At 66.5% G+C, this 56,233-nt stretch carries 55 protein-coding genes (1 of these 55 cut by a window edge); 26 read left to right on the top strand and 29 right to left on the bottom strand.

Going from position 1 to position 56,233, the window contains the following annotated elements; genetic code table 11:
- The 19 genes from AC0IZS_RS01565 to nagZ all read left to right on the top strand — a co-directional run.
- Positions 1-922, top strand: partial view of a beta-ketoacyl-ACP synthase III gene (locus AC0IZS_RS01565; protein ID WP_471634037.1) — the 3' portion only. 56 nt of this gene lie to the left of the window's left edge; only the last 922 of its 978 coding nucleotides appear in the window; its start codon lies off the left edge, out of view; it ends in the stop codon at positions 920-922.
- Between the two features lie 55 nt (positions 923-977).
- A complete protein-coding gene (gene fabD, locus AC0IZS_RS01560; protein ID WP_471634036.1) occupies positions 978-1,928 on the top strand; it encodes an ACP S-malonyltransferase in 951 nt (316 codons plus the stop codon).
- Positions 1,925-2,671, top strand: coding sequence for a 3-oxoacyl-ACP reductase FabG (gene fabG, locus AC0IZS_RS01555; protein WP_471634035.1), 747 nt, complete (start codon positions 1,925-1,927; stop codon positions 2,669-2,671). The genes fabD and fabG overlap by 4 nt, the downstream gene beginning before the upstream one ends.
- A gap of 103 nt (positions 2,672-2,774) precedes the next feature.
- On the top strand, positions 2,775-3,014 hold the full coding sequence (gene acpP / locus AC0IZS_RS01550) for an acyl carrier protein (protein ID WP_003058049.1): 240 nt from the start codon (positions 2,775-2,777) through the stop codon (positions 3,012-3,014).
- Between the two features lie 48 nt (positions 3,015-3,062).
- Positions 3,063-4,307 (top strand): beta-ketoacyl-ACP synthase II, encoded by a 1,245-nt coding sequence (gene fabF / locus AC0IZS_RS01545; protein WP_471634034.1) that lies wholly within the window; start codon positions 3,063-3,065, stop codon positions 4,305-4,307.
- A 110-nt stretch (positions 4,308-4,417) separates the two neighbouring features.
- A complete protein-coding gene (locus tag AC0IZS_RS01540) occupies positions 4,418-4,921 on the top strand; it encodes a hypothetical protein (RefSeq protein WP_471634033.1) in 504 nt (167 codons plus the stop codon).
- A 13-nt stretch (positions 4,922-4,934) separates the two neighbouring features.
- Entirely contained in the window at positions 4,935-5,564 is a 630-nt protein-coding gene (rpoE, locus tag AC0IZS_RS01535; protein WP_471634032.1) for an RNA polymerase sigma factor RpoE, read from the top strand.
- Positions 5,565-5,622: 58 nt separating this feature from the next.
- Positions 5,623-6,279 (top strand): sigma-E factor negative regulatory protein, encoded by a 657-nt coding sequence (locus tag AC0IZS_RS01530; RefSeq protein ID WP_471634031.1) that lies wholly within the window; start codon positions 5,623-5,625, stop codon positions 6,277-6,279.
- 29 nt (positions 6,280-6,308) lie between these two features.
- The gene (locus AC0IZS_RS01525) at positions 6,309-7,391 is read left to right on the top strand and encodes a MucB/RseB C-terminal domain-containing protein (RefSeq protein ID WP_471634030.1); all 1,083 of its coding nucleotides are present in this window, start codon (positions 6,309-6,311) and stop codon (positions 7,389-7,391) included.
- 115 nt (positions 7,392-7,506) lie between these two features.
- A complete protein-coding gene (locus tag AC0IZS_RS01520) occupies positions 7,507-8,976 on the top strand; it encodes a Do family serine endopeptidase (RefSeq protein WP_471634029.1) in 1,470 nt (489 codons plus the stop codon).
- Positions 8,977-9,497: 521 nt separating this feature from the next.
- Positions 9,498-11,306: a translation elongation factor 4 gene (gene lepA, locus AC0IZS_RS01515; protein WP_471634028.1), complete on the top strand. Its 1,809-nt coding sequence runs from the start codon at positions 9,498-9,500 to the stop codon at positions 11,304-11,306.
- Complete coding sequence (gene lepB, locus AC0IZS_RS01510) at positions 11,306-12,280, top strand: signal peptidase I (protein ID WP_471634027.1); 975 nt, start codon at positions 11,306-11,308, stop codon at positions 12,278-12,280. Before lepA ends, lepB begins: the two co-directional genes overlap by 1 nt.
- Positions 12,281-12,318: 38 nt before the next feature.
- Positions 12,319-12,684, top strand: a complete 366-nt coding sequence (locus AC0IZS_RS01505; RefSeq protein ID WP_471634026.1) for a DUF4845 domain-containing protein — start codon at positions 12,319-12,321, stop codon at positions 12,682-12,684.
- Positions 12,684-13,367, top strand: a complete 684-nt coding sequence (gene rnc / locus AC0IZS_RS01500; protein WP_471634025.1) for a ribonuclease III — start codon at positions 12,684-12,686, stop codon at positions 13,365-13,367. The genes AC0IZS_RS01505 and rnc overlap by 1 nt, the downstream gene beginning before the upstream one ends.
- Entirely contained in the window at positions 13,364-14,374 is a 1,011-nt protein-coding gene (gene era, locus AC0IZS_RS01495; protein ID WP_471634024.1) for a GTPase Era, read from the top strand. The genes rnc and era overlap by 4 nt, the downstream gene beginning before the upstream one ends.
- A gap of 68 nt (positions 14,375-14,442) precedes the next feature.
- Complete coding sequence (gene recO / locus AC0IZS_RS01490; protein ID WP_471634023.1) at positions 14,443-15,210, top strand: DNA repair protein RecO; 768 nt, start codon at positions 14,443-14,445, stop codon at positions 15,208-15,210.
- A gap of 15 nt (positions 15,211-15,225) precedes the next feature.
- Positions 15,226-15,981 carry a pyridoxine 5'-phosphate synthase gene (locus AC0IZS_RS01485; protein ID WP_471634022.1) on the top strand — a complete coding sequence of 252 codons (756 nt, stop codon included), beginning with the start codon at positions 15,226-15,228 and terminating at the stop codon, positions 15,979-15,981.
- Between the two features lie 12 nt (positions 15,982-15,993).
- The gene (gene acpS, locus AC0IZS_RS01480; protein WP_471634021.1) at positions 15,994-16,389 is read left to right on the top strand and encodes a holo-ACP synthase; all 396 of its coding nucleotides are present in this window, start codon (positions 15,994-15,996) and stop codon (positions 16,387-16,389) included.
- Positions 16,390-16,454: 65 nt separating this feature from the next.
- Positions 16,455-17,564: a beta-N-acetylhexosaminidase gene (gene nagZ, locus AC0IZS_RS01475; protein ID WP_471634020.1), complete on the top strand. Its 1,110-nt coding sequence runs from the start codon at positions 16,455-16,457 to the stop codon at positions 17,562-17,564.
- A 28-nt stretch (positions 17,565-17,592) separates the two neighbouring features.
- Here the strand turns inward: nagZ and AC0IZS_RS01470 are convergent, their stop codons facing one another.
- The 13 genes from AC0IZS_RS01470 to AC0IZS_RS01410 all read right to left on the bottom strand — a co-directional run bounded on the left by AC0IZS_RS01470 (position 17,593) and on the right by AC0IZS_RS01410 (position 31,582).
- Complete coding sequence (locus tag AC0IZS_RS01470) at positions 17,593-18,264, bottom strand: mechanosensitive ion channel family protein (protein ID WP_471634019.1); 672 nt, start codon at positions 18,262-18,264, stop codon at positions 17,593-17,595.
- 46 nt (positions 18,265-18,310) lie between these two features.
- The gene (locus AC0IZS_RS01465; protein WP_471634018.1) at positions 18,311-19,348 is read right to left on the bottom strand and encodes a GGDEF domain-containing response regulator; all 1,038 of its coding nucleotides are present in this window, start codon (positions 19,346-19,348) and stop codon (positions 18,311-18,313) included.
- 44 nt (positions 19,349-19,392) lie between these two features.
- Positions 19,393-20,937: a lysine--tRNA ligase gene (lysS, locus tag AC0IZS_RS01460; RefSeq protein WP_471634017.1), complete on the bottom strand. Its 1,545-nt coding sequence runs from the start codon at positions 20,935-20,937 to the stop codon at positions 19,393-19,395.
- 141 nt (positions 20,938-21,078) lie between these two features.
- On the bottom strand, positions 21,079-21,711 hold the full coding sequence (locus AC0IZS_RS01455; RefSeq protein ID WP_471634016.1) for a sugar transferase: 633 nt from the start codon (positions 21,709-21,711) through the stop codon (positions 21,079-21,081).
- A 2-nt stretch (positions 21,712-21,713) separates the two neighbouring features.
- Positions 21,714-22,886: a DegT/DnrJ/EryC1/StrS family aminotransferase gene (locus AC0IZS_RS01450; RefSeq protein ID WP_471634015.1), complete on the bottom strand. Its 1,173-nt coding sequence runs from the start codon at positions 22,884-22,886 to the stop codon at positions 21,714-21,716.
- A complete protein-coding gene (locus tag AC0IZS_RS01445; RefSeq protein WP_471634014.1) occupies positions 22,873-24,237 on the bottom strand; it encodes a UDP-glucose dehydrogenase family protein in 1,365 nt (454 codons plus the stop codon). The genes AC0IZS_RS01450 and AC0IZS_RS01445 overlap by 14 nt, the downstream gene beginning before the upstream one ends.
- A 36-nt stretch (positions 24,238-24,273) precedes the next feature.
- Entirely contained in the window at positions 24,274-24,975 is a 702-nt protein-coding gene (locus AC0IZS_RS01440; protein ID WP_471634013.1) for a class I SAM-dependent methyltransferase, read from the bottom strand.
- Positions 24,972-26,003 (bottom strand): glycosyltransferase family 2 protein, encoded by a 1,032-nt coding sequence (locus AC0IZS_RS01435; RefSeq protein ID WP_471634012.1) that lies wholly within the window; start codon positions 26,001-26,003, stop codon positions 24,972-24,974. Before AC0IZS_RS01435 ends, AC0IZS_RS01440 begins: the two co-directional genes overlap by 4 nt.
- A complete protein-coding gene (locus AC0IZS_RS01430; RefSeq protein ID WP_471634011.1) occupies positions 26,000-27,064 on the bottom strand; it encodes a glycosyltransferase in 1,065 nt (354 codons plus the stop codon). Before AC0IZS_RS01430 ends, AC0IZS_RS01435 begins: the two co-directional genes overlap by 4 nt.
- Positions 27,057-27,668: an acyltransferase gene (locus AC0IZS_RS01425; protein WP_471634010.1), complete on the bottom strand. Its 612-nt coding sequence runs from the start codon at positions 27,666-27,668 to the stop codon at positions 27,057-27,059. Before AC0IZS_RS01425 ends, AC0IZS_RS01430 begins: the two co-directional genes overlap by 8 nt.
- On the bottom strand, positions 27,652-28,884 hold the full coding sequence (locus AC0IZS_RS01420) for a lipopolysaccharide biosynthesis protein (RefSeq protein ID WP_471634009.1): 1,233 nt from the start codon (positions 28,882-28,884) through the stop codon (positions 27,652-27,654). The genes AC0IZS_RS01425 and AC0IZS_RS01420 overlap by 17 nt, the downstream gene beginning before the upstream one ends.
- A gap of 156 nt (positions 28,885-29,040) precedes the next feature.
- Positions 29,041-30,918 (bottom strand): polysaccharide biosynthesis protein, encoded by a 1,878-nt coding sequence (locus AC0IZS_RS01415; RefSeq protein WP_471634008.1) that lies wholly within the window; start codon positions 30,916-30,918, stop codon positions 29,041-29,043.
- A gap of 28 nt (positions 30,919-30,946) precedes the next feature.
- A complete protein-coding gene (locus tag AC0IZS_RS01410) occupies positions 30,947-31,582 on the bottom strand; it encodes an LON peptidase substrate-binding domain-containing protein (RefSeq protein WP_471634007.1) in 636 nt (211 codons plus the stop codon).
- Between the two features lie 347 nt (positions 31,583-31,929).
- On the opposite strand from AC0IZS_RS01410, the gene AC0IZS_RS01405 reads away from it, so the two are divergent.
- Positions 31,930-32,478 (top strand): YggT family protein, encoded by a 549-nt coding sequence (locus tag AC0IZS_RS01405; protein WP_471634006.1) that lies wholly within the window; start codon positions 31,930-31,932, stop codon positions 32,476-32,478.
- Between the two features lie 92 nt (positions 32,479-32,570).
- Here the strand turns inward: AC0IZS_RS01405 and accD are convergent, their stop codons facing one another.
- The 7 genes from accD to asd all read right to left on the bottom strand — a co-directional run bounded on the left by accD (position 32,571) and on the right by asd (position 41,303).
- Positions 32,571-33,443: an acetyl-CoA carboxylase, carboxyltransferase subunit beta gene (gene accD / locus AC0IZS_RS01400; protein ID WP_471634005.1), complete on the bottom strand. Its 873-nt coding sequence runs from the start codon at positions 33,441-33,443 to the stop codon at positions 32,571-32,573.
- Positions 33,444-33,580: 137 nt separating this feature from the next.
- Entirely contained in the window at positions 33,581-34,390 is an 810-nt protein-coding gene (trpA, locus tag AC0IZS_RS01395) for a tryptophan synthase subunit alpha (RefSeq protein ID WP_471634004.1), read from the bottom strand.
- Positions 34,387-35,658: a tryptophan synthase subunit beta gene (trpB, locus tag AC0IZS_RS01390; RefSeq protein WP_471634003.1), complete on the bottom strand. Its 1,272-nt coding sequence runs from the start codon at positions 35,656-35,658 to the stop codon at positions 34,387-34,389. Before trpB ends, trpA begins: the two co-directional genes overlap by 4 nt.
- Complete coding sequence (locus AC0IZS_RS01385; protein WP_471634002.1) at positions 35,636-36,397, bottom strand: phosphoribosylanthranilate isomerase; 762 nt, start codon at positions 36,395-36,397, stop codon at positions 35,636-35,638. Before AC0IZS_RS01385 ends, trpB begins: the two co-directional genes overlap by 23 nt.
- On the bottom strand, positions 36,394-37,212 hold the full coding sequence (gene truA / locus AC0IZS_RS01380) for a tRNA pseudouridine(38-40) synthase TruA (protein ID WP_471634001.1): 819 nt from the start codon (positions 37,210-37,212) through the stop codon (positions 36,394-36,396). The genes AC0IZS_RS01385 and truA overlap by 4 nt, the downstream gene beginning before the upstream one ends.
- Before the next feature lie 52 nt (positions 37,213-37,264).
- Positions 37,265-39,868, bottom strand: coding sequence for a motility hub landmark protein FimV (locus AC0IZS_RS01375; protein ID WP_471634000.1), 2,604 nt, complete (start codon positions 39,866-39,868; stop codon positions 37,265-37,267).
- Between the two features lie 304 nt (positions 39,869-40,172).
- Positions 40,173-41,303: an aspartate-semialdehyde dehydrogenase gene (asd, locus tag AC0IZS_RS01370; RefSeq protein WP_471633999.1), complete on the bottom strand. Its 1,131-nt coding sequence runs from the start codon at positions 41,301-41,303 to the stop codon at positions 40,173-40,175.
- Between the two features lie 310 nt (positions 41,304-41,613).
- On the opposite strand from asd, the gene AC0IZS_RS01365 reads away from it, so the two are divergent.
- Positions 41,614-42,288 (top strand): dihydrodipicolinate reductase, encoded by a 675-nt coding sequence (locus AC0IZS_RS01365; protein WP_471633998.1) that lies wholly within the window; start codon positions 41,614-41,616, stop codon positions 42,286-42,288.
- 74 nt (positions 42,289-42,362) lie between these two features.
- Here AC0IZS_RS01365 and leuB read toward each other — a convergent pair whose 3' ends face one another.
- The 8 genes from leuB to grpE all read right to left on the bottom strand — a co-directional run bounded on the left by leuB (position 42,363) and on the right by grpE (position 50,855).
- Positions 42,363-43,436 (bottom strand): 3-isopropylmalate dehydrogenase, encoded by a 1,074-nt coding sequence (leuB, locus tag AC0IZS_RS01360; RefSeq protein ID WP_471633997.1) that lies wholly within the window; start codon positions 43,434-43,436, stop codon positions 42,363-42,365.
- A 93-nt stretch (positions 43,437-43,529) separates the two neighbouring features.
- Positions 43,530-44,180: a 3-isopropylmalate dehydratase small subunit gene (gene leuD, locus AC0IZS_RS01355; RefSeq protein ID WP_471633996.1), complete on the bottom strand. Its 651-nt coding sequence runs from the start codon at positions 44,178-44,180 to the stop codon at positions 43,530-43,532.
- A gap of 10 nt (positions 44,181-44,190) precedes the next feature.
- Positions 44,191-44,319, bottom strand: coding sequence for an entericidin A/B family lipoprotein (locus AC0IZS_RS01350; RefSeq protein ID WP_007850089.1), 129 nt, complete (start codon positions 44,317-44,319; stop codon positions 44,191-44,193).
- A 68-nt stretch (positions 44,320-44,387) separates the two neighbouring features.
- Positions 44,388-45,809: a 3-isopropylmalate dehydratase large subunit gene (gene leuC / locus AC0IZS_RS01345; RefSeq protein ID WP_471633995.1), complete on the bottom strand. Its 1,422-nt coding sequence runs from the start codon at positions 45,807-45,809 to the stop codon at positions 44,388-44,390.
- Between the two features lie 31 nt (positions 45,810-45,840).
- A complete protein-coding gene (locus tag AC0IZS_RS01340) occupies positions 45,841-46,833 on the bottom strand; it encodes a LysR family transcriptional regulator (RefSeq protein WP_471633994.1) in 993 nt (330 codons plus the stop codon).
- A 191-nt stretch (positions 46,834-47,024) separates the two neighbouring features.
- Positions 47,025-48,170 (bottom strand): molecular chaperone DnaJ, encoded by a 1,146-nt coding sequence (gene dnaJ, locus AC0IZS_RS01335; RefSeq protein ID WP_007850081.1) that lies wholly within the window; start codon positions 48,168-48,170, stop codon positions 47,025-47,027.
- A gap of 89 nt (positions 48,171-48,259) precedes the next feature.
- A complete protein-coding gene (gene dnaK / locus AC0IZS_RS01330; RefSeq protein ID WP_471633993.1) occupies positions 48,260-50,218 on the bottom strand; it encodes a molecular chaperone DnaK in 1,959 nt (652 codons plus the stop codon).
- 88 nt (positions 50,219-50,306) lie between these two features.
- Entirely contained in the window at positions 50,307-50,855 is a 549-nt protein-coding gene (gene grpE, locus AC0IZS_RS01325) for a nucleotide exchange factor GrpE (protein ID WP_471633992.1), read from the bottom strand.
- 240 nt (positions 50,856-51,095) lie between these two features.
- On the opposite strand from grpE, the gene rpsF reads away from it, so the two are divergent.
- From rpsF to dnaB, 5 genes are all read left to right on the top strand, one after another.
- Positions 51,096-51,473: a 30S ribosomal protein S6 gene (gene rpsF / locus AC0IZS_RS01320; RefSeq protein ID WP_057202142.1), complete on the top strand. Its 378-nt coding sequence runs from the start codon at positions 51,096-51,098 to the stop codon at positions 51,471-51,473.
- Between the two features lie 21 nt (positions 51,474-51,494).
- Complete coding sequence (priB, locus tag AC0IZS_RS01315) at positions 51,495-51,785, top strand: primosomal replication protein N (protein ID WP_471633991.1); 291 nt, start codon at positions 51,495-51,497, stop codon at positions 51,783-51,785.
- Between the two features lie 17 nt (positions 51,786-51,802).
- Positions 51,803-52,084 (top strand): 30S ribosomal protein S18, encoded by a 282-nt coding sequence (rpsR, locus tag AC0IZS_RS01310; protein ID WP_005795932.1) that lies wholly within the window; start codon positions 51,803-51,805, stop codon positions 52,082-52,084.
- Positions 52,085-52,096: 12 nt separating this feature from the next.
- Positions 52,097-52,549 (top strand): 50S ribosomal protein L9, encoded by a 453-nt coding sequence (gene rplI / locus AC0IZS_RS01305; protein ID WP_471633990.1) that lies wholly within the window; start codon positions 52,097-52,099, stop codon positions 52,547-52,549.
- Positions 52,550-52,739: 190 nt separating this feature from the next.
- Complete coding sequence (gene dnaB / locus AC0IZS_RS01300) at positions 52,740-54,170, top strand: replicative DNA helicase (protein ID WP_471633989.1); 1,431 nt, start codon at positions 52,740-52,742, stop codon at positions 54,168-54,170.
- Positions 54,171-54,415: 245 nt separating this feature from the next.
- Here dnaB and AC0IZS_RS01295 read toward each other — a convergent pair whose 3' ends face one another.
- Positions 54,416-56,185 carry a PhoH family protein gene (locus tag AC0IZS_RS01295; protein WP_471633988.1) on the bottom strand — a complete coding sequence of 590 codons (1,770 nt, stop codon included), beginning with the start codon at positions 56,183-56,185 and terminating at the stop codon, positions 54,416-54,418.
- Positions 56,186-56,233 lie beyond the last annotated feature (48 nt).

Here is a 56,233-nt window from a genome sequence, read left to right as displayed (position 1 = left end):
CACGAATGCCGACCTGGTGGCCGAGCTGGCCCGTGATGGCATCGAAACTTCGGACGAATGGATCGTCGAGCGCACGGGAATCCGGGCGCGGCATTTTGCAGCCCCCGATGTGGCGGCCAGCGATCTGGGCCTCGAAGCGGCGCGCAATGCCCTCTCGGCTGCTGGCCTGCAGGCGCAGGACATCGACCTGATCATCGTTGCCACGTCCACGCCGGACATGGTGTTTCCCTCGGTGGCCTGCATTTTGCAGAACAAGCTGGGGGCCAACGGCTGCCCGGCCTTCGATGTGCAGGCCGTGTGCAGCGGCTTCGTCTATGCATTGGCCGTGGCCGATGCCATGATCCAGACCGGCGCTGCCAACCGTGCGCTGGTGATCGGTGCCGAGGTGTTCAGCCGCATCCTCGATTTCAAGGACCGCACCACCTGCGTGCTGTTCGGTGACGGCGCCGGGGCCGTCGTGCTGGAGGCGTCCGATACCCCGGGCATCCTGTCGAGCGACCTGCATGCCGATGGCAAGCATGTCGGCATCCTGTGCGTGCCGGGCAATGTCTCGGGTGGCCAGGTGCTTGGCGACCCGGTGCTCAAGATGGATGGGCAGGCGGTGTTCCGGCTGGCCGTGGGGGTGCTGGAAAAGGCGGCCCACGCGGTGCTGGCCAAGGCCGGCCTGACCGAGGCCGACGTGGACTGGCTGATTCCCCACCAGGCCAACATCCGCATCATGCAGGGCACGGCACGCAAGCTCAAGCTGCCGATGGACAAGGTGGTGGTCACGGTGGACCAGCACGGCAATACCTCGGCGGCCTCCATTCCGCTGGCGCTCGACCACGGTGTGCGCAGCGGGCAGGTCAAGAAGGGTGAAACGCTGCTGCTCGAAGGCGTTGGCGGCGGATTCACCTGGGGCGCCGTGCTCCTGAAGCTGTAGCCTGCCGCCTCGCGCGGCCTGCATAACCCGATTCCTTTCTTTTATCTGTGCTGGCATGAAGTCATTTGCATTTGTTTTTCCCGGGCAGGGCTCGCAGTCGGTCGGCATGCTCGACGGCTGGGGTGACCACCCCGCTGTGGCCGAGGCCCTGCGCGAAGCCTCGGATGCGCTGGGCGAGGACATTGCCCTCCTGATCAAGGAAGGCCCCAAGGAGGCGCTGGCGCTGACCACCAACACCCAGCCCGTGATGCTGGCCGCCGGTGTGGCGGCATGGCGCGTGTGGCGTGCCGAAGGTGGTGCTCTGCCGGTGGCCCTTGCCGGGCACTCGCTGGGCGAGTACTCGGCACTGGTCGCCGCGGGTGTGCTGACGCTGTCGCAGGCGGCGCCCCTGGTGCGCTTGCGTGCTGCCGCCATGCAGGAGGCCGTGCCCGTGGGCACCGGCGCCATGGCCGCCATTCTGGGCATGGAGGCTTCCAGGGTCATCGCCGGTTGCGCCGAGGCGGCGGCCACCTTTGGTGCGGGCAGCGCCGAGGTGGTGGAGGCCGTGAATTTCAACGACCCGATCCAGACCGTGATCGCTGGCACCAAGGCTGCGGTGGACAAGGCCTGTGAGGTGCTCAAGGCCGGTGGCGCCAAGCGCGCGCTGCTGCTGCCGGTGTCGGCGCCCTTCCATTCGAGCCTGATGAAACCCGCAGCCGACAAGCTGCGCGAGGCGCTGGCCAGCGTGGCGCTGGCGGCACCCGCCATTCCCGTGGTCAACAACGTGGATGTGGCAGTACACAGCGATGCCGATGCGATCCGTGATGCCCTGGTGCGCCAGGCCTTTGGCGCGGTGCGCTGGGTGGAGTGCGTGCAGGCGCTCAAGGCGCGCGGCGTGACGCACATCGTGGAGTGCGGCCCCGGCAAGGTGCTGGCGGGCCTGACCAAGCGCATCGACCCCGAGCTGGTCGGTGCGGCAGTATTTGACACGGCCTCGCTGGCCGAAGCACGGGAGTTGCTGGCATGACGGAATCTGTTCAACCCATCCAGGTGGCCCTGGTCACCGGCGCATCGCGTGGCATCGGTGCGGCGATTGCATTGGAACTGGCCGTGCGTGGCTACCAGGTGGTCGGTACGGCCACCACCGACGAGGGTGCGGCGCGCATCTCTGCGGCCCTGGCGGCCTACCCGGGCAGCAAGGGGGTCAACCTCAACGTGAACGACGGTGCAGCCATCGAGGCCACCATCGACGCCATCGTCAAGCAGCAGGGTGGTCTGCACGTGCTGGTGAACAACGCCGGCATCACGCGCGATACGCTGGCCATGCGCATGAAGGACGACGACTGGGATGCCGTGCTGGACACCAATCTCAAGGCGGTCTTCCGCGTGAGCCGCGCCGCCATCCGTCCCATGATGAAGCAGCGTTTCGGGCGCATCATCAGCATCACCAGCGTGGTCGGTGCATCGGGCAACCCAGGCCAGGCCAACTACGCTGCCGCGAAGGCCGGTGTGGCCGGTATGACGCGCGCACTGGCGCGTGAACTGGGCAGCCGCAGCATCACGGTGAACTGCGTAGCCCCTGGATTCATCGAGACCGACATGACCGCCGGCCTGCCCGAAGAGCAGCAAAAAGCCCTGCAAACGCAGATCGCTTTGGGCCATCTGGGCAAGCCTTCGGACATCGCACACGCGGTCGCCTACCTCGCTTCACGCGAGGCGGGCTATGTGACCGGGCAGGAGTTGCATGTCAATGGCGGCATGTACATGTAATTGTTGAAAGATAACGCCGGTTCATCCGGACGGCGGGCTGCTGAGGGGCTTCTCCTTAAGCGGCTAGAATCGCGGATTCATTCACAACCCCCAGAGGGAAACCATGAGCGATATCGAAGCACGCGTCAAAAAAATCATTGCCGAACAACTCGGTGTGGAAGAGTCCCAAGTCACCAATGAAAAGGCCTTCGTGGCAGACCTCGGTGCCGACTCGCTCGACACGGTGGAACTGGTGATGGCCTTGGAAGACGAGTTCGGCATCGAGATCCCTGACGAAGACGCCGAGAAGATCACGACGGTGCAAAACGCCATCGATTACGCCAACACCCACCAGAAGGCCTGAGCCGGCGCACTGCGCCTGACTTGAGCGATCAGCAGAAGGTTTTTACGCATGAGCCGTCGTCGCGTTGTCGTGACCGGCCTGGGTTGCGTCAGCCCCGTGGGAAACACGGTGGCCGATGCCTGGGCCAATGTCCTCGCCGGAAACTCCGGCATTGACCTCATCACCAAGTTCGATGCGTCGAACTTTGCCTGCAAGATTGCAGGGGAGGTCAAGGGGCTTGACCTGGAGTCGTACATCAGCGCCAAGGACGCGCGCGCGATGGACACCTTCATCCATTTCGGCATTGTCGCGGCAGCGCAGGCCATACAGGATGCGGGGCTGCCCACCGGAGAGGCGCTGGACGACGAGTTCGCCACGCGCATCGCCTGCGTGATCGGATCCGGGATCGGCGGCCTGCCGCTGATCGAGGACACCCATGCCGAGCTGACCAACCGCGGACCACGGCGCATCACGCCGTTCTTCGTGCCAGCATCCATCATCAACATGGTGGCGGGCCACGTGTCCATGCGTTTTGGCTTCAAGGGCCCGAACCTGGCGGTGGTGACGGCCTGCACGACGGGTCTGCACTGCATTGGCGAGGGTGGCCGCATGATCGAGTACGGCGATGCCGACGTCGTGATTGCCGGTGGCACGGAATCCACGGTGTCGCCCCTGGGCATCGGTGGCTTTGCCGCGATGCGTGCCCTGTCTACCCGCAACGACGACCCTAAGACGGCATCACGTCCCTGGGACAAGGACCGCGACGGCTTCGTGCTGGGCGAAGGCGCGGGCGTGCTGGTGCTCGAAGAATACGAGCACGCCAAGGCCCGTGGCGCCAGGATCTATGCCGAGCTCAGCGGCTTCGGCATGAGTGCCGATGCCGGCCACATGACCGCCCCGAACATGGATGGCCCGCGCCGCGCCATGATCAGCGCCATGCGCAACGCCGGTATCAACCCCGACGATGTGGGCTATCTGAACGCGCACGGTACCTCTACGCCCTTGGGTGACCTCAACGAGACCAATGCCATCAAGGCGGCGCTGGGCGATGCCGCCTACAAGACGGTGGTCAGTTCCACCAAGTCGATGACGGGCCACCTGCTGGGTGGCGCGGGCGGGATCGAAAGCGTGTTCACCGTGCTGGCGCTGCACCACCAGAAGGTGCCGCCGACCATCAACCTGTTCAACCAGGACCCCGAGTGCGATCTCGATTACTGTGCCAACACGGCCCGTGATCTGAAGATGGACTATGCACTCAAGAACAACTTCGGCTTTGGCGGGACCAACGGCTCCCTGGTGTTCAAGCGGGTCTGAGCGGCCTTTGCCTGCACGCCTGGCGTGTGTTGCGCAGCCATGGCGCGCGCTGGCATGCGGTTTGCGGCAAACTGCGGGGCGATGATGTCTCTGCATTGCCCTTTTCCTCCATGAATTCCGCGGCGCGCCAGGCTCCTGCCGTGCGCTTTCCGGTGCGGCGCAGCCGCGCCGTGGGCGGCGTGCTGGCCGCCATTGCCCTGACCGGTGCGGCTGGGCTGCTGGCCTGGTGGCTGCTGGGTACGGACCTGGAAGCGGCTTGTGCCGTTGCCGGTGCCGCTGCATGGCTGGCGGCGGCCGCAGGCGCCTTGCATTGGTGGTGCAGCCAGTTTTGCGGGGAGCTGCAATGGGATGGCCAGCAATGGCGGCTGGACAGCCTCCGTGCGGGACACGCGCCGATGCCGCTGCGGGGAGCCCCCGAAGTGCAGTGGGATCTGCAAGACCACCTGTGGGTCTGTGTCCATGCCGCGGCAGGGCGGGGGCGCATCTGGCTGTGGCTGGAGAGCCGCCAGCAGCCCGAGCGATGGCCCGATCTGCGCCGTGCGGTATATTCGCGCGCCGCAATGGGCGTTGTGATTGCCCGAGAGTTCGCGCCGATCCACAGCCGACAGGCGTGAAACCAGAGATTCGATGACAGCCCAAACGCCGCCTCCCACGCCTGACAACAGCGACCTCCTGCTCGTGGAGCGCACGGTAGCGGGCGACCAGCGGGCGTTCGAGCTGCTGGTCATCAAGTACCAGCGCCGCATCGAGCGCCTGATTGGCCGCATGGTGCGTGATACCGACATCATCCAGGACATCGCGCAGGAAACCTTCATCCGTGCCTACCGGGCTCTGCACCAGTTCCGGGGGGATGCGCAGTTCTACACCTGGCTGTACCGGATTGCTGTGAATACGGCCAAGAAGGCGCTGATGGACATGAAGCGCAACCCGGTGATTTCGGAAAACGCCTTGAGGGGTGCCGATGATGAAGATGAAACTTCTCGTGTCGGACACGAACTAACCAGCGACGAGACCCCTGAGACGGTGCTGGCTGCCAATGAAATAGCCCAGGCGGTGAATGCCGCCATGGAGGCGCTGCCCGAGGATTTGCGCCAGGCGGTGACGCTGCGCGAGATCGAGGGGCTCAGTTACGAAGAGATCGCCGCCGCCATGGGGTGCCCCATCGGCACGGTGCGGTCGCGGATTTTCCGTGCGCGGGAGGCGATTTCGGCCCGCGTGCGCCCGATGCTGGAAAACCAGACGGGCAAAAGGTGGTGATGGTGTGGTGTACGGCAAGTGCGAAGCAGTGTCTGGTGACGGATATGCAGGTGAGACCATGAACAATGATGTGACGACGACGAAGCGCGAACAGATTTCGGCACTGGCCGATGGCCAGTTGCACGGCGATGCGCTTGCGGACGCCATGGCGTGCGCCGGCGATGACGACGGCCTGGCCACGTGGCAGCTCTACCACCTGGTGGGTGATGTGCTGCGCTCGAACGAACTGGCGCGGGCCGACGGCAGCAACCTGCTGCTTGCGCGCCTGCGCGAACAGATGGCCCAGGAGGCCCCGCTGCAGCGCCCGGTGGCGCTGGCGCCCGAGCCCGAACTGGCCGTGGTGGCGCAGGCGCAGCAGCCTGCGGCCAATGCCTCGGTGTTCCGCTGGAAGATGGTCGCCGGTGTGGCGTCCCTGGCGGCCGTGGCGGCCATAGGGTGGTCGTCCATCGGCGCATTGCAGGGTGGCAGCGGGCCCTCTGGCGCGCAGATGGCGGTGGTCGGAACCCCCGCGATCCAGGCTGCCCAGGTTTCCCAGGGAATGCCGCCCTCCGCGCCCCTGGTTGCCGTGGCCGACAGCGAAGGGCAGCAGGTCATGATCCGCGACCCGCGCCTGGATGAGTTGCTGGCGGCCCACAAGCAGTTTGGCAGCACTTCTGCGCTGCAGATGCCTGCGGGCTTCCTGCGCAACGCCACGTTTGCCACGCCCGGCCGCTGAGAATCGCCGGTTGCCTCGGAATGGGATTGATGCCTGATTTCGCCCCCGTGGTTGCCGCGCAAAGCCTGCGGTGGCGCCAGGCGGTCACGAGCGCGGCCTTGTGGGTCTGTGCCGGTATGGGCTTCGTGGCGGGTGCGCATGCCCAGTCCGTGCAAGGGCCGCAGGCATCCGCGTTGCCGCCGCTGTCGGTGGTGACCCCTGCCCGGGATATCGGCCAGTGGATCGAGCGCATGCACCAGGCGCCTCGCAACCGTTCCTATGTCGGCACCTTCGTGGTGCTGTCTTCCTCGGGCGCCATGTTCAGCTCGCGCATCTGGAATGCCTGCGATGGCAAGCAGCAGCTCGAGCGTGTGGATGGTCTGAGCGGCAAGCCACGCAAGGTCTTTCGGCGCAACGACGAGGTGCGCACCTTCCTGCCCGAGGAGCGCACCGTGCGCACGGAGCGTGGGGATGCGCGGGGCCTTTTCCCGCAATTGCCGTCGGTGCAGGGGACATCCCTGGCAAAGCACTATGAAGCCCAGATGCTGGGCCAGGAGCGCGTGGCTGGCCTGGATGCCGATGTGGTCTGGTTCAAGCCGCTGGACCCCTTGCGCTTCGGTTACCGCATCTGGAGCGAAAGGGAGTCGGGGCTGGTGGTCAAGATGCAGACCCTGGCGACGGACGGCAGGGTGCTGGAGCAGGCAGCGTTCTCCGAGCTCGACCTCAATGCCTCTGTTCCCATGGACAAGCTCGCCCGCATGATGGACGACGTGTCGGGCTACAAGGTGATCGCTCCGGCGGCGGTCAAGACGACGGCGCAGGACGAGGGGTGGAGGCTGCGCCAGCCGGTGGCGGGCTTCGTCGCCCAGAGTTGCCACAAGAGGGCGTCTGCAGCGCCTTCTGGCGCGCCTGCGGTGCTGCAGTGCCTGTATTCCGATGGCCTGGCCACGGTGTCGCTGTTTGTGGAGCCCTTCGATGCGCAGCGCCACGGTGCGCAGGGCCAACTCGGCAGTGTCGGGGCCACGCAGATGCTGGGCCAGCGCATGGTGCCCGATGCCTGGGTGACGGCGGTGGGCGAGGTGCCGATGCAGACGCTGCGCCTGTTCGTCGGGGCCCTGGAACGCGCTCGCTGAGCCCGGGGCGCCGCACTGCGGCAGGGGTGTGGGATTTCGGGAACCATTTGCCGGCCCTCCTTTCACACGCAGTGACAGATTTTTGACGTTCCCCACATTTCATGAAAGGTCGATGATGTCCAAGTTTGATTGGAGTACGCTGCGTGCCCTGGCGATGTCGGGCATGCTGGCGACGGTGGCCGGTGTGGCTGTTGTGCCCACGCAGGTGGCGATGGCGCAGTCTGCGGTGGTGCGTGGCTTGCCCGATTTCACCGATCTGGTGGACCAGGTCGGCCCCTCGGTCGTGAACATCCGCACGCGCGAAAAGGCCTCGGAGCGTTCGGGTGCGAACGGCATGGACGAGGAGATGCTGGAGTTCTTCCGCCGCTTCGGCGTGCCCATTCCCAACATGCCGCGCCAGCAGCGCCCCCAACGTCCGCAGCAGGAGGAAGAGCAGCAACCGCGCGGCGTGGGCTCGGGCTTCATTCTCACGGCCGACGGTTTCGTGATGACGAATGCGCACGTGGTCGACGGGGCGGACGAGGTCATTGTGACCCTGACCGACAAGCGGGAATACAAGGCCCGTATCGTGGGCGCCGACAAGCGCACCGACGTGGCCGTGGTCAAGATCGAAGCCACCGGGCTGCCGGCGGTGAAGGTGGGCGACGTGAGCCGCCTGAAGGTGGGGGAGTGGGTCATGGCCATCGGCTCACCCTTCGGCCTCGAAAACAGCGTGACCGCCGGTATCGTGAGCGCCAAGCAGCGCGACACGGGCGACTACCTGCCCTTCATCCAGACCGACGTGGCCATCAACCCCGGCAATTCCGGCGGTCCGCTGATCAATATGCGTGGTGAGGTGGTGGGGATCAACAGCCAGATCTATTCGCGCTCGGGCGGTTTCATGGGCATCTCGTTTGCCATCCCGATGGACGAGGCGATCCGTGTCAGCGAGCAGTTGCGCTCTTCGGGCCGCGTGACGCGGGGCCGCATCGGCGTGCAGATCGGCAACGTCACCAAGGACGTCGCGGAGTCGATCGGCCTGGGCAAGGCGCAAGGCGCTGTGGTGACTGGCGTCGAATCGGGCTCGCCTGCGGACAAGGCCGGGGTGGAGGCGGGCGACATCATCACCCGCTTCGACGGCAAGCCCATCGAGAAGGTGGCGGACCTGCCGCGCCTGGTCGGCAACACCAAGCCCGGCACCAAGAGTGCCATCACCGTGTTCCGCCGTGGCAGCGCACGCGATCTGTCCATCACTGTTGCCGAGATCGAGCCCGACAAGCCGGTGGCCAAGGCCGTGGAGCGCGAAGAGAAGCCCAAGGCTTCGGCTGCGGCCCAGCAACTGGGCCTGTCCGTACTGGAGCTCACCGATGCCCAGAAGAAGGAGCTCAAGCTCAAGGGCGGCGTGGCCGTGGCATCGGCCACCGATGCCGCTGCGCGTGCAGGCCTGCGCGAAGGCGATGTGATTCTTTCCGTTGCCAACACGGAGATCGTGGGCCTCAAGGATTTCGAGGCGGTGGTGTCCAAGGCGGACAAGAGCAAGCCCCTGAGCGTGCTCTATCGCCGCGGCGAATGGACCCAGTATGCGGTGATTCGCCCTCTGCGCTGAGGGGCTTGCCGGGTTTCAGGGGGTGCGGGACGGGGCCGTCCCGGCAGCAATTCCCTCTGCCTGCGGTGGGGTTTTCCGGGAAATTGACGCCGGAATACGGCACCCGCTGGGGCCTGAAAAAAAATTGAGGGGTTAGCTCTCGCTAACTTCCGAAGAGGGGCATCAACCAGTTTCGATAGAATGCAGGGATCTGTTCAACCGTTATGTGCATATTGAGCGGCTCCTGCTCCACCATGCGGGATGCTCCGTGCTCATGCACAGCTGATCCACAGCTCACCCACAAGTTGTTCATCTATGTGTGGGCTGAATCTGTGAATAAACTGTGTATAAAATTCCTGTTGCAGTCAGGCAACGACCCTTTTCCTGCCAGTGCCGGGCTGCTCCCGACACGCTTTTTGCCTACAATGAAGATCCAACTATCGCAGTTGCCAATGATTGTTGGTTCAGGGCGCGTCGCCACTCGACGCGCCCTTTTTTCTTGTGCGCGCCGTTTTAATTCAATTACTTGACGCTTCCCGTTGATGAACCACATCAGAAATTTTTCCATCATTGCGCACATCGACCATGGCAAGTCGACGTTGGCCGACCGCTTGATCCAGCGATGCGGCGGCCTTGCAGACCGCGATATGGAGGCCCAGGTTCTGGACTCGATGGATATCGAAAAAGAGCGTGGGATAACCATCAAGGCGCAGACCGCTGCGCTGCAGTACAAGGCCCAGGATGGACAGGTCTACAACCTCAATCTGATCGACACGCCAGGGCATGTCGACTTCTCGTATGAGGTGAGCCGTTCGCTGTCGGCATGCGAAGGCGCGTTGCTCGTCGTCGATGCGTCGCAAGGTGTCGAAGCACAGACCGTGGCCAACTGCTACACCGCTCTGGACCTTGGTGTGGAAGTGGTGCCCGTGCTCAACAAGATGGATCTGCCCAATGCCGATCCGGAGAATGCGAAGGCCGAGATCGAGGACGTGATCGGCATCGATGCAGAGGATGCGATCCCCTGCTCGGCCAAGACCGGCATGGGCATCGACGAAATCCTCGAAGCCATCGTGGCCAAGGTGCCTGCTCCGCGTGGCAATGCCGACGGTCCGCTGCGCGCGATGATCATCGACAGCTGGTTCGACAGCTACGTCGGCGTGGTGATGCTGGTGCGCGTGGTCGATGGCCGCCTGCTCAAGGGCGAGCGCATCAAGATGATGGCCAGCGAAGCGGTGTACAACGCGGACAACCTCGGCGTGTTCACCCCCGCCAATGAGTCGCGCAACTCGCTCGACGCAGGGCAGGTGGGCTACATCATTGCCGGCATCAAGGAGTTGCAGGCCGCCAAGGTGGGCGACACCATCACGCTCGAAAAGAAACTGCCCAACAATGCCGGGCCAGCCACCGAAGCGCTGCCGGGTTTCAAGGAAATCCAGCCCCAGGTGTTTGCCGGCCTGTACCCGACGGAAGCCAGCGAGTACGACTCGCTGCGCGATGCGCTCGAAAAACTCAAGCTCAACGATGCCTCGTTGCACTATGAGCCCGAGGTCAGCCAGGCGCTGGGCTTTGGTTTCCGCTGCGGCTTCCTGGGCCTGCTGCACATGGAGATCGTGCAGGAGCGCCTGGAGCGCGAATTCGACCAGGACCTGATTACCACGGCGCCCAGCGTGGTCTACCAGGTGGTCCGCGCCGATGGCGAGACCGTCATGGTCGAGAACCCGTCCAAGATGCCCGATCAGGGCCGGATGGAAGAGGTGCGCGAGCCCATCGTCACGGTGCACCTGTACATGCCCCAGGACTACGTGGGCCCGGTGATGACGCTGGCCAACCAGAAGCGCGGTGTGCAGATCAACATGGCCTACCATGGCCGCCAGGTCATGCTGACCTATGAGATGCCGCTGGGCGAGATCGTGCTCGATTTCTTCGACAAGCTCAAGTCGGTCTCGCGCGGCTATGCCTCGATGGACTACGAATTCAAGGAGTACCGTGCCTCCGACGTGGTCAAGGTGGACATCCTGCTCAATGGCGAGAAGGTCGATGCGCTGTCCATCATCGTGCACCGTTCGCAGTCGCAGTACCGTGGCCGGGCCGTGGTCGGCAAGATGCGCGAGATCATCAGCCGCCAGATGTACGACGTGGCCATCCAGGCTGCCATCGGTGCCAACATCATCGCGCGCGAGACCATCAAGGCCCTGCGCAAGAACGTGCTGGCCAAGTGCTATGGCGGCGACATCTCCCGCAAGCGCAAGCTCCTGGAAAAGCAGAAGGCGGGCAAGAAGCGGATGAAGCAGATCGGTTCGGTCGAGGTGCCCCAGGAGGCCTTCCTCGCCATTTTGCAGGTGGAAGATTGATGCAGTTCATGCAAATTCTCACGGCCGCCATCCTGGCCGCCTTCGTTGGCTACATGGGCTCTTGGTACTTTGGCCTCATTGAAGGCAATTTTGCGCTGCTGATGTTCCTGGCCACGGTGGTCACGGGCGCCTTCTGGCTGGCGGAGCGCCTGTACTTCCTGCCCCAGCGCCGCCGCGCGGCCCAGGCGATTGAAGACGCTGCCGTGCAGCGCCGGGCCGAGCTTGATCGCATGGGCATCCAGAAGATCGATGTGGATGTGCAGGAAGCCCAGGGGCGCCTGCTCATGCAGCCCTGGTGGCTGGACTGGACCGCCGGTCTGTTCCCGGTGATCGCCGCCGTGTTCGTGCTGCGCTCTTTCCTGTTCGAGCCGTTCAAGATCCCTTCGGGCTCGATGATCCCGACCCTGCTGGTGGGCGACCTGATCCTGGTGAACAAGTTCACCTACGGCGTGCGCCTGCCGGTGATCAACACCAAGATCATCGAGGGCAACAAGCCGGTGCGCGGCGACGTGATGGTGTTCCGCTACCCTCCGCAGCCCAACCTCGACTACATCAAGCGTGTGATCGGTGTGCCGGGCGACGAAGTGGCTTACCTGAACAAGCGCCTCACGATCAACGGGCAGGCGGTGCCGACCACCCAGGCTCCGGACTTCTTCGAGGAAGACACCATGCGCTATTTCAAGCAGCTCGAAGAACAGATCGATGGCAAGGCCCATCGGCTGCTGAACAATCCGGATGTGCCTGGCTTCATCCAGGGGGCAAGCAATTTTGCCTACCGCGACAACTGCCGCTACAGTGTCGAAGGCGTGGTCTGTAAGGTGCCCGAAGGCCACTACTTCATGATGGGGGACAACCGCGACAATTCGCTGGATTCCCGCTACTGGGGCTTCGTGCCTGACGCCAATATCGTCGGCAAGGCCTTTTTTGTCTGGATGAATTTCGGTAATCTCAAGCGTTTCGGTCCTTTCCATTGACCGATAGCCCATTTCCAACAACACCGAGAGGGTAGAGCATGCATTCCAATCGTTTTGCCAGCCGTTCGCGCCAGCGCGGCCTGTCGTTCATCGGCGTGATTTTTATCGGGCTGATCTGCGTGGCGGCGTTTGCCATCGGCGGGCAGTCCTTGCCAATTTTCTTGGAGTACCAAGCGATCAACAAGGCTGCCGCGAAGGCGGCAAGAGAAGAGACGACAGTGCCGGGGATACGGGCAGCATTCGACCGTGCGAGCGCTATTGACAACATTAGCTCTGTCAAAGGCCAGGACCTGGAGGTTACCAAGCGCGGAGACAAGACCATCGTGAGTTTTAAGTACTCCCGCGAAATCCCCCTCGCTGGCCCGGCGTTTCTCGTCTACCGCTTCGAGGGACAGACCAAGTAGTGTCTCCGAGTCTTCTTGCGCTGCAGGACCGCCTGCAGCACCCCTTTTCCGACCCCTCCCTGCTGCAACGCGCCACCACGCACCGCAGCTTCTCGGCCGACCACAACGAGCGGCTCGAATTCCTGGGGGACTCCGTCCTGAACCTCGCGGTGGCGAGTCTGCTGTACCAGCGCCTGGGGTCTTTGCCTGAAGGCGATCTCTCTCGCGTGCGGGCCAACCTGGTCAAGCAGGACACCTTGCACCAGCTGGCATTGCGCCTGCGCGTGTCCGAGGTGCTGCGGCTGGGTGAGGGCGAGTCCAAGTCCGGCGGCCACCAGCGGCCCTCGATCCTGGCCGATGCGCTGGAGGCGCTGATCGGCGCGGTGTACCTCGATGCAGGCTACCTCCAGGCCGAAGCCCTGGTGCATCGACTGTTCCAGGCCATGGAGATCAACCCGCAGATGCAGGCCGCGTCCAAGGACGCCAAGACCGCGTTGCAGGAGTGGCTCCAGGGCCGCAAAATGAAGCTTCCGCAGTATGCCGTCGTGGCCACCGTGGGGGCGGCGCACCGCCAGACCTTCGATGTCGAGTGCGATATTCCCGAACTGGGCCTGACCGAGCGTGGCATCGGCGGCTCCCGCCGTGCCGGTGAGCAGGCCGCGGCGGCGGCCATGCTGGCCACACTGAAAGCAAAGAATCTATGAACGACGACGCCACCAACGACACGGCGGGCGATGCCGGCACCCCTCCTGGCCCCCAAACCCCGGGAGATCTGGACGCCATGCTGGCGGCTGCAGGTGCGCCGGCGGCCGTGCCGGGCCAGCGCTGCGGCGTGATCGCCATCGTTGGCAAGCCCAACGTGGGCAAGTCCACCCTGCTCAATGCCCTGGTGGGCCAGAAGATCAGCATCACTTCGCGCAAGGCGCAGACCACGCGCCACCGCATCACGGGCATCCGCACGCGCGAGCAGACTCAGTTCGTGTTCGTCGACACGCCGGGTTTCCAGACCCGCCATGCCACCGCGCTCAACAAGTCGCTCAACAAGACCGTGATGGGGGCCATCGGCGATGTGGACCTGATCCTCTTCGTTGTGGAGGCGGGCAACTTCACGCTGGCCGACGCCAAGGTGCTGTCGCTGTTCAAGCCCGGTATCCCCACCTTGCTGATCGCCAACAAGCTCGACATGGTCAATCGCCGCGCCGAACTGGCGCCCTGGCTCAAGAGCATGCAGGAGCGCCACCCGTTCGCCGAATTCGTGCCCATGTCGGCCAAGAACAAGGGCGACATCGAGCGCCTCTTTGGCATCTGCGCCAAGTACCTGCCCGAGCAGGCCTGGTGGTATGGCGAGGACGAACTCACCGACCGCAGCGAGAAGTTTCTGGCCAGCGAAACCGTGCGCGAGAAGCTGTTCCGCTTCACGGGCGACGAATTGCCCTACACCTCCACCGTGGTCATCGACAAGTTCGAGGAAGAGGCGAGCAAGCAGCACAAGCGCCTCGTGAAAATTGCCGCCACCATCGTGGTCGAGCGCGACAACCACAAGATGATGGTCATCGGCGACAAGGGCGAGCGCCTGAAACGCATCGGCACCGAGGCGCGCCAGGAGCTCGAAAAGCTCATGGACGCCAAGGTGTTCCTGGAGCTCTGGGTCAAGGTGCGCTCGGGCTGGGCCGACGACGAAGCGCGCGTGCGCTCGTTCGGCTACGAGTGAGGGCATGACCGCCCTGGTTGTCGACGCCATGGTGCGCTGCGCGCCTTCGGCCTGACTGAGGGCTGCCCGTGGCTGTTGCCAAGCGCATTTCCGATGAGCCCGCCTATGTGCTGCACAGCTACGACTGGAGCGAGTCGAGCCTGATCCTGGAGGTGTTCTGCCGCCGCCAGGGCCGGGTCGCCCTGGTCGCCAAAGGCGCCAAGAAGCCCACCTCCAACTTCCGCCCCGTGCTGCTGCCGCTGCAGCCGCTGCTGCTCACCTACACCCTGTCGGGCGATGGCTCGGCCGACATCCACACCCTCAAGGGGGCCGAGTGGGTGGGCGGGCATGTCATGCCGACGGGCGATGCCCTGCTTTCGGGCATGTACCTCAATGAGCTGCTGCTGCGCCTGCTGGCACGGGCCGATGCACACACCGCGCTGTTCGACGCCTACGCCGGGGTGGTGCGCGTGCTCGCCAGCGAGCATGGCGACGCGCTCGAACCTGTGCTGCGCAGCTTCGAGTTGCTGCTGCTGCGCGAGATTGGTCTCCTGCCCAGCCTGGACGCGCAGACCATGACCCTGGAGCCCTTGCATGCCAGCACGCGCTACACGCTGGTCGCCGAAGGGGGGCTGCGTGCAGCCTCGCCGGGCGATCGTATCGCGCTGCCCGGCAGCCAGTGGCAGGCCCTGCAGGCAGCACTCGACACCAACGCATCCAGCTACACCGCCACCTTGCGTGCCTGCGCGCCGGTGGCCGCCGAGCTCAAGCCCCAGTTGCGGGCGCTCTTGCAATACCATTGCGGCAGTCCCACGCTGCGCACCCGCCAGCTCATGATGGATCTGCAGACCCTCTGATCTACGAACCCCTCCATGGCACAACTTCCGTCGCATCGCACCGCTTTGTCGGTCAACGTCAACAAGGTCGCCCTGGTGCGCAACACGCGCCACCTGGGCATCCCCAGCGTCACGCGCGCGGCCCAGGTGTGCCTCGAAGCCGGCGCGCAGGGCATTACGGTGCATCCCCGCCCGGACGAACGCCACATCCGTGGCCATGACGTGTTCGAGCTGGCCGAGCTCATGAAGGCCTGGCCCGACCGGGAGTACAACATCGAGGGCAACCCCTCGCAGAACCTCATGGATTTCATCCGCCAGGTGCGCCCGCAGCAGGCGACCTTTGTGCCCGACAGCGAAGACCAGTTCACCAGCGACCATGGCTGGAGTTTTCCGCAGGACGCCGCTCGCCTGGCGCCCCTGATCGCCGAGTGCAAGGCCCTGGGTGTTCGCGTGAGCCTGTTCATGGACCCGACACCCGAGGCCATGGCCGCAGCCAAGGCCGTGGGCGCCGACCGCGTCGAGCTTTACACCGAGCCCTATGCCGCCGCCTGGGGTACGCCTGGGCAGGCTGAACAGCTGGAGCGTTACCGCGCCGCCGCCCAGGCCGCGCTCGACGCCGGGCTGGGCGTCAATGCCGGCCACGACCTGAACCGCGACAACCTCACCGCCTTTGTGCGCGAGGTGCCCGGCGTGCTGGAAGTGTCCATCGGCCACGCGTTGATCGCCGATGCATTGGAGCTGGGCTATGCCGCCACCGTGCAGGCCTACAACGCCTGCATCGATGCTGCCTGAGCGCTGCCCGCCATGATCTACGGCATCGGAACCGATATCTGCGACGTGCGCCGCATCCAGGCCAGCCTGGAGCGCCATGGCGACCGCTTCGCAGAGAAGGTACTGTCCCAGGGCGAACTCGCCACCTGGCGCGCCCGCACGGCCCGCTGGCCAGACCGGGGCCTGCGTTACCTGGCCACCCGCTTTTCCGCCAAAGAGGCCTTCAGCAAGGCCATCGGCCTGGGCATGCGCATGCCCATGACCTGGCGCCACTGCGAAGTGGCCAAGTTGCCTTCGGGCCAACCCGTGATCGTGCTGCACGGCGCGCTCAAGCTGTGGTTCGAAGAGCGTGGCCTGCAGGCCCACCTGAGCGTCACGGACGAGACGGACTACGCCGCCAGCTTCTGCGTGGTCGAAAAAGCCCCCTGATTTCCGCCGGCATGCAGCTCTCAGCGTGGCCACCCAGTTTCCATCCCTTCTGATTTCACAAGCCCATGACCGAACACGCACCCGTCATCCTCGATGTGGCCGGCACCGCGCTCAGCGCCGATGACCGCCGCCGCCTGGCCCACCCGCTCACGGGTGGCGTGATCCTGTTCGCCCGCAACTGGGACAACCGGGCCCAGCTGCTGTCCCTGACCAGCGCCATCAAGGCCGTGCGCGACGACCTCTTGATCTGCGTGGACCACGAAGGCGGCCGCGTGCAGCGCTTTCGCACCGATGGCTTCACCCACCTGCCGCCCATGCGCGCCCTGGGCACGATGTGGATGGACGATGGCAAGGGCGCCAAGGCGGTGCCCGGCAGCGGCGCCCTGCGCGCAACCAATGCCGCGACGGCCGCCGGCTATGTGCTGGGCACCGAGCTGCGCGCCTGCGGTGTGGATTTCTCGTTCACCCCGGTGCTCGATCTCGACTGGCAGGACGAAGGCGCTGGCTCGCGCAGTGGCGTGATCGGCGACCGCTCCTTCCACCGTGACCCGCGCGTCGTGGCGCTGCTGGCCAAGAGCCTCATGCATGGGCTGCTCCAGGCCGGCATGGCCAATTGCGGCAAGCATTTTCCCGGCCATGGTTTCGTCAAGGCCGATTCGCACACCGAGGTGCCGGTGGACACGCGCAGCCTCAAGGCCATCCTGGCCGACGACGCGGCCCCGTACCCCTGGCTCAGCAGCACGCTCACCAGCGTGATGCCGGCCCACGTGATCTACCCCAAGGTGGACAGCCGCCCCGCTGGCTTCTCCCAACGCTGGCTGCAGGAGATCCTGCGCCGCGAGATGCGCTTTGACGGCGCCATCTTCAGCGACGACCTGAGCATGGAAGGCGCCCGCCGCCTCGACGGCCAACTGGTCAGTTACACCGATGGCGCCCTGGCCGCGCTGGAGGCCGGCTGCGACCTGGTGCTGCTGTGCAACCAGAGCGTGGGCGATGGCAAGGCCGTGGATGAACTGCTCGACGGCCTGACCGGTGCGCAGGCCCAGGGCCGCTGGCAGCCCAGCGTGGACAGCGAGTCGCGCCGCATCGCCCTGCTGCCCGAGACCCTTCCCCAGGCCTGGGATGACCTGATGTACCAACCGGCCTACCTGCAGGCACTGGACCTGCTGCCCTGAGCGCGCTCTGCTCTGCCGCTACCCCGGTTCAGGGCGCGGGCGTGGCGGGAGAGGATTCCTGCCCCGGTGCGGAAGTCTCGGGCAGCGCGGGCGTTGCCGGCGCAGCGGACTCCACCGCCGCGGGCGGCGGTCCTCTCCAGCGCCGGATCACGCGCTGGAAGATCAGGGCATTGGGTATCTGCAGCCAGGTACCGTCCGGGCCCGCATGGAGGTGGTCTTCGAGCGTGGTGTACAGCAGGTTGATGTCCACCACCCGGCCTTTGGCGCCGGGCTTCTCGGCCGTGTCCAGCACCTCGATGTAGTCGCCCACGCGGAACGGCCGCACCGTGAAGATCAGCAGTGCGCAGAACAGGTTGGAAAGCACGCTCCATGCCGCGAAGAAGGCCACGGCGCCCACGGTGGCAAAGCCCGTGAGGGCTGTCCACAGCACCGTGGCCGACACGCCCATGCGTTCGAGCACCAGCAAAAAGGCGCTGGCCACGATGGTCCAGCGGATCAGGCCCTTGATGGGCACCAGCAGCTCGTCGGGCAACTGGTAGTGTGCGGCGGCACGCGCCACCAGGCGCCGCAGCAGGCGCTGCAGCATCCAGGCCACAAAAACGACCAGCAGGATCTGCAGGCCCGGCACGATCACATCGAGCCAGTCCTGCACCCAGTCCGGGAGCCGCGTCTTCAAAACATGCAGACCGTTGGTGGCCATGGGAAAAGGGCGCGCTCGGGCGCGCAAAAAACGGAAAAGATCGCCATCAGCTGCGCAACTGCTCCAAGGTATCCATCTGCATCTCGAAACTGAAGAAGCGGTTGCGGCCCTGGGCCTTGGCCGCGTACAAGGCCTGGTCGGCGCGCATGATCATGCTCTCGGCATTGGTGCTGTCGTCGGGCACGCAGGTGGTGATGCCGCCCGACAGCGTCAGCGCATCGCCCAGGGGCGAGTCCGGATGGGCAATGCCGCGCACCTTGAGCAACTGGCCCAGGGCCCGTGCAAAGGTCATGGCGCCGGAGCGCGGGGTGTTGGGCAGGATCAGCGCGAATTCCTCGCCGCCATAGCGCGACGCCACGTCGCGCGGGCGCACGCACACCTCGCGCAGCAGGCGGCCCACCTCTTTCAGGCAGGCATCGCCCTGCACATGGCCGCTGGCATCGTTGAACCGCTTGAAATGGTCCAGGTCGCACAGCATCAGCGTGAGCGGCGTGCCATCGCGCCGGGCCGACAGGATTTCGCTGTGCAGCATGCGGTCAAAGCCCCGGCGGTTCACCAGGCCCGTGAGCGAGTCCACTTCCACCATTTCGTTGAGCCGCTGGTTGGCCACGTGCAGTTCGGCCGACACCGACACCAGCCGCCGGCGCATGTCCAGCAGGCGCTGCATGGCGCGCAGCTTGGCCATCAGCACGATGGGCTTGACGGGTTTGACCAGGTAGTCGTCTCCCCCCACCTCGATGCCGCGCCACACGTCCAGTTCGTTGTCCAGGCCCGACAGGAAGATGATGGGCGTCCAGTCGCCGGCCTCGCTCTCGCGCATCTGCTGCGCCACCCAGTAGCCGTCCTTGCCGGGCAGCCGGATGTCCAGCAGCACCAGGTCCGGCCGGTGCGCCTTGAACAGGTACAGTGCCGCGGCCCCCTCGGGGGCTTCGAAGATCTCCGACACCCCGGCGTGCCGCAACTCCGCCACCAGCGCCGCCCGCACCGAGTTCTGGTCTTCGACCACCAGCACCGAGAAGCGGTTGCGGGACGAGGGCCCGGTGGCCGTGGCAGGGTAGGGCGCGCTGCGGGGAGTGAAGGGCACGGTGACTCCTTGGTACGAAGCAGAGGAGGCGAACGGCAGACCGCTCAGGACTCCCGTCGCAGTGCCGGGAACAGTATCACGTCGCGGATGCTGGGGCTATCGGTCAATAGCATCATCAGGCGGTCGATGCCGATGCCGCAGCCACCCGTGGGAGGCATGCCGTATTCCAGCGCGCGTACGAAGTCATGGTCATAGAACATGGCCTCGTCGTCGCCGCTGTCCTTGGCGGCCACCTGGGCGTGAAAGCGCGCGGCCTGGTCCTCGGCATCATTGAGCTCGCTGAAACCATTGCCGAACTCGCGCCCGGTGATGTACAGCTCAAAACGCTCGGTCACCTCGGGACGGGTGTCGTTGGCGCGTGCCAGCGGCGAAATTTCGGTCGGATGCTCCATGATGAAGGTGGGCAGCCACAGCTTGTCTTCCACCGTCTCCTCGAAGTACAGCACCTGCAGGCTGGCCAGCGAACGCGTGGACAGCTTGTTCTTCTCCTCGTTCAGGCCCAGCTTCTTGAGCGCGCTGGTCAGCCAGGCAGCGTCGTCCACATGGGCGCCGGCCTCGGTGTACTGGAAGATGGCTTCGCGGATCGTCAGGCGCGCAAACGGCTGCGACAGGTCCACCGCGCGGCCCTGGTAGGTCAGTTGCAGCGAACCCGTGGCCTTGAGCGCCACTTCGCGGATCAGCGTCTCGGTGAAGTCCATCAGGTCCAGGTAGTTCCAGTATGCCGCGTAGAACTCCATCATGGTGAACTCGGGGTTGTGGCGCACCGAGATGCCCTCGTTGCGGTAGCTGCGGTTGATCTCGAACACGCGCTCGAAACCGCCCACGATCAGGCGCTTGAGGTACAGCTCGGGCGCGATGCGCAGGTACATCTCCTGCTCCAGCGCGTTGTGGTGCGTCACGAAGGGCTTGGCATTGGCGCCGCCCGGAATCGGGTGCAGCATGGGCGTCTCGACTTCGAGGAAGCCGTGGTCCACCATGAACTCGCGCAGGCCGCTCACGGCCTTGCTGCGCGCGATGAAGCGCTTGCGCGCCTGCTCGTCGGTGATCAGGTCCACATAGCGCTGGCGGTACTTCTGCTCCTGGTCGGCCATGCCGTGGAACTTGTCGGGCAGTGGGCGCAGGCTCTTGGTCAGAAGGCGCAGGCGCGTGACCTTGATCGACAGCTCGCCGGTCTTGGTCTTGAACGTCGTGCCCTCGGCGCCCACGATGTCGCCCAGGTCCCAGTGCTTGAACGCCGCATAGGCGTCCTCGCCCAGCGCATCGCGGGTCACATACAGCTGGATCTGGCCGCCGGTGTCGCCCAGCGAGCCGTCCTGCACCGTGGCGAAACTGGCCTTGCCCATCACGCGCTTGAGCATCATGCGCCCGGCCACGCTCACCGTGGCCGGGTTGGCCTCCAGGGCCTCGGCATCCAGCGGGCCATAGGTGGCGTGCAGCTCTGCCGCCTTGTTGGCCGGCTTGAAGTTGTTGGGGAAGGCCACGCCGCCGCCCTGGGCCTGCACTTCGCGCAGTGCGCGGAGCTTTTCACGGCGTTCGGCCATGAGCTTGTTGTCGTCCGGGGGCACTGGAGGGGTGTTCTGTTCAGACATAGGTACGGTCAATGCGGTGCGCGCGTGGTGCGTCGTGGTAGGAAGGCTGCCGGGACCACAGTCCACGGCGGCGAACCTGCCATTTTATCGGCTTGGCGTGCCCGCACGGTTTTTTGCCCTGCGGTCGCGGTTTTCAGCCGGTCAGAGCGGCTGGTCGGGGCTGCCGCCCGCAGCACGGGCAGGCCGCAGCACGGCATCCACCGTGCGCACGAGGATCCGCAGGTCCTGCCACACGCTGTGGTCGCGCGCATAGCGCGCAGCGTAGTCCAGCTTCACGGGCAGGATCTCTTCCACATAGGTGCGCTCGGGGTCGGCGCTCTGCGCCAGCAGCGCACTTTCGTTGCGGAACGCGATGGAGGCCAGATCGGTGATGCCGGGGCGCACGCTGAGCACGATGGCGCTCAATTCGGCCGGGTACATGGCCACGTAGCGCGGCACCTCGGGCCGGGGCCCCACCAGGCTCATGTCGCCCTTAAGCACGTTGAACAGCTGGGGCAGTTCGTCGAGCTTGCTGTGGCGCAGCCACTGGCCGGCACGGGTGATGCGCGCATCCTCCCCTACCGTGAGGGCCGGCCCCGCCCGCTCGGCCCCGGTGTGCATGGTGCGGAACTTGTAGATGTGAAAGCTGCGCCCATGCCGGCCCACCCGCTCCTGGCGGAACAGCGCACCACCGGACGAACCGAGGCGCACCCAGAGCGCGATGGCCAGCAGCACCGGACTGAGCGCCAGCAGGGCACTGCCCGAGACCACGATGTCCATCAGGCGCTTGAGCATCCTCACCCCAGCAGGGTCTGCAGGGCCGCGATCACGCGGTCCTGATCGGCATCGCTCATCGCGGTGAACAGGGGAATGCTCACCATGGCCTGGTAGGCCGCGTCCGCCTGCGGGAACATGGCCGGCGTGAGCGCATAGCGGTCGCGCCAGTAGGGGTGGCGGTGCAGCGGCACGTAGTGCACGCTGGTGCCGATCCCCCGGTCCGACAGGCCTTGCACCAGCGCGTCGCGCGACAGGCGCGCACCCGGAACCAGGCGGATCACGTATAGGTGCCAGGCATGCACATCGTCTGCCGGTGCCACAGCGGGCAGCACCAGTGGCAAGCCTGCCAGCGCCGCGTGGTAGCGCTGTGCCAGGTACTGGCGCCGCTGCACGAAGGCTGGCAGGCGTGCCAGCTGCTGCACGCCCATGACTGCGGCCACATCGGTCATGTTGTACTTGAAGCCCGGGGCCACCACCTCGTAGTACCAGGCGGGCGTCTTGGACGTGAAGCGGTCGAAGGCATCGCGGTTCATGCCGTGCAGGCGCATCACGCGCATGCGCTTGGCGAGGTCGGGGTCGCGCGTCACGGCCATGCCGCCTTCGCCGGTGGTGATGGTCTTGTTCGCGTAGAAGCTGAACACCGTCACGTCGGAGGCCAGTTGGCCCACCAGCGTCCCCTTCCAGGTCGTGGGCAGGGCGTGGGCGGCGTCTTCCACGACCTTGAGGCCGTGTTCCTGGGCGATGGCCAGGATGGCATCCATGTCGCAGGCCAAGCCGCCATAGTGCACCGGCATGATGGCCTTGGTGCGCGGCGTGATCGCAGCGCGCACCCGGGCCGGGTCCATGTTCAGTGTCACCGGGTCCACGTCCACCAGCACCGGGTCGGCACCCAGGTAGCGCACCACCTCGGTCGTCGCCGTGAAGGTCAGCGTGGGGGCGATCACCTCGTCGCCCGGGCCGATGCCCAGGGCTTCCAGGGCCAGGTGCAGGCCGGCCGTGGCCGAATTCACGGCCAGACTGTCCACGCCGCCGCCCAGGTAGTCGGTGAAGGCTTGCTCGAAGGCCCGGGTTTGCGGGCCGGTAGTGACCCAGCCCGAGCGCATGGCCTCGGCAACGGCGTTCACCTCGGCATCGCCGATATCCGGGCGGGCAAAGGGGAGGAAGGGCAGGGCGGAGGCGTCAGCGTTCGGCATGGTCGGATGGCAAGGGGTTGGCGGGGGCAGCGCCACGGCCGATGGCGTGGTACTCCAGCCCCGCAGCGCGCAGCTCGGCTGGCTCGAAAAGATTGCGGCCGTCGAACACCACGCGTTCGCGCAGCGTGGCGGCCAGATGGGCGAAATCCGGGCTGCGGAATTCCTTCCACTCGGTGGCGATGACCAGCGCGTCTGCGCCCTGCAGCGCCGCATCGGCCAACTGCACGAACGTAAGACCTGTGCGCTCGCCCAGCGCCTGGCGCGCCTGGTCCATGGCCTGGGGGTCGTAGGCAACCACCTCGGCGCCCAGGGCCAGCAGCCGTTCGATGATGGCCAGGCTCGGCGCCTCGCGCATGTCGTCGGTGCCGGGCTTGAAGGCCAGGCCCCAGAGCGCGAAGCGCCGGCCCGCGAGGTCGGCGCCAAAGCGCGCGACGATCTTGTCGGCCAGCACCTGCTTTTGGCGGTCGTTCACGGCCTTCACGGCGGGCAGGATGTGGAACTCCTGCCCCGCATCCTGCGCAGTCCGGATGAGCGCGCGCACATCCTTGGGAAAGCACGATCCGCCATAGCCCGTGCCTGCGTAAAGGAAATGCGTGCCGATGCGCGGGTCCATGCCGATGCCCGTGCGTACGTTCTCGATGTCGGCACCGAGCTTCTCGGCCAGCAGCGCCAGCTCGTTCATGAAGCTGATGCGCGTGGCCAGCATGGCGTTGGCCGCGTACTTGGTGAACTCGGCGCTGCGCACGTCCATCACCACCAGGCGGTCGCGGTTGCGCATGAAGGGCGCGTACACGGCGCGCATGAGCTCGGTGGCGCGTTCGTCCTGGGTGCCCACGATCACGCGGTCCGGCCGCATGAAGTCCTGCACGGCGCTGCCTTCCTTGAGGAACTCGGGGTTGGACACCACGGCAAAGTCTGCCGGCAGGCCGCGACCCGCCAGCACGCTGGCCACCGCGTCGCGCACCCGGTCGGCCGTGCCCACAGGCACCGTGCTCTTGTTGACGATGAGCTTGTAGCCCGCCATGCGCTCAGCGATCGAGCGTGCCGCCGCCAACACATGCTGCAGGTCGGCCGATCCGTCTTCGCTCGGGGGCGTGCCCACGGCGATGAACTGCAGCAGGCCATGCGCCACGGCATGGTCGATGTCGGTGGTGAACTCCAGGCGGCCGGCGCGCGCATTGCGCAGCACCACGTCGAGCAGGCCTGGTTCGTGGATGGGCAACTGCCCCTGGTTCAGCGATGCGATCCGGCGCGCATCGAGGTCCAGGCACACCACGTGGTTGCCCATTTCCGAGAGGCAGGCCCCGGTGACAAGGCCCACATAGCCGGTGCCGATGACGGTGATTTTCATGGAGCGTAATTCAGTGCGGTGCGGGGATGCCAACGGTCAGGCCGGCTTGGCCAGCCAGGTCAGGCGGTGGGTGCGCAGTGGGTACAGCAGTGCGGCTGCAGGCCCGATGCAGGCCGCAGGCAGCCTGCGCGCAATCGGCGGCGCCAGCGTGATCCGCCGCGACTGCACCTGCGCGTCGGGGAACATGCGGCGCAGCTCGGCCAGGGGCACGCCGCGCACATCGGGGTTGCGGGGATTGTCCACCACGAAGTCGTAGACCAGCACGCCGCCGCCTGGCGCCACCCAGCGCCACAGCGCATCGGCCATGCGCTGGCGGAATGTGGGGTCCAGCAGCGAACTGAACAGGGTGAAGGCCAGCACCGCGTGCTGGCTGCCCTCGGCCACGGGCGCCAGCGTGGCATCGCCTTCGATGATGCGAAGGGCTCCTGGCAAGCCGGTGCGTGCCTGCGCGGCGCGTTCGGCGATCAGCTCCAGTCCCTGCAGGCGTGCGGGGCTGGCGCCCAGGCGCAACAGGTCCTGCAGGTTGCCGCCCGCGCCGCAGCCCACCTCGGTGATGGACCGGTCCGCAAGGCTGATCCAGCCGTGCGTGTTCCACAGCCGCACCTGGGCGCGCAGGCGCTCCTGCTGCGCCTGCAGGGCCGAGGCGCTGGCCATCAGTTGGTAGCGCAGGGCATCCTGCGCAGCATCGCGGCGCGCATAGCGCGCCTGCACGGCCTGGGGTTCGGTCGGGGTGCTCATCGCGTGATCCGGGCGAACCGGGCCGAGGGCGTGCGGGCACGCAGCACATCCCACAGGCCGCGCCAGGTGCCCAGGCCATAGGCCACGTGGTAGGCGGCAATCACCACCGGCAGCCGCACCAGCGTTTGCCAGCGGCCTGCACTGCGCGCGGCCGACACCGAGGCCAGGGCCACATAGGCCGCATACAGCGCCACCAGTGCCGCCAGCGGCAGCACGGTCCAGGGCAGGCACAGCGCGAACAGGCCGAGCGTCGCCACGAAGGCTGCCGGCACCACCTGTCGCAGCGACCCCGCCTGCCCGTGCTTGCGCATGACGAACGGGCGCCAGTAGCCGTACTGCCGCTGCTGTGCGAACAGGTGGGAGAGCGAGTTGCGCGGGTGGTAGAGCGAATGGATCAGCGGGCTTTGCCAGATGCGCCCGCCCGCCAGGCGCAGGCGCAGGTTGTGCTCATCGTCCTGGTTGCGCACCAGGGCTTCGTCGAAGCCGCCGATGCGCTCGAACACGGCGCGTGGCCAGCAGCCCAGGTAGACCGTGTCCACCTCGCCGTCGAACCGGGTGTCGCGCGAGCGTGCGCCGCCCACCACCCAGCGGCACTGGAAGGCGGCGGCCACGGCCTCGCCCATGGGCCCCGTGCCCTCGGCCACCCAGGGGCCGCCCACGTTGTCGGCACCGGTGCGTTGCAAGGCTTCGATGCAGCGCGCCACGTAGTCGGGCGCAAAGCGGGTGTGGATGTCCAGGCGCACGATGACCTCGCCACGGGCGCGTTCAATGCAGGCATTGAGCCCGGTGGAGACGATGCGCCCGGGGTTGTCCACCCACTGCAGCCGCGCGTCCTGTGCGCTGCGCGCGATCAGCAACTCGCGCGTGCCGTCGTCGCTTGCGCCATCGGCCACCAGCACTTCCATCTGCCAGCCGGGCGGCAGCACCTGGGCCAGCGCACTGTCGCAGAAGGCCGCGATGTGCCCTGCCTCGTTGCGGCAGGGCGCGATCACGCTGACCCATGCCAGGGTGTCCTGGGGCTGGCTCATGGCGTGCCCATCCGTTCTCGGTAAAGTCGATCCATCGTGTCCATCTGCACGGCACGGTCGCCGTCGCGCGCAATGCGCTGCGTGTTCTCCTGGCCGTGGTGTTGCGCCCGTCCATCGTCGGCAACCAGCGCCTCCAGGCAGCGGGCCAGGGCCGCCGCATCGCGCGGTGGCACCAGCACGCTGGCATCGAGCCAGGCCCGATTGGCGTCCAGGTCGCTGGCCACCACGGCCAGGCCGCAGGCCATGCTTTCGAGCACCGAGACCGAGGTCGCGTCGCTCGTCGGTACCGAGACCGACAGCTTGCACTGCGCCAGCACCCGTGCCATGCCCGCATCGTCCAGCCGGCCGTGAAAGACCACCTGCTGTTCCAGCCCCCTGGCGGTCACCAGCGCGCGCAGCGCCGCTTCCATCGATCCGCCGCCCAGCAGGTGCAGTTGCACCTGCGCCTCGGGATGGCGTGCCACCAGCGCGCCCACGGCCTCGATGATGGTGTCGATGTTGTAGTTGGGCTCCCAGGAGCGCAGGCTCACGAGCTGCAGCCCGTTCTTGCCGGCCCAGGGCGCGGGCGCAAAGCGCGCCAGGTCCACACCCCAATGGATCTCCTGCACGGCGCAGGCCGGGCCGTAGGCCTTGGCCGCGTCGATCAGGCTCTGCGAGTCACCGGTGATCAGGTCCGCCCGGCGCAGGCTCCAGCCCGTGAGCCAGCGCACCAGCGCATTCGTCTGCGGCGTCACCAGCAGGTCGCTGCCCCAGGCCGTCATCACCAGCGGATGTCGGCCGCAGCGGGCCGCCAGGTAGCCGTAGGACGTGATGTAGTGTGCGTGCACGATGTCGGGCGCCAGCGCCTGCACGTAGCGGCGCGCCTGCCCCACGCGCAGCAGCCAGTCGCTCGAGCGGCGCACGGGGGCCAGCACCTTCTGCTCGACCCCATCGACAGGTGCCGGGCGTGCCGTGACCAGCGATACCCGGTAGCCGCGCGCACGCATCTCCGCCGCCCAGCGCTGGATGTGCGGGCTGGTGGCATCGCCCAGCAGGCACAGGTGCCTGGCTGCATCAGCCATGGGTGCTGGCCTCAGCAGCCTGCGGCAGTTCGCCCGCCCAGGCGCGGTAGTGTTCGGCCCATTCGGGGTGCTGCGCGAGCAGCGCCGCATCGGCCGTGCGCACATCGCCCACCTGGCGCGCGGGCGCGCCGGCCATCACCGCAAAGTCGGGCACCTCGCCGCGCACCTGCGAGTAGGCGCAGATCAGTGCGCCCCGGCCGATGCGCGTGCCCGCCTCGATCAGGCTGTGCGGCCCGACGAAGGTGTAGGCGCCGATGTGCACGGCCCCCTTCACATAGCCGGGCACTGCGCCGCCCGCATGGGTGGCGTAGCCGCGCCCGAGCAGCCGGATGGAACGGTGCGAGCTGTGCGTGACGATGCTCACGAAGTTGGTGATCTGCACACCCTCGTCGATGGTGAGGCCCGCCGTGGCATCGAGAAAATTGAACTGGCCGATGAACACATGGTCCGCGAGCACAAGGCCGTGCTCGCCCTCGATGCAGGTGCTGGGCGCGATGCGCGTGTGCGCCAGCAGCATGCCGTCCGGCGTGCGTTCGCCGAAGACCATGCGGTACATCAGCGCCTGCCAGATCTGGCGCCGTGCGCGGTTAAGCCAGGCTTTCATCGGGGATGTGTTTCCAGTGGGCAAGGGTGAGGAAGTAGTAGGCGAAGTAGGGCAGCATCGAGGCCGAGAGGCCCCAGGCCGCGCCTTCCAGGCCGCCCAGCGCCAGTCCGGCCAGCAGCCCGGCAAAGAAGGCCAATTGTCCCACCAGTGCCAGGCGCAGCGCCCAGGCCTGCGCGCGCCAGGCCAGCGTGGTCACCGACAGCGGCGAGGCGATGAAGTGCAGGGCGATGTAGGGCGCGATCGCGCGCACCAGCGGGCCGGCCTCGCTCCACTGCGCACCGAACGCGGTGGTGAACAGCCACGGCCCCCAGAGCATCAGCACCGCGGCCATGGGCAGCGCGATGGCGGCCAGCACCAACATGCTCTTGCGCACCAGGGCACGGGCCTCGCCCGCCGTGCGGGCCTGCAGCAACTGGGGGTACAGCGCCTGCGACAGCGCGCCGCCCAGCAAGGTGGCCGGCGCCTTGAGGTAGCGCAGCGACAGCGCCCACAGGCCCGCCGCCGCATCGCCCGCCCAGGCCGCCACGGCGATGAGCGTCAGCGTGTCCTGCAGCGCACCGATGAAGGCATGCGGTGTGTTGAGCAGCGGAAAATCGCGGTGCCTTGCGGCCATGGCGCGCAGCGATGCCCAGGGCGTGCGCCACAGCACCGCCCAGCCCCCGGCAGGTGCCGGCCTGGCCAGGGCCACCGCAGCCACCAGGCCTGCCGCCACCGCACCGGCCAGCAGCCCGGCCGCGCCGATCTTGAGCAGGCCCAGCGCCAATTGCAGCAGGGCGGCGCCCCCATGCTGCACCAGGCGCGCGATGGACAGCAGGCCAAAGCGCTGCGAGCGCGTGGCCCACAGCGTGAGCCACTGCGTGGCGGCGATGGACAGCACGGCCAGGGGCAGGGCCCAGGCCAGCGGCATGCCCTGCACGGCCGCGACCACGCCGCCCGCCACCAAGGCGCAGGCCGTGACCGCCAGCAGCACACGGGCACACAAGGCCATGAGTTCGGCCGCACCGGGGTCGGCCTTTTCCAACGGCAGCGCAAATTCATAGCGCGCGCAGCCGACCACGGCCAGGTTGGTGGCAAGGGCCCACAGCAGGGCGAACTGGCCGAATTCGGCTGGCGTGTACAGGCGCGTCAGCGCCGGGCCCAGCAGCAGGGGTAGCGCATGGGCCACCACGCTGCCGGTCAGCAGGGTGGCCGTGGCGCGCAGCAGGGTGGAGCTCACGTCAGTGATCCATGGCGCTGAGCGCTGCCCGCAGCGGATGAAACTGGCGCGCCCCAGGCCAGTGCCCCCGCGCAAGGGCCGCCCCGCCGCGAAGGCGGCGTATCCAGCCCTTGCGCTGGGGGCGAAGGCGCGAAGCGACTCAGGGGGTGCTTCATTTCACTCCTGGTGGAAGCCTGGCACCAGCTCGTGCAGCAAAGCCATCATGGCGGCGCTGTCTGCCTGGTGGATGGCCCGCTCCAGCGCCTCCAGGCGGCCCTCCAGCACGTCCCAGGCGAGGTGTTCCTCATGGGCGCGCAGGATGCGCGGGTGCGGCGTGGGCTGTGCGCCATCGCCGATCAGCAGTTCCTCATAGAGCTTTTCTCCAGGGCGCAGGCCGGTGAAGACGATCTCGATGTCACCCTCGGGATGCTCCGGGGCGCGCACGCTCAGGCCCGACAGCGCGACCATGCGCTGTGCCAGGTCCAGGATGGCAATGGGCTCGCCCATGTCCAGCACGAAGACCTCGCCGCCCTGCGCCATGGCGCCGGCCTGCAGCACCAGCTGCGCGGCCTCGGGGATGGTCATGAAGTAGCGCGTCACCTGCGGGTGCGTCACGGTGACCGGGCCGCCCGCCGCGATCTGGCTGCGGAACAGCGGGATCACGCTGCCGCTGGAGCCCAGCACATTGCCGAAGCGCACCATGGAAAAGTGGCTGCGCGGAGCACCGCCATCGGCCGGGGAATACTGGGTGCACGAGGCGATGGCCTGCAGCACCAGCTCGGCCACGCGCTTGCTGGCGCCCATCACGTTGGTCGGGCGCACGGCCTTGTCGGTGGAGACGAGGACGAAGTTTTCCACGCCGCTGGCCATGGCGGCGCGCACCATGTTCAGCGTGCCGAAGACATTGTTGCGGATGCCTTCTCCGGCATTGGCCTCCACCATGGGCACGTGCTTGTAGGCGGCTGCGTGGTAGATGGTGCGCGGGCGGTGCGTCTGGCACAGGTCGAGCATGTGCTGCGCGTGGCTCACGCTGGCCAGCAGCGGTACCAGCTCGCAGGCCATGGCTTCCTGCTGCACGATGGACAGCAGCTCCTGGTGGATGCTGTAGAGCGCGAACTCGCTGTGGTCCACCAGCAGCAGGCGCGCCGCGCCCTGGCGCGCGATCTGGCGGCACAGCTCGCTGCCGATGCTGCCGCCCGCACCCGTGACCATCACCCCCTGGCCGCATATATGGCGGCCCAGCAGCGCGGGGTCGGGCGCCACCGGGTCGCGGCCCAGCAGGTCTTCCAGGTCCAGGTCCTGGAAATCGGTCACTGTCACGCGCCCGCTGGCCAGGTCCGTGAGACCAGGGATGGTGCGTATGCGCACGGGCAGCTCGCGCAGGTTCTCGATGATCTGGTGGCGGCGCTGGCGCGGCACGCTGGGCAGGGCCAGCAGCACGTCGGTGATGCCAAAGCGCTTGACCACCTCGGCCAGCGCGATGGGCGCGTACACCCGCACACCGTTGATGCTGCGCCCCACCTTGGCGCGGTCGTCGTCGGCAAAGGCTTCGAGCACGTAGTTGCGCGCGCTCACCAGGCCGGCGGCCGTCTGGGCACCGGCCGTGCCGGCGCCGTAGATCAGCAGGCGGTGCGGCGCCTTGGTGGTCTGCCCCGCCAGCCACATCCAGCCCAGCGAGCGGCTGGCGCCCACCAGCAGCAGAAAGATCACCGGCTGCAGAATGCCCACGCTGCGCGGTATGCCGATCCACTGGCCCGCCATCAGGATGGCGAACAGCAGCGCCCCGTAGATCGCCACGGCCTTGCCGGTCGTGACCAGCGCGGTGATGCCGGTGTAGCGGAAGATGGCGCGGTACAGCCCCAGGTTCACGAAGATGGGGAAGGCCAGCAGCGGTGCCAGGCCATAGGCCAGCCACTGCATGCCCTCGGGCCAGTGCAGCACGTCCAGCCGCAGGGTGAAGGCCAGCCACATGGCGAACAGGCCCATGGCGATGTCCAGCGCCACCACCACCAGCCGCTTGACCGGGCGGGGCCACTCCAGAACGTTGCTCAGCACGGGTTTGTCGCTTTGCCAGATCCGCGGGTCACTGCGCGATGCCGGTGCGTTCCAGCACGTCGCCCACGAGTTCCAGCCGCACCAGGGGGTTGTCCAGTTCCATCAGGCGCTGCTTGAGTTCCAGCGGCACGGGCAGCAGCTCGCACCAGCGGTTGGCCACCCAGCCGCAGTCGTCGAGCTGGGCGGCGCTGGGCACCAGCGCCGTGGGGCTGTCGGGGTCGCGCTGCTGCAGGGTGTTGAGCACCTGTGCCAGGGCCTGCGATGCCTTGCGCAGGTCGTCGGGCACGGGCACGGCCATGTCGGGGGCCAGGTGCGTCACATCGGCGATCCACAGTCCATGCACCAGGTGGCTGCGTTGCACGATGCGAAAACGCTGGCTGCCGCGGCACTGCAGGGTGATGAGCCCGGCCTGCGGTGAGTCCAGTTGCTCGATGACGGCCAGGGTGCCGATTTCGCTGAACTGCTCCTCGGGGGCGCCGGCCTGGCGCACCTCGTGGCCCTGGGTGAGGGACACCACGCCGAACGGCGCGCCCATCTGGTGGCATTTGCGCACCATGTCCAGGTAGCGCACCTCGAACACGCGCAGCGCCAGCAGGCCCTCGGGAAAGAGGACGGAACCCAGAGGGAAAAGGGGCAAAGATGACAGGGAAAGGGGTTGTGTCATAAGGCAAGATCTTAGAACCTGTTTACGATCTATCCAGGGCCGCGTTGGGGCGCAATCGGGATGAGTGGATGCTTCGGATGCGCCGCATGGGCTCATGCCCATGCAAGCAGCCGGGGCGTCCAATCGCCCGATTTCGCCCCAACCCTTCGGGCAAGAGCCTTGCCGGGCGGTCTGCGGCGTTGCGGCGCTTGGTTGTGCCGGGCTATCAACTGCGCACCGCGCCTTGCATCCCATCCCGGCAAGGTACTTGCGCGGCCCTGGATAGATCGCAAACAGGTTCTTTAGCCCGCTATCATCCCATGGCGCGGGCTGCTTTCGCACCGCCCGCTTTCCTTTTTGCCGCTCCCATGTTCTTCCAGATCGCTTCCTTCCTGCTCGATGTCGTCGGTGGCCTGCTCACGGGCGCCTGTCTGCTGCGCCTGTACATGCAGTTGCAGCGCGTGCCGTTTGGCAACCCCATCGGCGGGCTGGTCTTTGCGCTCACCGACTGGATCATCCTGCCCCTGCGCAAGCTGATCCCCCCGGTGGGCAAGTGGGACCTATCGAGCCTGGTGGCGGCCATCCTGTTCCAGGTGCTGCAGTACGTGTTGTTCCTGCTGCTCGTCGGCGCGGCTGCCGCCTGGGCCTGGTTGCCGTGGCTGGTGCTGTTCGGCCTGGCCAAGGTGGCCGTGTCGGGGCTCATGGGCCTGCTCATCGTGCATGCCGTGATGTCCTGGATCGCCGCCCGCTCCCCGTTGTCCGATGTGGTGTGGCGGCTGTGCGCCCCTGTGCTGCGGCCGTTCCGGAAGGTGATTCCCCTGCTCGGCGGTGTGGACCTGTCGCCGCTGGTGGTGCTGGTGCTGCTGCAGGTGCTGATGATCGTGCTGGGCAACCTGCAAGCCAACGTGATGCGCTGACGGGGGTCCGCAGAGCAAAAAAGCGCCTGGTCTTTCGACAGGCGCTTTTTTCATGGGGCATGCCAAGGCATGCCTGTCGTATTGTTGCGTGCTTACACCACGGCGTCTGCGGGCAGGCGCTGCAGCATGGCCAGGCTGCTGGCCACGGTGTTGCGCAGTTCGCGGCGGTCGCAGATGAAGTCCACCGCGCCCTTGGTCTGCAGGAACTCGGCGCGCTGGAAACCCTCGGGCAGGGTCACGCGCACCGTGGATTCGATCACGCGCGGGCCGGCAAAGCCGATCAGCGCCTTGGGCTCGGCGATCACGATGTCGCCCACGAAGGCGAAGCCGGCGCTCACACCGCCCATGGTCGGGTCGGTCAGCACGCTGATGTAGGGCAGGCCCTTCTTGGCCAGGCGGGTCAGCGCGGCGTTGGTCTTGGCCATCTGCATCAGCGACAGCAGGCCTTCCTGCATGCGCGCACCGCCGGTGGCGGTAAAGCACAGGAACGGCACTTTCTGCTCGATCGCTGTTTCCACGCCGCGCACAAAGCGCTCACCGACCACGGAACCCATGGAGCCGCCCATGAAGTCGAACTCGAAGCAGGCGACCACCACGTTGATGCTCTTGACCGCACCGCCCATGACGATGAGTGCATCGGTCTCGCCCGTGTTCTCCAGGGCCTCCTTGAGACGCTCGGGGTACTTGCGGCTGTCCTTGAACTTCAGCGCATCGACGGGCAGCACTTCCTGGCCGATCTCGTAGCGGCCTTCGGGGTCCAGGAAGGCGTCCAGGCGCGCCCGCGCACCGATGCGGTGGTGGTGGCTGCAGTGCGGGCAGACGTTCTGGTTGTGCTCCAGGTCGGACTTGTAGAGCACCGTTTCGCAGCTCGGGCACTTGATCCACAGGCCCTCGGGCACCTGGCGGCGCTCGGTCGGGTCGGTTTGCTGGATTTTGGCGGGCAGGAGTTTTTCGAGCCAGGACATGTGTTTTCCTCGTCAATGACAGGGTTTCTGGGCATTTTGCGGGTTTCCGTGCCAACCGGGCCGGGCGCAAAAAGACGAGAACCGTGTGTGTAACCACGATGGGCGTCCGCCGGGGTGGGCGAACGCCAAGGGGCACATTATGCGTCGAGTGCCTTGCGGATCCCGCGCAGGAAGTCCACGGTGATCGCCACCACCTTCTCATGCGGCTGGTCTTCGATCAGCTGGATGATGCGCGTACCGATCACCACGGCGTCGGCCACCTTGCCGATGGCCTGGGCGGTGGCGGCATCGCGGATGCCGAAACCCACGCCCACGGGGATCTGCACATGCTGGCGGATGCGCGGCAGCATCTGCTCCACGGCGGCCGTGTCGAGCGCGCCCGATCCGGTCACGCCCTTGAGCGACACGTAGTACACGTAGCCGCTGGCCACGCGCGCCACCTGGGCCATGCGCTCGTCGGTGCTGGTGGGCGCCAGCAGGAAGATCAGGTCCATGCCGTGCGCGCGCAGGCTGGCGGCAAAGGCCTCGCATTCCTCGGGCGGGTAGTCCACCACGAGCACGCCGTCCACGCCGGCTGCAGCCGCATCGCGCACGAAGGCGCCCGCGCCATGCACCTGGTCATAGCGCTCCACAGGGTTGGCATAGCCCATGAGCACCACCGGGGTGGTGCTGTTGCGCTTGCGGAAGTCGCGCACGTGGTCGAGCACCTGGGCCATGCCGATACCCAGGGCCAGGGCCTTTTCGCCCGCCTTCTGGATCACCGGGCCGTCGGCCATGGGGTCGGAGAAGGGCACGCCCAGCTCGATCACGTCGGCACCTGCTTCCACCATGCCGTGCATGAGGGCCGGGGTGATGTCGGCGAACGGGAAACCGGCGGTGACGTAGGGCACCAGGGCCTTGCGGCCCTGCGCCTTCAATTGGTCGAAAGTGGTGCTGATGCGGTTCATGGCTTGGCCTCTGCACCCTTCACGGACAGTCCGCGCATGGAGGGGCGGTCGTAGAAATCTTCGCCCGACAGGTCGGCCACGGTGCCGATGTCCTTGTCGCCGCGCCCGGACAGGTTGACCAGGATGGACTGGTCGGCACGCATGGTCGGTGCCAGCTTCATGGCATAGGCCAGGGCGTGGCTCGATTCGAGCGCCGGGATGATGCCCTCCACCCGGCACAGGTGGTGAAAGGCTTGCAGCGCTTCCTTGTCGGTGATGCCGACGTACTCGGCACGGCCGATCTCCTGCAGCCAGGCGTGCTCGGGGCCCACGCCGGGGTAGTCCAGGCCGGCGCTGATGCTGTGCGTCTCGGTGATCTGGCCGTTGGCGTCCTGCAGGATGAAGGTGCGGTTGCCGTGCAGCACACCCGAGCTGCCGCGCTGCAGCGACGCCGAGTGCTTGCCGCTGTCCAGGCCCTCGCCGGCCGCTTCCACGCCGATCAGGCGCGTCTTCTCGAACGGGATGTAGGGATGGAAGATGCCCATGGCATTGCTGCCACCGCCCACGCAGGCGATCACGGCATCGGGCTGCTCGCCCTGCACCTTCTGTTCGGCCAGCATCGGGGGCATCTGCGTGAGGCATTCCGTGCCGATCACGCTCTGGAAGTCGCGCACCATCATCGGGTAAGGGTGCGGGCCCGCCACCGTGCCGATGATGTAGAAGGTGTTGTCCACGTTGGCAACCCAGTCGCGCATGGCCTCGTTGAGCGCATCCTTCAAGGTCTTGCTGCCCGATTCCACGGGCACCACGGTGGCACCCAGCAGCTTCATGCGGTAGACGTTGGGGCTCTGGCGCTTGACGTCCTCCGAGCCCATGTAGACCACGCATTCGAGGCCGTAGCGCGCGCAGATGGTGGCCGTGGCCACACCGTGCTGCCCGGCGCCGGTCTCGGCAATGATGCGTGGCTTGCCCATGCGCCGCGCCAGCATGGCCTGGCCGATCACGTTGTTGATCTTGTGGGCGCCGGTGTGGTTGAGGTCTTCGCGCTTGAGGTAGATCTGCGCGCCGCCCAGGTCGCGGCTGGTGCGCGCGGCATGGTAGACGGGCGAGGGCCGGCCCACGAAGTGCTTGAGCTCGTACTGGAACTCGGCCAGGAACTCGGGGTCGTGCTGGTAGCGGGCATAGGCCTCGCGCAGTTCGTTGATCGCGTGGGTCAGCGTTTCGCTGACGAAGCTGCCGCCATAGGAGCCGAAATGGCCCGAAGGATCAGGTTGCTGATAGGAACTCATGGGGATTCTTTGCAAGTTGTGCATCGGCCGCACGCACGGCGGCAACGAAGCGATGGATTTTTTCGGCGTCCTTGATGCCCCTCAAGGGGTTTCCATCGGGCCCCTGGGCCTCGACGCCGGAACTGACATCAACCGCCAGCGTGTTGCAACGCGGGCGTACTTGCAAAATGCCATCGGTCACGTTTGCAGGCGTGAGTCCACCAGACAAAACGAGGTGAGAGCCGACGCTTGGTGGAAGGAGTGACCAATTGAATGCCTTGCCGCCGCCGCCGTACCCCTCGACATGGGCGTCGAGCAGGATGGCCTGGGCGTTTGAAAAATCGTGTGCGTATTTTACGAGGTCGAATTGTGCCGCATCCGGGCCCAGGGGTATTCGGGCCGCGCGCAGGTAGGGCCGGGCACCGGCTCCGGTGGCTGCCTGGCATTGCTCAGGCGTTTCGTCGCCATGGAACTGTATGGTCGCTCCGGCAATCTGCGCGGTGGCGGCCACCACCTCCTCGGTGCTGGCGTTCACGAACAGCAGCACCGGGGTGACGAAGGGCGGCAGGCGCCGCGCCAGTTCGGCAGCGCGCGCTGCCGTGACGGCGCGCGCACTCTGGGCGAACAGCACGAAGCCGATGGCATCGGCACCCGCCGCCACGGCGGCGTCCACATCCTCTTCGCGCGTCAGTCCGCAGATCTTGATGCGGGTGCGGGTGGCGGGGTGGGGGGCGGCTTGGGAAGGCGAGGAGGTGCTCATGGGAGCCAATCATACGCAGCCGTGCGTTGGGGCAGGCCCCATGCGGCGTCGTAGACCGGTCCCTGGAAGTACAGCCCGTCGGGCGAGAAGGTGGGCGCCGCCGCATCGCGCGAGCGTGCCTGCAGCACCTGCTCTATCCACCCGGGCGGCTGGTCGCCCCGGCCGATCGCCACCAGGCAGCCCATGAGGTTGCGGATCATGTGGTGCAAGAAGGCATTCGCCTCGAACTCGAAGCGCCAGTAGCAGGGGCTCCAGCCCAGCTCGGGGTGGGGCTCGCCCAGGCCACGCTGCGTGATGTCGATGCGCGACAGCGTCTTGACCGGCGACTTGGCCTGGCAGGCCGAGGCGCGGAACGAGCTGAAGTCGTGCTCGCCCAGCAGGTGGTCTGCGGCCTGGCGCATGGCCGCATGCTCCAGGGGGTGGTAGACCCAGCCCACGCGCCCGGCATCCACGCTCGGGCGCACGGGCGACTGCAGCAGCACATAGGCGTAGCGGCGCGCCACGGCGCTGCCACGCGAGTGGAAGCTGTCGGGCACATGGGCGGCCCATTGCACCGCAATGTCGGGGGGCAGGAAGGTGTTGGTGCCGCGCACCCAGGACGAGGGCGGCCGGTCCAGGGGGGTGTCGAAATGCACCACCTGCATCAGGCCATGCACCCCCGCATCCGTGCGGCCGGCGCACAGGGTGCTCACGCGGTGCGTGGCAAAGCGCGCCAGGGCCGCTTCCAGCTTGTCCTGGATGGTGTTGCCGGACAGCTGGCTCTGCCAGCCGCTGTAGGGCTGGCCGTTGTAACTGACACCCAGGGCCACCCTCATGGGCGGGCCTGGGCGGGGGTGGGGTAGCTCAGGGCCGTGGAAGCCGAGTGCATCAGCCCAGTTCGACCAGCATGCGCTGGGCGCGGGTCTTGAGCGCTCCGCTCGACTCGGCCACGACCTCTTCGATCAGCGTGCGCGCGCCGTCCGTGTCGCCGATGGCGTTGAACTCCTCGGCCAGTGCCAGCTTGGTGGCCAGCGGGTCGTCCTGGGCCGCAGCCGATCCGTCGTCTTCCGGCGAGATGGGCACGGCGGCCGTGGGGATCTCCACTTCGCGCGACGCCGGGGCGGCCATGGGCTTGGAGGGGGCCGTCAGGTCCAGAGACAGTTCGCCCAGGTCGAAGTCCATCGGACCGGAGTCCTGGGCATCCGCCAGCGGCATGGGGCCGGTGGGCGCCATGGTGAGTTCGTCGTTGGGTGCCGCCGCACGGGCTGCCGGTGCCGGTGCGGGTGCATTCCATGCGGCATCGGCCGTCAGGTCGGGCAGGTCGAAATCATCGTTGGACAGCACGGGCTCCATGCGTTGCGGCGCGCGCGCCGCAGGCGCTGCGGCCGTCGCGGTGGCAGCCGCAGCAGCTGCCGCAAATCCACCGGGGGGCGCGGGCGGGGCATCGGTCAGTGCGTCGTCGGGCAGATCGAGGTCGAGGTCCAGGTCCAGATCGGGCGGCAGGGCGGCGGAGGCCACGGGAGCTCCCGAGAAGGTGCTCACGAAGGCGCCGGGGATCGACGGGTTCTCGTCTTCCGGCTGGCCAGGGCGGCCACCCGGCTGGTACAGCGGGTTTTCGGGCTCGATGCCACGGCCCAGGTCGACGATGCGCGCCCAGTCGGGGCCTTCGCCCTGCGTGAGCTTGAACACTTCGCCGGCCACCGACTCCAGGGCCTTGCGGTCCTGGCGCTTGGCATAGATCTCGGCCAGCTTCACATGCACGGACACGCGGGCCGGGTTGTGGCGCACGGCTTCCTTGAGGATTTCTTCGGCCTGCAGGTCACGGCCGTAGGCCAGGTACACGTCGGCTTCGGCCACGGGGTCCACGTCGCCGCCGGCATCGAGCTGGCTGGGCGAGTAGGCCATGGACGAGCCCGTGGTCATCTCGCTGTTGGCGGTGTCCACGCGCTGGCCGCCGCTGGCACCGAAGAACGAATCGGGCTGGATGCGGCTTTCCAGAAAGGAGCTGTCCACGCCGGCGTTGTTGCGGCGGCGCTGGATCACGCGGTAGGCGCCATAGCCCAGCAACAGGGCCAGCAGGCCGCCACCGGCCAGGGGGATCAGCGGGTCGTCCAGCAGGCCATCGAAGAAGCCGGGTTCCGCCACCGGTGTGGGGGGCGGCCGCACGATGGGCTTGGAGGCGGGGGCTGCGGGTGCCGCAGCAGCCGCGTCCGATGCGGGGGCTGCGCTGGCCTCGGCCGATGCGCCGCTGGTGGGTTCGGAGGCTGCCGTTGCTGGTGGGGCTTCGGGGGCGGCTGGCGTGGCGGGCACACCGGGCACGGCCACCTGGGCGGGTGTGCTGGCCGCAGGGGCTGCGGGAGCGGCAACGGGTGGTGCTGCGGGCGTGGCCGGCGTCGAAGGGGCTGCGGCCGATGCGGCGTTGAGCTTGTTCAGGTCGCTGATGTTCTTGGACAGCTCGGCCATGCGGGCCGATGCATCGCTGGCCTGCTTGTCCTTGGCCAACTGGTCTTCTGCGGCCTTCTGGCCCTTGACCGAACCCTTGGACAGGGTGAGCTTGTCGGGGGCCGTGGTGGCCGGCTTGCTGTCTTCCACCCGGGTCTGCACCGAGCCCTTGGCCGAGCGTTCGGCCGATGCCACGGTAGCGGAAGGGGCGGATTCGGCCAGCTTGCGGCGGAAGGCGCCGAAGTCACGGCTCTGCGCGGCCAGGATCTGGCGGGCTTCGGGCGCAGGCGTGGCCTGGGCCGTGGCCTGGTCGGGGATCTGCAGCACCGCACCGGCCTTGATGCGGTTGATGTTGCCACCGATGAAAGCGTCCGGGTTGGCGCGCTGCATGGCCACCAGCATCTGGTCGAGCGAGACGCCGCCTTGGCGGTTGGCGTTGGCGATGCGGCCGGCCGTGTCACCAGCCTGCACGGTCACGCTGCCTTCGGCGGGCGTGGTGCGCGGGGCTGCAGGTGCGCGGGGCGCGGCGGCAGGTGCCGATGCTGCGGACGACGGGCGACCGGCCACGGCGGGCGGGGCGTCCGGGCGCGCGGCAGGGGCCGTGGTCTGAGGGGCCGCCGTGACCGCTGGCGCTGGGCGGCGCATGGCTGGCGGGTCGAACAGCATGGTGTAGCTGCGTACCAGGCGGCCCGAGCCCCAGGTGGCGTCGAGCACCAGGTCGACGAAGGGGTCGTTCACCGGACGGTCGCTGGACAGGCGCAGCACGGCCGTGCCATCGGCTCGGCGTTGCAGTTGCACCTGCAGGTTGTTCATGGTGGGCGAGTACTCCATGCCCTGGGCGCGGAAGACCTCGGGCGTGGCCGTACTGGCCTTCAGGGTTTCCGCCTCTGCAGGGGTGATCTGCGGCAGGTCGATCTCGGCGCGCAAGGGTTCGCCCAGCGCGGATTGCACGGTGATACGGCCCAGCGCGAGCGCGGACGCATCGGTGGCGTAGAGCCCGGCAGTTGCCACGGCCGCAGCCGCCAGCACAGAAAATTTCCAACGATGCATGTTTGCCATCAACTGATTGGGTTGTGCGGCTCGGTCGAGCGGTGCTGTTTTTCTCATGGTCTGGTCCCGCCCCGGCGCGTGAAAATATGTAAAAAGCACCATAGCATCAATGTTTTGCACTGACAAGCTGAGGTGGCGCAGAAGCTTTGCCCCCGGTGTTCATGCCCCAACTTGGGGCGTTTAGATGTTGCCAATTGCCAACGTCACGTAACCGGGTGTGTCAAGGATTTGGGCGCAAAAAAGCGCGCGCAACAGGCATTGCGCGCGCTGGGGGCTGGGCTCCAGGGAGCCCGGCAGCGGGATTTTAAGCGGCCAGCAGGATGCGCAGCATGCGGCGCAGCGGTTCCGCCGCGCCCCACAGCAACTGGTCGCCGATGGTGAAGGCACCGACGTACTCGGGGCCCATGGCCAGCTTGCGCACGCGGCCCACGGGGATGGTCATGGTGCCGGTCACGGCCACGGGCGTCAGGTCCTTGATGGTGGCTTCACGCGTGTTGGGCACCACCTTCACCCACTCGTTGTCGGCGGCGATCATGGCCTCGATGTCGGCCACGGGCACGTCCTTCCTGAGCTTGAAGGTCAGGGCCTGGCTGTGGCAGCGCATGGCGCCCACGCGCACGCAGAAACCGTCCACGGGGATGGCTGGGGCGCTGAAGCCCTCGCCCTGGCCCAGGATCTTGTTGGTCTCGGCCATGCCCTTCCACTCTTCCTTGGACATGCCGTTGCCCAGGTCCTTGTCGATCCAGGGAATCAGCGAGCCGCCCAGCGGCACGCCGAAGTTGGCCGTCTCGGCGCCCGTCAGCGCACGCTGCTTGGCGATGACCTTGCGGTCGATTTCCAGGATGGCGCTCTTGGGGTCGTCCAGCAGGGACTTCACCTCGGCGTTCAGTGTGCCGTACTGCGTGAGCAGCTCGCGCATGTGCTGGGCGCCGCCGCCGCTGGCGGCCTGGTAGGTCTGGGTGCTCATCCACTCGACGAGGCCGGCCTTGTACAGTGCGCCCACGCCCATCAGCATGCAGCTCACGGTGCAGTTGCCGCCGACCCAGTTCTTGCCACCCTTGGCCAGGGCATCCTGGATGACGGGCAGGTTCACGGGGTCGAGGATGATGACGGCGTCCTTTTCCATGCGCAGCGTCGAGGCTGCATCGATCCAGTGGCCGTTCCAGCCGGCGGCCCGCAGCTTGGGGAAGACTTCGGAGGTGTACTCGCCGCCCTGGGCGGTGATGATGATGTCGCAGCGCTTCAAGGCGTCGATGTTGAACGCGTCCTGCAGCGTGGTCTCGTTCTTGGCCACCGCAGGGGCCTTGCCGCCCGCGTTGGAAGTGGAGAAGAACAATGGCTCGATCAGGTCGAAGTCATTTTCTTCGGCCATGCGATCCATCAACACCGAGCCGACCATGCCGCGCCAGCCGACCAAACCTACCAACTTGCTCATTTCAACGCCCCTTTTACAGATTAACAAACAGTGCCAGACCGGACTGCTCGCCTGGCTCGTCAGGCCAGGAAGGGCGCACGACGAACCAGGCTGAGTCAGCCCTTAATGGTCGTGGTTTTGGTGATGGTTGCGCGCGCAGCCACACCGGCCGTGGCGGCGGGTGCAATGTTCAGGGCGAACGTGTGGGCGGCAAACATAAGCGGATATTGTAGCGGATGCGGGATTGGGCCGTCCATCACGAAATGGCCCGGCGTCCCCGGTCAGCAAGAGGCGGGCCACCGGAAGATTTTTTTCTCAAGCGAAGGTAGCAATGCAGCAGGTGATCATTGTCGGTTCGGGCCAACTGGCCCGGGAACTCGTGGACTCGTTGGATGCGGGAGAGGGGTGCGCGGTCGTGCGTTGGCCGGTGGCGCCTGGCACGGCGCCATCCATCGTGGTCCATGCCGGCTCCGGGAGGGAGCTTGCCGCCGTCGCGGCATTTTGCGAGGCATCGGGCAGCCCCCTGGTGGAGCTGGCCACCGGGTCGGCGCTGGAACGGGGCAGCCACGGCTTTCCAGTGGTCGTGTGCCCCAACACCAACATCCTGATGCTCAAGTTCATGGGCATGCTGGAACGCAGCGGGCACCTGTTCCATGGGCACCGCATCGCGCTCACCGAGTCCCACCAGGCACAGAAAACTTCCGTTCCCGGCACGGCGGTCGGCATGGCGCATGCACTGGGCCTGGCGGCGGGCGACATCCAGTCCGTGCGTTCCGCCGAGGTCCAGTCCCGTGACCTGCACATTCCCAAGGAGCATCTGGGGCGCCATGCCTACCACCGGATCGACATCGGGGATGGGCTGTGCAGCCTGACGCTGGAAACCCGCGTCTATGGCGATGCGCCCTATGCCGACGGCGTGGCGCGTATCGTTGCCGCCGTGCGCGCCCACCCCCTGGACAACCGGCTCTATTCCGTCATGGAGTTCGTGCACAGCGGCTGGCTGTAGGCGCCCGCAGACCCCGGGGCCAAAAAAAGCGCCGGGGTCGCCGGCGCTTGGGGTGGGGAGGCGAGGGCCCGGGGTCAGGCGGCCAGCGCCTTCACCACGGCATCACCCATCTGCGCGGTGCCGACCTTGGTCGTGCCTTCGCTCCAGATGTCGGGCGTGCGCAGGCCCTGGGCCAGCACCTTCTGCACGGCGGCCTCGATGCGCTGGGCGGCGGCTTCCTGGTTCAGCGAGAAGCGCAGCATCATTGCCGCCGAGAGGATGGTGGCCAACGGGTTGGCCACCCCCTTGCCGGCGATGTCGGGGGCGCTGCCGTGGCTGGGCTCGTACAGGCCCTGGTTGCTGCTGTTGAGCGAGGCCGAGGGCAGCATGCCGATGGAGCCGGTGAGCATGGAGGCCTCGTCCGAGAGGATGTCGCCGAACATGTTGCCCGTGACCACCACGTCGAACTTCTTGGGGGCACGCACCAGTTGCATGGCGGCGTTGTCCACGTACATGTGGTCCAGTTCCACGTCGGGGTATTCCTTGCCGACTTCGGTCACGATGTCCTTCCAGAACTGGAAGGTCTCGAGCACGTTGGCCTTGTCCACGCTGGTCACGCGCTTGCTGCGCTTGCGTGCCGCCTGGAAGGCCACGTGCGCGATGCGCTCCACCTCGGGGCGGCTGTAGCGCATGGTGTCGAAGGCCTCTTCGGCGCCGGGGAAATGGCCGTCGGTGGCGATGCGGCGCCCGCGCGGCTGGCCGAAGTAGATGTCGCCCGTGAGCTCGCGGATGATGAGGATATCCAGGCCCGAGATCAGCTCAGGCTTGAGACTCGATGCGCCCACCAGTTGCTCGTAGCAGATCGCGGGGCGGAAGTTGGCGAACAGGCCCAGGTTCTTGCGCAGGCCCAGGATGGCCTGCTCGGGGCGCAGGGGGCGGTCGAGCTTGTCGTACTTCCAGTCGCCCACGGCGCCGAACAGGATGGCGTCGGCGTCCTTGGCCAGCTTGAGCGTGGCGTCGGGCAGCGGGTGGCCGTGCGCCTCGTAGGCGGCGCCGCCGACCAGGGCGGATTCCATCTCGAACTTCAGGTCCAGTACCTCGAGGACCTTGACGGCCTCTGCAACAATTTCGGTGCCAATGCCGTCTCCCGGCAGAACTGCGATTTTCATGAACGACTTCTTTTTGAAAAGAATGGCCGCGCACCCTGGCAGGTCTGCCAGGCAACGTCGGCCACAAGTGAAGAACCGGGTGGATGCAGGGGGTCAGGAGACCATGCTGTGCGCCAGCCAGGGCTTGGTGGCCAGGCGCTGGGCTTCGAAGGCACGGATCTTGTCGGACTGGCGCAAGGTCAGGCCGATGTCATCGAAGCCATTGAGCAGGCAGTACTTGCGAAACGCCTGCACCTCGAACGGGATCTCCTCGCCCTGTGGGCGCACGACGACCTGGCGCTCCAGGTCCACGGTGAGCTGGTAGCCGGGGAAGGCCGCCACCTCGTCGAACAGCTGGGCCACGGTGGCCTCGGGCAGCACGATGGGCAGCAAGCCGTTCTTGAAGCAGTTGTTGAAGAAGATGTCGGCGAAGCTCGGCGCGATCACGGCGCGAAAGCCGAACTGGTCCAGCGCCCAGGGCGCGTGCTCGCGGCTCGATCCGCAGCCGAAGTTCTTGCGTGCGATGAGCACGCTGGCGCCCTGGTAGCGTGGCTGGTTGAGCACGAAGTCGGGATTGGGCTTGCGGCTGGCGGGGTCCTGGCCGGGCTCGCCATGGTCCAGATAGCGCCATTCGTCAAACAGGTTCACGCCGAAACCGGTCTTCTTGATCGACTTGAGGAATTGCTTGGGGATGATGGCGTCGGTGTCGACGTTCTCGCGGTCCATGGGGGCCACGAGGCCCTTGTGTACGGTGAATTTCTGCATGGTGGATGCCTTACTTGTTGGCCGCGCGCTCAAGGGCGCCGCCGGCCCGCTGGACGTCCTGGCCCACGCCCTTGACGGTGTTGCAGCCGGCCAGCAGGAAGGCCAGCGAAAGGGCGATGAAAGTGGCGGTCTTTTTCATGACGGGACTCCTTCGGTCGGTGGGTGGAAAGGCCAACGGGCGTTGGATCAATGGAGGGGTGAAAGGGTTCAGGAGAACTGGCGGATGTCCACGAAGTGGCCATGCACGGCCGCGGCTGCGGCCATGGCGGGGCTCACCAGGTGGGTGCGCCCGCCGGCGCCCTGGCGGCCTTCGAAATTGCGGTTGCTGGTGCTGGCACAGCGCTCGCCGGGCTCCAGGCGGTCGGCGTTCATGGCCAGGCACATGGAGCAGCCGGGCTCGCGCCACTCGAAGCCCGCGGCCTTGAAGATCTCGTGCAGGCCTTCGCGCTCGGCCTGCTCCTTGACCAGACCCGAGCCGGGCACGACCATGGCCAGCTTCACGTTGCTGGCCACCTTGCGGCCCAGGTTCTTGACCACGGCAGCGGCTTCGCGCATGTCCTCGATGCGGCTGTTGGTGCATGAACCGATGAACACCTTGTCGATGGTGATGTCGTTGATCGGCTTGCCGGGGGTCAGGCCCATGTAGGTCAGTGCGCGTTCGATGGCGCCGCGCTTGTTGGCGTCCTTTTCCTTGTCCGGATCGGGCACGCGGGCGTCGATGCCCAGCACCATCTCGGGCGAGGTGCCCCAGGTGACCTGCGGCTGGATCTCGGTCGCGTCGAGCTTCACCACGGTGTCGAAGTGCGCGTCAGCGTCCGACTGCAGGGTCTTCCAGTAGGCCACGGCCTGGTCCCACTCCACGCCCGTGGGCGACAGGGGGCGGCCACGCACATACTCGATGGTCTTGTCGTCCACGGCCACCAGGCCGGCGCGCGCGCCGCCTTCGATGGCCATGTTGCACACGGTCATGCGGCCTTCCATGGACAGGCTGCGGATGGCCGAGCCTGCGAATTCGATGGTGTAGCCCGTGCCGCCGGCCGTGCCGATCTTGCCGATGATGGCCAGCACGACGTCCTTGGCGGTGATGCCCTTGGCGAGCTGGCCGTCCACCTGCACCAGCATGTTCTTGGCCTTCTTGGCCAGCAGGGTCTGGGTGGCCATGACGTGCTCGACCTCGGAGGTGCCGATGCCGTGCGCCAGCGCACCGAAGGCGCCGTGCGTGCTGGTATGGCTGTCGCCGCAGACCACGGTCATGCCCGGCAGGGTGGCGCCGTTCTCGGGCCCGATCACGTGCACGATGCCCTGGCGCTTGTGCATGAACGGAAAGAACGCCGCAGGGTGGATCTGCGCCATGTTGTCGTTCAGCGTGGTGATCTGTTCCTTGCTGATCGGGTCGGTGATGCCGTCGTAGCCGCTCTCCCAGCCCGTGGTGGGGGTGTTGTGGTCGGCCGTGGCGACGATGGAGCTCATGCGCCACACCTTGCGGCCGGCCTCGCGCAGGCCTTCGAAGGCCTGGGGGCTGGTGACTTCGTGCACCAGGTGGCGGTCGATGTAGAGGATGGAGGTGCCGTCCTCTTCGGTGTGGACGACGTGCTCGTCCCAGATCTTGTCGTACAGGGTGCGTCCCATGGTGCGTCTCTTTCAGGTGGGTAATGTGATTTTAGTGGGGCGTGCCCGCAGGCAACAGCGTGCTGGGGGCGGGATGTGTGTGCGCGCTCACCGCGTCAGGCTGCAGCGGTGCCAGATGCTCCACCAGCAGCCTGGCGGTCACGGGCAGGGCGTCGAAATCGCGGGCCACCACGCGCAGCTCGCGGTGGGCCCAGGCCTCGGCCAGCGGTATGGCGCGCAGGCGGCCCACGCCGCGCATCAGCTCAAAGGCGCGGTCGGGCAGCAGGCCCACACCCAGACCGTTGTCGATCATGCGGCACATGGCATCCAGGCCGGTGACCTGGATGCGCTGGCGCAGCGGGCGCCCGGCGGCGGCCGCCGCGGCACGCATGGCCAGGCTGATGCTGCTGTTGGCGTGCAGGCCGACGATGTCCCAGTCCAGCACCTCTTCGAAGCCGATGGCGCTGTGCTCTGCCAGCGCATGGGCCTCGGGCACCACCAGCACCAGGTGGTCGGCGCGGTAGGGGCGGCTTTGCAGCCCGTTGCCGCCGGTGCCGGTGGCCATGCCGACGTTGCAGATGCCCAGATCGGCCGCGCCCTCGTGCACCGCGTTGAGCACGTCGCTGCTCAGGTGCTCCTGCAGGTCGATCTTGATCTGGCTGTGCTCGCGCGCAAAGGCGCCCAGGTCCTCGGGCAGGAACTGGAAGATGGCCGAGATGTTGGCGTGCATGCGCACATGGCCGCGCACGCCGTCGGCGTATTCGCTGAGCTCGCCCTGCATGCGCTCCAGGCCGAAAAGCACGGTGCGCGCATGGTGCAGCAGGCTCTCGCCCGCAGGCGTGAGCGTCACGCCCCGGCTGTGGCGGTAGAGCAGGGCCGTGTCCACGGCGGTTTCCAGGTCCGACAGGCGTTTGCTGACGGCCGAGGCCGCGATGAATTCGCGCTCCGCCGCACGGCCGATGCTGCCGAGTTCACACACCGCCACGAACAGCTGCAGCGAAGTGAGGTCAATGCGGCGCGCAAAACTGCGCTCGGAGCTTTTCATCGGGTCTTTTGGGGTTCTTGGTGCTTCTCGTTTGGAGAAGGCGTTGGCGTATTTTCCTGTAAAAAACACCCGAATGCCATCGCGAACCGCGATGTCGTCCATCGCGCATGCGGCCTTCTTGGGGCGCGCGGGCATGAAAAAACCGCACGGGCCTGGCGGCGCCGTGCGGTCGTGGGGCAGGGGTAGGCTGCTCAGCTGAAGAAGTTCTTCAGCCGGTCTGTCCAGCTTTCGCCGCTGGGTGAGTGGCGGGCGCCGCCCTTTTTCAGGGAGTCTTCCAGTTCGCGCAGCAGCTTGCGCTGGTGCTCGGTCAGCTTGACCGGGGTCTCGACCGCGATGTGGCAGTACAGATCACCCGGGTAGCTGGCACGCACGCCCTTGATACCCTTGCCGCGCAGGCGGAACTGCTTTCCGGCCTGGGTGCCTTCGGGGATGTCGATGGCCGCCTTGCCGGCCAGCGTCGGCACCTCGATCTCGCCGCCCAGTGCGGCCGTGATGAAGCTCACGGGCACCTGGCAGTGCAGGTCGTCGCCATCGCGCTCGAAGATGTCGTGCTTCTTGAGGCGGATCTCGATGTACAGGTCGCCCGGCGGGCCGCCATTGGTGCCGGGTTCGCCGTTGCCGGTGCTGCGGATGCGCATGCCGTCGTCGATGCCCGAGGGGATCTTCACTTCCAGCGTCTTTTGCTTCTTGAGCTTGCCCTGGCCATGGCAGGTGGTGCAGGGCTCGGGAATGATCTTGCCCGTGCCGCGGCAGTGCGGGCAGGTCTGCTGCACGCTGAAGAAGCCCTGGCGCATCTGCACCGTGCCGGTGCCCGTGCAGGTGGCGCAGGTCTTGGCGCTGGTACCGGGTTTGGCACCGCTGCCGTGGCAGGTATCGCAGCTCTCCCACGAGGGGATGCGGATCTGCGCATCCTTGCCGCGTGCGGCTTCCTCCAGGGTGATCTCCATGGCGTAGCTCAGGTCGCTGCCGCGGTAGACCTGGCGGCCACCGGCGCCACGCCCGCGCCCGCCCTGCTGGCCGAACATATCGCCGAAGATGTCGCCGAACGCCTCGGCAAAGCCGCCAAAGCCCTCGGCGCCCGCGCCGCCGGGGCCGCGCATGTTGGGGTCCACCCCGGCGTGGCCGTACTGGTCGTAGGCGGCCCGCTTTTGCGGGTCGGAGAGCATCTCGTAGGCCTCCTTGGCCTCCTTGAACTTCTCTTCGGCAGGCTTGGAGGCATCACCCTGGTTGCGGTCAGGGTGGTGCTTCATCGCGAGCTTGCGATAGGCCTTCTTGATCTCTTCATCCGAAGCGTTCTTGGGAACGCCGAGGATCTCGTAAAAGTCTCGTTTGGACATGGTCTTTCTGGGCCCGGTTGGAACAGGAACGCCGCGCAAGCCCCCTTGTCAGGAAACTCGCGCGGCGGCTCGGGTCAAACGGGGCGTGTTCAGCCCTTCTTGACTTCCTTCACCTCGGCATCGACCACGTTGTCGTCGTCGGGCTTGTTGCTGCTGGAGGAGGACGATGCCTGCTGGCCGCCCGATGCGTCACCCGCACCGGCGCCGGCTGCCGCCTGCGCGGCTTGCGCGTCGGCGTACATCTTCTCGCCCAGCTTCTGGCTGGCGGCCATCAGGGCCGTGGTCTTTTCCTCGATGGCGGCCTTGTCCTCGCCCTTGAGCACGTCTTCCAGGGCCTTTGCTGCCGAGGTGATGGCTTCCTTCTCGGCGGCGTCGAGCTTGTCGCCATGCTCGGCCAGGCTCTTGTTCACGCTGTGTACGGCGGCTTCGCCCTGGTTGCGCGCCTGGATCAGCTCCAGCTTCTTCTTGTCGTCGGCCGCATTCAGCTCGGCGTCCTTCACCATCTTCTGGATTTCTTCTTCCGACAGGCCGGAGCTGGCCTTGATGGTGATCTTGTTTTCCTTGCCCGTGCCCTTGTCCTTGGCGCCCACGTGCAGGATGCCGTTGGCGTCGATGTCGAACGACACTTCGATCTGCGGCGTGCCGCGCGATGCGGGCGGAATGCCTTCCAGGTTGAACTCGCCCAGGAGCTTGTTGCCCGATGCCATCTCGCGCTCACCCTGGAACACCTTGATCGTCACGGCCGGCTGGTTGTCGTCGGCGGTCGAGAAGGTCTGTGCGAACTTCGTCGGGATCGTGGTGTTCTTGGTGATCATCTTGGTCATGACGCCGCCCAGGGTCTCGATGCCCAGGGACAGGGGGGTCACGTCCAGCAGCAGCACGTCCTTGCGGTCACCCGAGAGCACCTGGCCCTGGATGGCGGCGCCCACGGCCACGGCTTCGTCGGGATTCACGTCCTTGCGCGGTTCCTTGCCGAAGAATTCCTTGACCTTCTCCTGCACCTTGGGCATGCGGGTCATGCCGCCCACCAGGATCACGTCGTGGATGTCGGAGACCGATACGCCGGCATCCTTGATGGCCGTGCGGCAAGGCGCGATGGTGCGCTCGATCAGCTCTTCCACCAGGGCTTCCAGCTTGGCGCGGGTCAGCTTGATGTTCAGGTGCTTGGGGCCCGAAGCGTCTGCCGTGATGTAGGGCAGGTTGATGTCGGTCGCGGCCGAGTTGGACAGCTCGATCTTCGATTTTTCGGCGGCTTCCTTCAGGCGCTGCAGGGCCAGCACGTCCTTGGACAGGTCCACGCCCTGTTCCTTCTTGAACTCGCTGATGATGTAGTCGATGATGCGCTGGTCGAAGTCTTCGCCGCCCAGGAAGGTGTCGCCGTTGGTCGACAGCACTTCGAACTGCTTTTCGCCGTCCACATCGGCGATTTCGATGATGGACACGTCGAACGTGCCGCCGCCCAGGTCATACACGGCGATCTTGCGGTCGCCCTTTTCCTGCTTGTCCAGGCCGAAGGCCAGGGCCGCGGCGGTGGGCTCGTTGATGATGCGCTTGACATCCAGGCCGGCGATGCGGCCGGCGTCCTTGGTGGCCTGGCGCTGGGCGTCGTTGAAGTACGCGGGCACGGTGATGACGGCTTCCGTCACGGGCTCGCCCAGGTAGTCTTCGGCGGTCTTCTTCATCTTGCGCAGGATGTCGGCGGACACCTGCTGCGCCGACAGCTTGTTGCCGCGCACTTCGATCCAGGCGTCACCGTTGTCGGCGGCCACGATCTTGTAGGGCATCAGGTCGATGTCCTTTTGCACTTCCTTCTCGGTGAACTTGCGGCCGATCAGGCGCTTCACGGCGTACAGCGTGTTGCGTGGGTTGGTCACGGCCTGGCGCTTGGCCGAGGCGCCGACGAGGATCTCGCCGTCTTCCTGGTACGCCACGATGGAGGGCGTGGTGCGGGCGCCTTCGCTGTTTTCGATCACGCGGGTCGTGTTGCCCTCCATGATGGAAACGCAGCTGTTGGTGGTGCCCAGGTCAATACCGATGATTCTTCCCATGATGTTCTTCTCCGCGATGTTTGAGTGATTTGGATAACTAGTAACGTGTGGATAACTTGGCTGGCTTCAAGCCGTTATCCACCATTTTTTATTTGGGGGCGGTAACGGTCACCAGGGCCGGACGCAGCACACGGTCGGCAATCTTGTAGCCCTTTTGCAGCACGGCCACGACGGTGTTGGGCTCCTGCTCGGCAGGCGCCACGCTGATCGCCTGGTGCTGGTGGGGGTCGAACTTCTCGCCGGCGGGCGGGTTGATGGCCAGCACCTTGTTGCGCTCCAGCGCCGAAGTCAGCTGGCGCAGGGTGGCGTCGGCGCCTTCGCGCAGCTGCTGGGGGGTGGCTTCCTTGATGCCCAGGGCGGCGTCCAGGCTGTCGGCCACGGGCAGCAGGCTCTCGGCAAAGCTCTCGATGCCGAACTTGCGCGCCTTGGTGACTTCGTCCTCGGCGCGGCGGCGGGCGTTTTCGGCTTCGGCCTTGGCGCGCAGGAACTGGTCGGCCAGCTCGGCGCTGTTGGCCTTGAGCTCGGCCAGCTCGCCCTGCAGGCGCGACAGCTCGTCAGAGGCATTGGCGGCCATGGCGGCTTCAATTTCTTCGGGGGAGGCGTCTTGGGAGGTGGTTGGCTGGCTGTTGTCGGACATGTCTTGGTCTTCGTAAATAAAACAGTACGCGCACAAGGTTGGGCGTGTGTGTGGTATTTCAAGTTCGCGCGCAGTGCGGGGGGCATCTGCGGCGACCTGGGCGAGGGGGTTGGCCGGGCGGCAAGCCTCTTGGAGCAGGGGTGAGTGTACAAGGTCAAAGATGCGGGCTATAATCTACGGCTTTGCCCTTGCCACACCGCTTCTAGACGCAGCGGGTGGTTTCACCCAAAAGGAGTCTGCATGCGTCATTACGAAATCATTTTGTTGATCCACCCGGATCAAAGCGAACAAGTTCCAGCCATGCTGGAGCGCTACAAGGGCATGATCACCGCTGGCGGTGGCAAGGTGCACCGCGTGGAAGATTGGGGCCGCCGTCAACTGGCGTACCTGATCAACAAGCTGGCCAAGGCCCACTACCTGTGCGTGAACATCGAAGCCGACCAGGCCGTGATGGCTGAACTGGAGCACGCCTTCAAGTTCAACGACGCCGTGCTGCGCCACCTGACGGTTCAGAAGAAGAAGGCCGACACGGGCCCATCTTCGATGATGAAGACCGTCGAGCGCGAAGAAGCCCGCAAGGCCAGCCAGGCGGAATACGCCGCTGCCGGCGAGCGCTGATCGTCCACCGCCCTTTCGGGAGTGGAGAACCACGTCGTCTTGACGGCCTGTATCGCCGAGGCTGAGGCCCTGCGCTACACCCCCGCCGGTTTGCCTGCTGTTGCCCTGCGACTCGAACACGAGTCCAGGCAGAACGAGGCAGGCGAGCCGCGGGATGTCAAGGCAGCCATGAAGGCCGTCGCATTCGGTGCGATGGCCGAGCGGCTTGCGAGGCAGCAGATTGGAAGTCGATGGACTTTCAGCGGCTTTCTCGCCACGCCGCGCAATGGCCGGAACGCTGTGCTCCACATCCAGGATATTCAACAAAATTAATTTTCAAGGGGTCCGCAATGGCCACGTTCAAGAAGTTCAACAAAGACAAGCGCCCAAAGCGCAACACCCAGTCCCTGCTGTTCAAGCGCAAGCGCTTTTGCCGCTTCACGGTGACCGGTGTTGAAGAAATCGACTACAAGGATGTCGACACGCTGCGCGATTTCATCGCCGAAAACGGCAAGATCATCCCCGCACGCCTGACCGGCACGCGCGCCATCTTCCAGCGCCAGCTGAACACAGCCATCAAGCGCGCCCGCTTCCTGGCCCTGGTGCCTTACAGCGACCAGCACAAGATCTAAGGAGCACAACCCATGCAAATCATTCTGCTCGACAAGGTTGTGAACCTCGGCAACCTGGGTGAAATCGTCAAGGTCAAGGACGGCTACGCACGCAACTTCCTGATCCCTTCGGGCCGCGCACGCCGCGCCACCGAATCGGCCAAGGCCGAGTTCGAAGCCAAGCGCGCCGAACTGGAAAAGGCTGCTGCCGCCAAGCTGGCACAAGCCCAGGCTGAAGGCGAAAAGCTGGCTGGCACCACGGTCAAGCTGACGCAAAAGGCTGGCGTGGACGGCCGTCTGTTTGGTTCCGTGACCAACCACGACATCGCCGAAGAACTGAACAAGCAAGGCTACAAGGTCGCCAAGGCCCAGGTCCGCCTGCCCAACGGCCCGATCAAGGTCGTCAGCGAAAGCACTGTCAGCGTGGCCCTGCACACCGACGTGGTGGTGGAAGTCACTGTGTCGGTCTACGGCGAAACCGCCTGATCGCCAGCACGTAGTAACCTGCGTGACTTGCCGCGAAAGCCGCCCTCGGGCGGCTTTTGTCTTTGCGACCCCGCCATTTGTACAGGATTGCCCACTGGTAATCCACAGATTGCCCCAAGGCTTATCCCCGGATGCCAGATCGTGCTGGTGAGGGGGTGTGCTCCATCAGGTCCCTGCCCGGAGAAATCCCATGTCCGCTGTCTTTCCCCCGCTAGAAGAACAGGGTTTCGTGCCGCCTTCCGGCCCCTCTGAGGACCAGGAGATTGCCAAGCTGCGCACGCCTCCGCATTCCATCGAGGCCGAGTCCAGCGTGCTGGGTGGCCTGCTGCTGGACAACAACGCATGGGACCGCGTGGGCGACCTGCTGGTGGAGAGCCACTTCTACCGGCACGAACACCAGATGATCTACTCGGCCATCGGTGCGCTGATCAACGGCAGCAAGCCGGCCGACGTGATCACCGTGTTCGAGCACCTGAAGAACCAGGGCAAGGCCCAGGAGATGGGTGGGCTGACCTACCTGAACAATCTGGCGCAGTACGTCCCGAGCGCCAGCAACATCCGCCGCTATGCGGAAATCGTGCGCGAGCGCGCCATCCTGCGCAAGCTGGTCACGGCCAGCGACGAAATCTCCACCAACGCCTTCAACCCCCAGGGCAAGACCGTGGAGCGCATCCTGGACGAGGCCGAGGCCAAGATCTTCGCCATCGGCGAAGAGGGCTCACGCACCAAGCAGGGCTTCCAGTCCCTTGACAACCTGGTGATCGACCTGCTCGACAAGGTGCAGGAGATGGCCGACAACCCGGTGGACGTGACCGGCGTGCCCACCGGCTTCGCTGACCTGGACCGCATGACATCGGGCCTGCAGGCCGGCGACATGGTGGTGCTGGCGGCGCGCCCCTCCATGGGCAAGACCTCGTTTGCGGTGAACATCGCCGAGCATGTGGCGCTCAACGAAGGCCTGCCCGTCGCCATCTTCTCGATGGAAATGGGTGCCGCCCAACTGGCCGTGCGTATCGTGGGCTCCATCGGCCGCGTGAACCAGGGCAACCTGCGCACCGGCAAGCTCACCGACGACGAATGGCCGCGCCTGACCGAGGCCATCGAGCGGCTGCGCACCGTGTCGCTGCACATCGACGAGACCCCGGGCCTGACGCCTGGCGAGCTGCGTGCGAACGCCCGCCGCCTGGCGCGCCAGTGCGGCAAGCTCGGCCTGATCGTGGTCGATTACCTGCAGCTCATGAGCGGCTCGGGCGCCGGCAGTGCCGACAACCGCGCCACCGAACTGGGCGAAATCTCCCGGGGCCTGAAGATGCTGGCCAAGGAGCTGCAATGCCCGGTGATCGCGCTGTCGCAGCTCAACCGCTCGGTCGAGCAGCGCACCGACAAGCGCCCCATGATGTCCGACCTGCGCGAATCGGGCGCCATCGAGCAGGATGCGGACATCATCATGTTCATCTACCGCGACGACTACTACAACAAGGACAGCAAGGAGCCCAACGTGGCCGAGGTCATCATCGGCAAGCAGCGTAACGGCCCGACCGGCACCGTGAAGCTGTTCTTCCAGAAGAACCAGACCCGCTTTGAAAACCTCGCCATGGGCAGCGGTGGTGATGACTATTGACGCGCAAGGTTGAGGCGCCCCAATGCAAAAGGCCCCCGCCAATGGCGGGGGCCTTTTGCATTTTTAGCGCGGAATCAGTTTTTCAGTGTGTGCGGTACAGTCCGCGACGCATGAAACCGGCGCGGCCCAGACCAGTGCCCCCGTGCAAGGGCCGCCCCGCCGCACCGGGGGCGTCCCCCTCCCGACTCGCGCAGCGAGTCGAGAGAGGGGTGAAGGCGCGAAGCGACTCAGGGGGTGCTCTATTTCTAGAGCACTTCGCTGGCAAAGTCCGCCAGGCGTGAGCGCTCACCCCGCGCCAGCGTGATGTGGCCGCTGTGCGGCCAGCCCTTGAAGCGGTCCACCGCATAGGTCAGGCCCGAGGAGCCTTCGGTCAGGTAAGGCGTGTCGATCTGCGCCAGGTTGCCCATGCAGATGATCTTGGTGCCCGGGCCGGCGCGGGTGATCAGTGTCTTCATCTGCTTGGGCGTCAGGTTCTGCGCCTCGTCGATGATCACGTACTTGTTCAGGAAGGTGCGCCCGCGCATGAAGTTCATGCTCTTGATCTTGATGCGGCTTCGGATCAGCTCGTTGGTGGCGGCGCGCCCCCACTCGCCGGCATTGCCGCCATCGCCCTTGGCCAGGAACTCGAGGTTGTCGTCCAGCGCGCCCATCCAGGGGCCCATCTTCTCTTCTTCGGTGCCGGGCAGGAAGCCGATGTCCTCGCCCACGCTCACCGTGGCGCGGGTCATGATGATCTCGGTATAGCGGCGGTCGTCCAGCACCTGGGTCAGGCCTGCGGCCAGGGCCAGCAGGGTCTTGCCGGTGCCGGCCGTGCCGGTCAGGGTCACGAAGTCGATCTCGGGGTCCATGAGCAGGTTCATGGCGTAGTTCTGCTCGCGGTTGCGCGTGGTCACGCCCCAGACCGCATGCTTGGCCGAGCCGTAGTCCTTGAGCGTCTGCAGCACCGCGGTTTTTTCGCGGATTTCGCTCACGCGCGCGAACAGGCTGGGCTCGCCGGGGGCTTCGAAGTACGCGAACTGGTTGATCATCAGCTGCGGCACGATGGGGCCGCCGATGCGGTAGTAAGTGTGTACTCCGCTTTGCCAGCTTTCCACGTTCTTGCCGCTCTTGACCCAGAAGTCTGGCGGCAGGGCCAGCACACCGGAGTACAGCAGGTCACCGTCTTCCAGCGTCTTGTCGTTCTGGTAGTCCTCGGCGTTCAGGCCCAGGGCGCGTGCCTTGACACGCATGTTGATGTCCTTGGACACCAGCACCACCTCGCGCGGGGCATGCTGCTTGCGCAGTGCCTCCACCACGCCCAGGATCTGGTTGTCCGCCTTGCCCGGGGGCAGGCTGGTGGGCAGGCTGTAGTCCAGCGGCGCGGTCTGGAAGAACAGGTGGCCGCCTGCGGCGCGCTGGCCCGTGGAGTCGAGCTTGAGGCCGTGGGCGATGTCGGCCCCCTGCACACCGGCGAGGGCGTCCAGGGTGCGGCTGGTCTGGCGGCCGTTGCGGGCCACTTCGGTCATGCCCTTCTTGTGGCCGTCGAGTTCTTCCAGCACGATCATGGGCAGGAAGATGTCGTGCTCTTCGAAGCGGAACAGGCTGGTCGGATCGTGCAATAGCACGTTGGTGTCCAGCACGAACAGCTTGGACGGGCCGCTCGGGCGTGCGCGCTTGGTGCTGCCGCTGGTGCGGCTGGCGGGTGCCGCCGCAGGAGCGGGGGTGGCCGCCGTGCGGACGGTCTTGCGGCCGGGCGTGGTGCTGCGGGCGGTGGCGGGGGTTGTGGGTGCGGGGGCTGCGGCCGGCTCGCCGCGGCTGCGGCCTGCGGGGCGTTGCTCGGCCACCTGCGCCGTGGTGGCGGGCACGGCCTGCAGTGCGGCCCGGGGCGCGCTCTTGCGGGCCGGGGTGCGCGGGGCGGCAGATTCCACGGCTTCGGGGGCGGTGGGCTGCTGGGTGCGGCCAGGATTGGCCACCACGTCATAGGCGTCGGGAGAGAGCAGGGCTGCGCGGCGGCTGGGGGCGGGGGGAAGGGGCATGGTGTGCGGGGCCTCGGTCTGTGGTGGGATCAGAAAGCAAAAAGCCGC

The organism is Acidovorax sp. AC410 (genome assembly GCF_979253235.1).
The sequence above is the reverse complement of the archived record's forward strand: the minus strand, read 5'-3'. Positions and strand labels throughout refer to the sequence as shown.

Coding starts and splice junctions, on each gene's coding strand:
- AC0IZS_RS01525 (WP_471634030.1), top strand. CDS start 6,309: ATGCCTGATTTCGCCCCCGTGGTTGCCGCGCAAAGCCTGCGGTGGCGC.
- AC0IZS_RS01485 (WP_471634022.1), top strand. CDS start 15,226: ATGGCACAACTTCCGTCGCATCGCACCGCTTTGTCGGTCAACGTCAAC.
- AC0IZS_RS01435 (WP_471634012.1), bottom strand. CDS start 26,003: ATGAGCCAGCCCCAGGACACCCTGGCATGGGTCAGCGTGATCGCGCCC.
- AC0IZS_RS01505 (WP_471634026.1), top strand. CDS start 12,319: ATGCATTCCAATCGTTTTGCCAGCCGTTCGCGCCAGCGCGGCCTGTCG.
- rpoE (WP_471634032.1), top strand. CDS start 4,935: ATGACAGCCCAAACGCCGCCTCCCACGCCTGACAACAGCGACCTCCTG.
- acpP (WP_003058049.1), top strand. CDS start 2,775: ATGAGCGATATCGAAGCACGCGTCAAAAAAATCATTGCCGAACAACTC.
- AC0IZS_RS01425 (WP_471634010.1), bottom strand. CDS start 27,668: ATGAAAGCCTGGCTTAACCGCGCACGGCGCCAGATCTGGCAGGCGCTG.
- trpA (WP_471634004.1), bottom strand. CDS start 34,390: ATGAACCGCATCAGCACCACTTTCGACCAATTGAAGGCGCAGGGCCGC.
- AC0IZS_RS01530 (WP_471634031.1), top strand. CDS start 5,623: ATGAACAATGATGTGACGACGACGAAGCGCGAACAGATTTCGGCACTG.
- rplI (WP_471633990.1), top strand. CDS start 52,097: ATGCAAATCATTCTGCTCGACAAGGTTGTGAACCTCGGCAACCTGGGT.
- AC0IZS_RS01350 (WP_007850089.1), bottom strand. CDS start 44,319: ATGAAAAAGACCGCCACTTTCATCGCCCTTTCGCTGGCCTTCCTGCTG.
- grpE (WP_471633992.1), bottom strand. CDS start 50,855: ATGTCCGACAACAGCCAGCCAACCACCTCCCAAGACGCCTCCCCCGAA.
- nagZ (WP_471634020.1), top strand. CDS start 16,455: ATGACCGAACACGCACCCGTCATCCTCGATGTGGCCGGCACCGCGCTC.
- rpsF (WP_057202142.1), top strand. CDS start 51,096: ATGCGTCATTACGAAATCATTTTGTTGATCCACCCGGATCAAAGCGAA.
- AC0IZS_RS01375 (WP_471634000.1), bottom strand. CDS start 39,868: ATGCATCGTTGGAAATTTTCTGTGCTGGCGGCTGCGGCCGTGGCAACT.
- AC0IZS_RS01520 (WP_471634029.1), top strand. CDS start 7,507: ATGTCCAAGTTTGATTGGAGTACGCTGCGTGCCCTGGCGATGTCGGGC.
- AC0IZS_RS01450 (WP_471634015.1), bottom strand. CDS start 22,886: ATGCCGAACGCTGACGCCTCCGCCCTGCCCTTCCTCCCCTTTGCCCGC.
- truA (WP_471634001.1), bottom strand. CDS start 37,212: ATGAGGGTGGCCCTGGGTGTCAGTTACAACGGCCAGCCCTACAGCGGC.
- rpsR (WP_005795932.1), top strand. CDS start 51,803: ATGGCCACGTTCAAGAAGTTCAACAAAGACAAGCGCCCAAAGCGCAAC.
- dnaJ (WP_007850081.1), bottom strand. CDS start 48,170: ATGTCCAAACGAGACTTTTACGAGATCCTCGGCGTTCCCAAGAACGCT.
- dnaB (WP_471633989.1), top strand. CDS start 52,740: ATGTCCGCTGTCTTTCCCCCGCTAGAAGAACAGGGTTTCGTGCCGCCT.
- dnaK (WP_471633993.1), bottom strand. CDS start 50,218: ATGGGAAGAATCATCGGTATTGACCTGGGCACCACCAACAGCTGCGTT.
- trpB (WP_471634003.1), bottom strand. CDS start 35,658: ATGAGTTCCTATCAGCAACCTGATCCTTCGGGCCATTTCGGCTCCTAT.
- AC0IZS_RS01340 (WP_471633994.1), bottom strand. CDS start 46,833: ATGAAAAGCTCCGAGCGCAGTTTTGCGCGCCGCATTGACCTCACTTCG.
- AC0IZS_RS01440 (WP_471634013.1), bottom strand. CDS start 24,975: ATGAGCACCCCGACCGAACCCCAGGCCGTGCAGGCGCGCTATGCGCGC.
- lepA (WP_471634028.1), top strand. CDS start 9,498: ATGAACCACATCAGAAATTTTTCCATCATTGCGCACATCGACCATGGC.
- AC0IZS_RS01445 (WP_471634014.1), bottom strand. CDS start 24,237: ATGAAAATCACCGTCATCGGCACCGGCTATGTGGGCCTTGTCACCGGG.
- fabD (WP_471634036.1), top strand. CDS start 978: ATGAAGTCATTTGCATTTGTTTTTCCCGGGCAGGGCTCGCAGTCGGTC.
- AC0IZS_RS01455 (WP_471634016.1), bottom strand. CDS start 21,711: ATGCTCAAGCGCCTGATGGACATCGTGGTCTCGGGCAGTGCCCTGCTG.
- asd (WP_471633999.1), bottom strand. CDS start 41,303: ATGAGCAAGTTGGTAGGTTTGGTCGGCTGGCGCGGCATGGTCGGCTCG.
- AC0IZS_RS01540 (WP_471634033.1), top strand. CDS start 4,418: ATGAATTCCGCGGCGCGCCAGGCTCCTGCCGTGCGCTTTCCGGTGCGG.
- lysS (WP_471634017.1), bottom strand. CDS start 20,937: ATGTCTGAACAGAACACCCCTCCAGTGCCCCCGGACGACAACAAGCTC.
- AC0IZS_RS01410 (WP_471634007.1), bottom strand. CDS start 31,582: ATGACACAACCCCTTTCCCTGTCATCTTTGCCCCTTTTCCCTCTGGGT.
- AC0IZS_RS01295 (WP_471633988.1), bottom strand. CDS start 56,185: ATGCCCCTTCCCCCCGCCCCCAGCCGCCGCGCAGCCCTGCTCTCTCCC.
- AC0IZS_RS01405 (WP_471634006.1), top strand. CDS start 31,930: ATGTTCTTCCAGATCGCTTCCTTCCTGCTCGATGTCGTCGGTGGCCTG.
- AC0IZS_RS01365 (WP_471633998.1), top strand. CDS start 41,614: ATGCAGCAGGTGATCATTGTCGGTTCGGGCCAACTGGCCCGGGAACTC.
- fabG (WP_471634035.1), top strand. CDS start 1,925: ATGACGGAATCTGTTCAACCCATCCAGGTGGCCCTGGTCACCGGCGCA.
- accD (WP_471634005.1), bottom strand. CDS start 33,443: ATGTCCTGGCTCGAAAAACTCCTGCCCGCCAAAATCCAGCAAACCGAC.
- fabF (WP_471634034.1), top strand. CDS start 3,063: ATGAGCCGTCGTCGCGTTGTCGTGACCGGCCTGGGTTGCGTCAGCCCC.
- AC0IZS_RS01430 (WP_471634011.1), bottom strand. CDS start 27,064: ATGGCTGATGCAGCCAGGCACCTGTGCCTGCTGGGCGATGCCACCAGC.
- AC0IZS_RS01385 (WP_471634002.1), bottom strand. CDS start 36,397: ATGAGCACCTCCTCGCCTTCCCAAGCCGCCCCCCACCCCGCCACCCGC.
- leuB (WP_471633997.1), bottom strand. CDS start 43,436: ATGAAAATCGCAGTTCTGCCGGGAGACGGCATTGGCACCGAAATTGTT.
- leuC (WP_471633995.1), bottom strand. CDS start 45,809: ATGGGACGCACCCTGTACGACAAGATCTGGGACGAGCACGTCGTCCAC.
- lepB (WP_471634027.1), top strand. CDS start 11,306: ATGCAGTTCATGCAAATTCTCACGGCCGCCATCCTGGCCGCCTTCGTT.
- acpS (WP_471634021.1), top strand. CDS start 15,994: ATGATCTACGGCATCGGAACCGATATCTGCGACGTGCGCCGCATCCAG.
- AC0IZS_RS01470 (WP_471634019.1), bottom strand. CDS start 18,264: ATGGCCACCAACGGTCTGCATGTTTTGAAGACGCGGCTCCCGGACTGG.
- leuD (WP_471633996.1), bottom strand. CDS start 44,180: ATGCAGAAATTCACCGTACACAAGGGCCTCGTGGCCCCCATGGACCGC.
- era (WP_471634024.1), top strand. CDS start 13,364: ATGAACGACGACGCCACCAACGACACGGCGGGCGATGCCGGCACCCCT.